The sequence below is a fragment of the Pseudomonas sp. 8(2025) genome, from assembly GCF_052665325.1.
This window is the reverse complement of record NZ_JBQOIE010000007.1, coordinates 53706-110341: the sequence shown is the minus strand read 5'-3', so window position 1 is coordinate 110341 and position 56636 is coordinate 53706. Positions and strand designations below refer to the sequence as shown.

The following is a 56636-nucleotide window of genomic DNA, read 5'->3' as shown; positions in this document are numbered from 1 at the left end:
CGATGTACAGCAGCAGGGTTGGTATATCCATGGGTTCGCTCCAGGGTCATCCGCCGCGATCCGAAATCGCCCGGAGCACCTCAGGGCGCCCACTACGCGGGGGGCAAAATATGACGGATCACTGCGGCACCGGGCAAGCACGACGGACCGCACACGCCACTCAGGCGTCGGGAACGCTGACGAAGATGCTGTAGCGGGCCCCTTCCATGGCTTCGAAGGCGATCAGTTTCTGCACCAGCGGTTCGCTGAGCACCTTGCCGGCATTGAGCAGCAACATGCCGTTGTCGGCATTCAGGTTGCGCCGCAGGACCATCCCGGCCTGCAGCTCCCGGGTTCCCAGGACCTTGACCGTCGGATCATCGACGGTGACATCGCTCTGGTAGGCGGCACAGACCTGGACAAAGTCTTCCACCAGATTCGGGTCGTACAGGCGGCCCGCGTACTTGCGAATGAACAGCAGGGCTTCATCGCTGTTCATGTGCCGTTCCAGAATCAGCCCGCACTGCAACTCGATGAAATCCACCGCCAGCTTCAACAGCCGGGAGCCCCAGGGAATCGCCTCGCCCTTGAGGCGCTGGGGAAAGCCGCTGCCGTCCCAGCGCTCCTGGTGATGAAGGATCAGCCGCGCGGCATCCTGCATCGGTTCCAGTGCCATCAGCACCGATTCGCTCTGCTCGGGATAGGCGCGGTAGCGCGCCTGATCGGTATGGCGCAACAAGTCCGCCGGCGCCAGCAGCATGGCATCGCTCCAGCTCAACTTGCCGATGTTGTACAGGGCCGCCGCCATGGTCAGGTCGCGGCTGCTGGCCTCGTCCAGGCCGTGCCTTTTGCAGCAGGCACGCACCAGTTCGATGATCTTGCGGTTGGTTTGCTTGTCCGCGGGCAGCCGCAGGTTGGCCAGCAGCGAAAACACCTCGGTGGCGGTCACATAGCTGTGCTTGAGTTCTTCGTAGGCCAGGTCGAGCATGTCGGCAGTCTGCTGCAGCTCCGCGGTCCGCGAAGCCACATGCCGTTCCAGGCTGGCGTTGCTGGCCTTGAGTTGCTGGTTCTGCTCCAGGACCAACTGCTGCAAACGCTTGAGCTCACGCTCGGCGAGCTGGTGCTCCAGGGTCTGGCGCAGGATCAGCAGCAGCTCTTCGTCATTCCAGGGCTTGCTCAGGTACTGGTGGATCTGCCCGTCGTTGACGGCCTTGATGATGGTGTTCAGATCGGCATAACCGGTGAGCAGGATTCGCCGCACCGCCGGGTACTTCTCCCGCACCCGGGCCAGCAGGGCCGCGCCGTCCATGCCGGGCATGCGCGCGTCGCTCATCACCAGGTCGACGGGGCCTTCGGCGAGGATCTCCAGCGCTCTGGCGCCGCTGTTGGCCAGCAGCACTTCATAGGGCTCGGGACGCAGCAGGCGCTTGAGACTGTTGAGAATCGACTCCTCGTCGTCCACCAGCAACACACGTGGACGCCTACCTGGCTCAACCGGCTGCGGATCTTCCATGGGGTTCTCCCTGTGCGGCATAGGCTGCCCCGCTCCGTGCTCACGGACGGCTCGGCAGCGGCGGTTTTTCCCAGACAATCCTAGATGAGTTTTTTATTTTCACGCCATTGCCCCCCGCGAAATAAATTCGTCAGCCGCGGCACTGCGCAATGACTATGCTGACAACGTTGCAAGGCGGGCTCAGGGTACTAGGGAAGGTCTATGGACGCTGGCAGTGACGCACAGACAAAGGCACAAGAAGCCTCGGACCAGCCCCCAGGGCGGGCCAACCGACGGATCCTGATTGTCGATGACAGCCCGGCAATCCATGAGGATTTCCACAAGATCCTGGCCCCGCGCCAGGCCCCGGACCTGAGCCTGGCCGAGCAACAGTTGTTCGGCCACGCCACGATGCCAGCGCAGCAAGCGCCCTTCTGCCTCGATTCGGCGTTCCAGGGCCAAGAGGCCCTGGCCCGGGTCGAAGCGTCCCTGGCCCTGGGCCTGCCCTATGCCATGGCGTTCATCGACATGCGCATGCCCCCCGGCTGGGATGGGCTGGAAACCATCGAGCGCTTGTGGAACGCCGACCCGGACCTGCAGATCGCCCTGTGCACCGCCTATTCCGACTATTCCTGGGAAGCCATGGCGCAACGCCTGGCATTCGGCGACCAGTTGCTGATCTTGAAAAAGCCCTTCGACAGCCTGGAAATCCGCCAGATGGCCAGCGCGCTGACCTGGAAGTGGCAGATGGCACAGGACGCCCGGCAGAAACTCGACGACCTGCAACAGACCATCGAAAGACGGGTGGCCGAACTGCTCAAGGTCTCCCACCTGCTGCACTACGACGTGCTCACCGGCCTGCCCTCCAGCACCTTGCTGGGGGACCGCCTGGGCCAGGCCATGGCACGGGCCCGCCGTTATGAGCAGCGGCTGGCGGTGATGTTCCTCGGCCTGGACCGGTTCAAGCGGATCAACCATGCCCTGGGATACCCGGCCGGGGACGAGTTGCTCAAGAGAATCGCCCGGCGCCTGGAACAAGGCATGCGCGAGTCGGACTCGCTGTTTCGCTACGGCTCCGACGAGTTCGTGGTGGTGCTCCATGACCAGCAGCATCCGGCGCAGATACGCGCGCTTGCGCAAAAGCTGCTGGCCACCGTGAGCCAGTTCGATGACATCGCCGGGCACGACCTGCAGGTGACGGCCAGCCTGGGCATCAGCCTGTACCCCGAGGATGGCCAGGATGCCCTGGCGCTGATCAAGAAAGCCGAGATGGCCATGCGCACCAGCAAGGAGCAGGCACCGGGCAGCTACTGTTTCTTCACCGATGACATGACGCACCGGGCCCGGGAGCAGCAATACCTGGAGTCGGGGATTCTCCAGGCCCTGGAACGCCGGGAGTTCCACCTGCATTACCAGCCGAAAATCCACCTGGCCTCGGGCAATGTGGTAGGCGCTGAAGCGCTGATTCGCTGGCAACGCCCGCAACAGGGCTGGATCAGCCCCGAGCTGTTCATTCCAGTGGCCGAAGACAGCGGCTTGATCACCCGCATCAGCCAATGGGTCCTGGGGGAAGCCACTCGCCAGTGCCGGGCCTGGCAGAACGCCGGCCTGCCCCCTGTGCCGTTGTCCATCAACCTGTCGGCGGCTGACTTCAGGCAGCCGCAACTGCTCCAGCAACTGCGCGACGCGCTCAGCGACAACGCCCTGGACCCGGCCTGGCTGGAACTGGAAATCACCGAAGGCGTACTGCTGCAGAACGTCGAGGTCACGCTGGCTACCCTGCTGGCGATCAAGGCCCTGGGCGTGCGCCTGGCCGTCGATGATTTCGGTACCGGCTATTCGAGCCTGAGCTACCTGCGCAAGTTTCCCGTGGATGTGCTCAAGATCGACCAATCCTTCATCCACGGCCTGAGCCACGAACACAAGGACGCCGTACTGGTCAGCGCCATCATCAACCTGGGGCGCAGCCTGAACCTGAAGGTCATCGCCGAAGGGGTGGAGACGCACCAGCAACTGACCTTTCTCCAGCAGCAAGGCTGCGAGGAAGCCCAGGGCTACTACTTCAGCAAGGCGCTGCCCGCCGAAGACTTCGCTCGCCTGCTGGGCAAGCACAGGCCGCAGTTCCAGGTGACGGACCATGACCACTGAACAACCGCGCCAGCCGCCGAGCCGCCGCGCACGGGTACTGCTCCTGCTGCTCTGGGCAGGGCTGGGCGCCAGCAGCCCGAGCGCTTTTGCCGCGCCCCTGGACGAACCGCTCAAGCCGTTGCCCGCACCGCCGGCACTCGACCCCCAGCGGGTCGAGCTCGGGCGCCAGCTGTTCAACGAACCGCGCCTGTCCCAGGACCACAGCCTGTCCTGTGCCAGCTGCCACCGGCTGGACCAGGGCGGGGCCGACTCCCAGGCAAAATCGCCGGGTTTCAAGGGGCAACCCACCCGGGTCAACACCCCCAGCGTGTTCAATGCCGCGCTGAATTTCCGGCAGTTCTGGGACGGGCGCGTCGAATCCCTGGAAGCGCAGATCGACAGCGTCGTGCAAAGCCCCAGCGAGATGGGCAACACCTGGCCGGCGCTGATCCGCACCTTGAGCGATGACAGCGCCTACCAGAAGTCCTTCGGTGCCCTGTACCCGGACGGCATCACCGCAGCCAACGTGCAAAATGCCCTGGCCACCTATGAAAAGACCTTGCTCAGCGCCAACTCGCGGTTCGACCAGTACCTGCAAGGCAATACCGACATCCTCAGCCTGGAAGAAAAATACGGTTACCAGCGCTTCAAGGATTACGGCTGCATCGCCTGCCACCAGGGGGTCAATATCGGCGGCAACATGTTTCAGAAGTTCGGCGTGATGGGCGACTACTTCGCTGCCCGGGGCAACCCCACCGACGCCGACCTGGGGCGCTTCCTGGTCACCGGCGACGAACAGGACCGCAACGTGTTCAAGGTGCCCAGCCTGCGCAATGTCGCAGTGACTGCGCCCTACTTCCATGACGGTTCGGCGCCGACCCTGGAGCAGGCCGTGGAGGTGATGTTCAAGTATCAGCTGGGGCGCCCGCCCAATACCCAGGACATCAGCCTGATCGTCAAGTTTCTCAAGACCCTGACCGGCGAATGGCAGGGCAAGCCCTTATGAAGCTGTCCCGACGCGTGCCGATCATGCTGCTGTCGCTACTGACCCTGAGCCTGGTGCTGGGGCTGGCCTTTCTCTACTTCAAGACAGTGATCGGCCAGCCCTCGAACTACGTACTGGCGCGGGACCTGATCAGCCATATCAAGCAGTTGAATGCCCAATGGGAAACCGAGGTGCTCAAGGCTCGGATCGCCATCACCCACGACTACGATCCACTGGTCATGCCGGTGCAAGAGATCAACCAGCTGTGGAACCGCTTCGATCAGCTTTCACAACAGAACCACAATGACCCGGCCGCCTGGACGGCCGGCCACCAGGCGTTCATCGAGGCCTTCCAGGAAAAGGCCGGCCTGGTGGAGCGTTTCAAGACCCACAACGCGGTGCTGCGCAACTCCTTGGCCTTCCTGCCCACTGCCGAAGACGATATCCAGCGCCGCCTGGCCGGCCTTGACGACCAGGCGCGGCTGTCAGAGCAGACCATTGCCATCGATACCTATGACCTGCTGCTCAGCAGCCTGGAGTTCGCCCAGGTTTCCAGCGACGACCGGGCCGCAGACATCCTGGTGGGGCTGAACAAACTGGCGGTCAACAAGGAGCGCCTGCCCGAACCCATGCATGAGCCGGTGGAGATCCTCAGCAACCACGTCTCGGTGATTCTGCGGGAGCAGCCGATGGTCAACGACCTGCTGGAGCGCATCACCTCGATCCCCATCGCCCAGCGCCTGGACGACATCACCCATCTGCTCAACGCCGATCAGTTGCAGGCCGATCTGCAGGACCAGAAGGCCCACCAGTACCTGCTGCTCTTTGCCGCCTTGCTGGTGATACTGATTCTCTACCTGGCCGTCAGGCTGGTACGCAGCTACGCGGTCATCCGCCGGGTGAACACGGCCCTGCAGAGCGCCAACGAGCACCTGGAACACCGGGTCGAGGAACGCACCCGGGAGCTCAAGGAAGCCCAGAGCGAACTCATGGACAGCGCCCGCCAGGCGGGCATGGCGGAAATTGCGACCAACGTCCTGCACAACGTGGGCAACGTGCTCAACAGCGTGAATATCTGCAGCGAAATGCTCAGCCGCACCCTGCGCTCCAGCAAGGCACAAGGGCTGGGCAAGGCCATGCAGTTGATCAACCAGCACCAGGATGACCTGGGGCGTTTTTTCACCGAAGACGACAAAGGCAAGCTGCTCCCCGGCTACCTCAATCAATTGGTCGAAGCCATAGCCACCGAACAGCAGGGCATGGGCGAAGAACTGGCTCAGTTGGCCCGCAGCGTCGACCACATCAAGGAAATCGTCGCCACCCAGCAATCCTATGCCGGAGCCTCTCGGCTGATAGAACCCCTGCGGGTCGCCGAGCTGATCGAAGACGCCCTGCGCATGAACTCCGGCGCCCTGGCCCGGCATCAGGTCACGGTGGTCAAGGACTATGGCCCGTTGCCTCCGGTGATGGGCGACAAGCACCGCATGCTGCTGATCCTGATCAACCTGATCAGCAACGCCAAGTACGCCATGTCCAACCTCGATGATCATTCGCGGACCCTGACCCTGAGCGCCAGAGTGCTGGACGGCCAGACCCTGAGCATCAGCGTCAAGGATGAAGGCGAAGGCATCCCCGCGGAGAACCTGACGCGGATTTTTTCCCACGGCTTCACCACCCGCAAGGACGGCCATGGCTTCGGCTTGCATAGCTGCGCCCTGGCGGCCATGGAGATGGGTGGACAATTGAATGTGCACAGTGATGGCCCCGGCCTGGGCGCCACCTTCACTCTGGACATCCCGCTGATCAGCGCAGAGGACCCATGATGGACCAGTTGAACAATCGCCGGATCCTGCTGATCGACGATACCCCGTCGATCCACGAGGACTTTCGCAAGATCCTCACCCCGCCCGAGGCAGACGACAACGGCCTGGATGACCTGGAGGCACAGCTGTTCGGCGCCACGGCCAAGCCCCGGCAACAGCCTTTCGAACTGGATTCGGCCTACGGCGGCGAGGAAGGCCTGGCCATGGTCTGCCAGGCCCAGGAGCGGCAGCGTCCCTATGCCCTGGCGTTTGTCGACATGCGCATGCCCCAGGGCTGGGACGGCGCGCAGACCATCGAACGCCTCTGGCAACAGGACCCGCGGCTACAGGTGGTGGTGTGCACCGCCTACTCCGACTATTCCTGGGAAGAGCTGCTGGAGCGCCTGCAGGGTCATCACCGCCTGCTGATCCTGAAGAAGCCCTTTGACAACATCGAAGTCCAGCAGATGGCCAACACCCTGACCAGCAAGTGGGAAATGACCGCCCGCGCGCTTTTGCAAATGCATCACCTGGAGCACCTGGTGCAGCAGCGCACCGAAGACCTGAGGCAGGCCGGGGCGGCGCTGCAACTGGAGATCGACGAACGCAAGCAGTTGGAAAACCAGCTGGTGCAATCGGAAAAACTGGCCTCCCTCGGGCAACTGGCCGCCGGGGTCGCCCACGAAATCAACAACCCCATCGGTTTCGTGTCCTCCAACCTCGGCAGCCTGGCAGGCTACCTGCAGCAGCTCGACCAGATGCTCAGCGCCTATCGCCAGGCCGAAGAAGCCATCGCCGCGCCGGAACTGCGCAAGCACCTGCAGAGCCTGCGCGAGAGCATCGACCTGGACTTCCTCCAGCAGGACATTCCGGTACTGATCAGGGAGTCCAAGGAAGGCATCGGCCGGGTGGCGCAGATCGTCAAGGACCTGAAGAACTTCTCCCGGGTCGACAGCGACCAGCAATGGCAGCTGGCGAGCCTGCAACAGGGCATCGACTCGACCCTGAACATCGTGGCCAACGAACTCAAGTACAAGGCCGACCTGGTCACCGACTACCAGCCGTTGCCGGAAATCGAATGCCTGCCCTCCCAACTCAATCAAGTGGTGATGAACCTGGTGGTCAACGCGGCGCAGGCCATAGGCCCCGAGCGCGGCACCATTACCCTGCGCAACGGCGTGGACGGCGAGCGGGTCTGGCTGGAGGTCAGCGACAGCGGCTGCGGCATCGACCAGGAGCACCTGGCCAAGATCTTCGACCCCTTCTTCACCACCAAGCCGGTGGGCCAGGGGACCGGCCTGGGCCTGTCGCTGTCCTACGGCATCGTCAAGAAGCACGGCGGGCAGATCAGCGTGCAGAGCCAGCCCGGCGTCGGCAGCACCTTTCGCGTGGAACTGCCGATCCGGCAGGCGCGCCAGGAGTTGCCCGCACAACCCTAGCCAAACCTCCCCCCTACCGCTAAGGCCTGGCACAGGAGCTGTCCATGAACCGCCCCGACGATTCGATCAAGCTCGGCAAGCAAGCCCGCAAGGACTGCCCCCGCAGCTCCCATTCCGATCCCGGGCAGATCAAGCGCGACCCCTTGCCGTTGATCGAGGCCTCCAGCCAGGGCCGGGTCCAGTCCCTGGTGGCACTGCGCTACGGGCGCATGCTGGTGTCGCCCTTCACCTTCTACCGTGGCAACGCCCTGCTCCAGGCCCACGACCTGGCCAGCACCCCGGACATGGGCCTGCGCTCGACCATCTGTGGCGACTGCCACCTGATGAACTTCGGCGGCTTTGCCACCCCCGAGCGCAACCTGCTGTTCAGCGTCAACGACTTCGACGAGGTCCATCCCGGCCCCTGGGAGTGGGACCTCAAGCGCCTGGTGGCGAGCTTCCTGATTGCCGCCCGGCACCTGCGCCACGGCCCGGGGGTCGAAGAGGCCCTGTGCCGCGAACTGGTGGGCGCCTATCAGCGCAGCATGGCCACCTGCGCCGGGCAAAGCGCCCTGGAGATCTGGTACGACGCCCTGACCTACGAAGACCTGCTGCACCAGGCGCGCTCCAACAGCGACACCCTGGAGCATGTGCAACGGGCCATCGACAAGGCCGCCCGGCGCACCCATGCCGAGCTCCTGCCCAAGATCAGCGAACGCGACGCCCGGGGCCGCCTGCTGATTCGCGACGACCTGCCGGAAATCTTCCACCTGCACAACACCACCAGCCTGCTGGACCCCGACGATGACTGGATGCGCCTGGAAGACTGGCGGCCGCTGTACGACACCTTCATGCGCGACTACCGCGGCACCCTGCAGGCCGACCGCCGCGACCTGCTGGCACGGTTCCAGCCCAGCGACCTGGCCTTCAAGGTGGTGGGGGTTGGCAGCGTCGGCACCCGCTGCCTGGTGGCGCTGCTCACCGACGCCCAGCAGCGGCCACTGTTCCTGCAATTCAAGGAAGCCCGGCGCTCGGTGCTCGCCGACTATGTGCGCGAACGCTCAAAGCCAAGGCACAACGGCCAGCGGGTGGTGGAAGGCCAGCGCCTGATGCAGTCCGCCAGCGATCTGTTCCTGGGCTGGACCACCGGCCCCAACGGCCGTCATTTCTATGTGCGCCAACTGCGCGACATGAAGGTCTCGGCGGAACTTGAGACCTTCGACGAGGACACCTTCGCCGCCTATGCCAGGATCTGCGGCCGGGCCCTGGCCCGGGCCCACGCCAAGGCCTCGGGCCAGGCCGCGCGGATCAGCGGCTACATCGGCAAGAGCGAAACCCTGGCCGAAGCCCTGTGGCACTACGCCCAGGCCTATGCCACGCAGAACGAGCGGGATTTCGAGCGCTTCCAGCAGGCCTGCCGCAAAGGCCGCCTGCAAGCGCGCTCGGAGGCCGACTTCGCCGCCGACCACCTGCCCTGAAACACAGGCTCAGGTGATCGGGCGCGAGGCCCGGGCGGCTTCGCCATAGAGCTTCAGCAGGGCCTCCTGGTCCAGCGGCGGGCTCAGGTGCGGGCCCTGCACCTCATCGCACTGAATGTCGCGCAAGACCCCGAACTGCGCCGCGGTCTGCACCCCCTCGGCGACCACCCGCAAGGACAATGCATGCCCCAGGTCGACAATCGCCTCGACAATGGAGCGCCCGGCATCGTTGTGGTTGAGCCGGGCGATGAAGCTGCTGTCGATCTTCAGGCCATCCAGGGGGAAGGTCTGCAGGTACTGCAGCGCCGAGTAGCCGGTGCCGAAATCGTCGATCAGCAACTGCACCCCCAGCGCCTTGAGCCCCTGCATGATGGTGAGCACGTGGCGGCTGTCGTCCAGCAGCACCTTGTCGGTCATTTCCAGCTCCAGGCGTGACGGCTCCAGGCCGCTCTGCTTGAGCACCGCCGCGATCCGCGCCACCAGCTGGCCGCGCAGAAATTCCGCCGGCGACAGCTTGACCGCCAGCAGTCGGCCTTCCGGCCAGGCTCGCGCCGCACGACAGGCTGCGTGCAGTACCCAGTTGCTCAGCGGCAGGATCAACCCGGTGTCCTCGGCAATCGGCACGAACACGTCCGGCCCCAGCAAGCCATGCTGGGGGTGCTGCCAGCGCACCAGGGCCTCGGCGCCCATCAACTGGCCATCGAGCACGCGGTAGCGCGGCTGGAAATGCAGGAGCAGCTGGTCCTGCTCGATGGCATGGCGCAGGTCACGCTCCAGGCGCCGCCGTTCGATGATCCGCACATTCATGTAGGGCGCATAGAAACGCCAGGTGCTGCGCCCCGCCGCTTTCGCCTCGTACAGGGCAATGTCGGCAAAGCGCAACAGCTCTTCGGCCTGGGAGGCGTCGCCCGGGGCCCGGGCAATGCCGATGCTGGCGCTGATGAAGACCTCGTGCCCGGCGATATAGAACGGTTCCTCGATCCGCTCGATCAGGCGCCGGCACAAGCCTTCGATCTCGTGGCCAGCCACCTGGCCGGTGACCACCAGGACAAACTCGTCGCCGCCGACCCGGGCCACCAGGTCCTCGCTGCGCAGGCATTGGGCCAGGCGCTGGGACACCTCATGCAGCACCTGGTCGCCAGCGGCGTGCCCCAGCAAGTCGTTCACCGGTTTGAAACGGTCCAGGTCGACGCTGAGCATCAGCAGCGGTTCCTGCAGGGTCGGCGGGGCCTGCAGCCGGCCTTCGAGAAACTCCTGCATGCGGGTGCGGTTGGCAAGGCCGGTCAAGGCATCGTGCTGGGACAGGTACTCGACCCGCCTTCGAGCCGCGACCTCCTCGGTGATATCACTGGCGGTGCCGCGAAAGCCCCCGGCGGCCATGGCCCGCACCGACAGGCGACAGACTCGCGACTGCCCCTGGCCATCCCGGTACAGGCACTGCTGGATCGCCTGGGAACGCCGCTCCGGGGCCGCCAGCCACTGGCCCAGCGAACCCTGTTCGCAGCTCAGCAGCTCGGTCATCGGCCGCCCCAGGGTCGACTCCCGGGTCAACCCGGTGACCGCCTCGAAACGTTCGGACAGGTAGGTAAAGCACAGCTGCCCGTCGACTTCCCAGATCCAGTCGGACGCAGCTTCAGCCACATCGCGAAAGCGCTCCTCGCTCGCGGCCAGGGCCCAGCGGTTGGCGCGCAGCGCCTGGACCTGCCGATCCATGACCTGCGCTGCAGCATCGGCGCGGCGCAACAGGAACACCGCCATCAGGCCCACCAGCAGGCCGGCCAGCAGCAACAGCGGCATCACCAGCACCAGCAACTGGTGCCCGGGGCGCGCCGGCCGCCATTGCAGGGTTCCGGCGCCGTCGGGCAAGTCCAGGGTTGGCAAACTCTGGTCCGTGGCGGCACGGGCCACCTGCAGATGCTCGATGTCCATGCCTTGGCCCAGGGCCAGTAACCGCGGCGGGTCGAAACGGGCGACGAAGACCAGCACCGACTGCGGCCCGGCATCAGGGCGCACTTGCGGGTCGTTGCCCGGGCCTATGACAGCGGCGAGCACCAGCGCCGGCGTGCCGGCAATCGACTGGTAACGGTCCACCACCTTGCCGCCGGCCTCGCGCGCTGCGCTGACCAGGGGCGGCAACGCCTCGCCCAGCCAGTCGCGGGCATCCATCTCGCTGAGGTCGCCGGCCACCAGGGAGTACACGGTGTGGCCGGCCGGGTTGATCACGAACACCCCGTCAAAGCCCAGGTCGCGGTACAGCGTGGGGCCGAAATTCTGCCGGTTGAAGGCCCAGTCCAGGTCGACCTTAAGGTGCAGGTGCTGGTAGGCATCGCCCCAGAGGGCGTAGTCCTTGAGGGTGGTGCGGGCATTGCCGGCAAAGGATTGCAGGGCCTTGTCGATGTCCAGGCGGTTGTGCTGCTCGGCCTCGAGGTTCTGGTCGAGGGCGATGTATACCAGCAACACACCGGTGAAGAGAAACAGCGCCAGCAGCAGCCCCGAGCAACCCAGCAAGGTGGCGCGGGTCAGCGCCTGATTGGAGGTGCTGCGCCCTTGAGACGGATCAAGACCGAAGTTTTCCATAGTGCTCCAGGCGCCATAACGACAAACCGACCGGTGCGACCCTGCCTCACGCGGCCTTCGACGAAGCTCCCGCTTGCCTATTGACGATAGACAGTTTTTCCCCGCAGGGCCTGAAGAAAAGCCCCTGGCGGGGCCTGTGCGGGTATTCCCCCGGCGCCGATTGCCGGCGCCGGGGCATCCTGGAGCGGCGCGTCAGCCAATGCCGCCGGGCACCACCGGCAGTTGCTCCACCCGGTGATAGAGGGCCAGGCCCAGGCGCTGGCCAATCTCGACCATGGCATCGCAGCCCGCCGACGGCCCGCCGATGCGCAGCACCGCATCGCAGCGTTCCAGCAGGCGCTCGGCGTAGGCATGAAAGCGCTGGTTGTAGATCTCGTCGCCCACCGCCCGGGAACCCGCCAGCCGGGTCATGGGCAACGCCACCCATTCCCCCAGTACCGGAAAGTGCCCCGCCGCCAGGACCTGCGCCGCGCAGTGCTCCATGGCCTCGACATTGCGCGCCAGCAGCGCCGGGTCATCGTCGGTACCAGAGCGATAAGGGCCGGCCACCAGCACCATCAGGCTGCGGGGCTTGAGCACATGCAGTTGCAGGTATTGCAGGAGCATGATGGTCTTGCCGTCGGCGATCTCCCCGCTCTTGATCATGCCCAGGGCCTGGTCGATATCCAGTTCCAGGACCTCGATGTCCTCGCCCTCGTGCTCCAGCCCGCCGCCTGCGTCGATCCGGTCTTCGGCCTGGTAATGGCCAATGAAGAAATGCACCCGCTCGGTCACCGAACCCGGGCTCATGAAGGCATCGAAGACCTTCTGCACCTCGCCGACCCGGTAGCCGGTTTCCTCCTGGGCTTCCTGGCGGATGCGCACCTCGGGGCTGGCGTTGTCCAGGAGCCCGGCAGCGGTCTCGATCAGGTAGCCGCTGTGGCCGTTGACGAAGGCCGGCATGCGGAACTGCCGGGTCAGCAGCACCGTGCGCCGTTGCAGGTTGTACAGCAGGATGGTTGCGCCATTGCCCCGGTCGTAGACCTCGCGGTCCTGGGCCTGCCAGCTGCCGTCGCGGCGGCGCAGCTCGAAGCTGTACTTCTTCAGCACGTACCAGTTGTCGGAGAGGGTCTGTTCGGCGGTGATGCGGATGGTTTCTTCGCTCATGGCTGCTCCTGGGCGTGAAGGGGTGCGGGGCGAAACCCGGCCAGTTGTTCCAGCAATTGCGCCTGGTAGGCCGGGGCCAGGGCGAACCCGCCCGCCGCCTGCCGCAGCTGGCCGCCTGCCAGGCGGTTATGGAACCAGTCGCGGATGAAGTCCGGGGCGTAGCCGCCGGTGCCGAAGCCCCTGGCGAAGGCGATCATGTCCTGATAGACCAGCAGGTACGCCTCTTTGTCGGGGACCGGGTAGCGATTCTGGTACAGCCAGAACTGCAGGTCATAGAGCAGTTGCGACAGTGGATCGGCATGCAGGGCGAAGTAGCGCTTCTCATGGACGATGCGCAAGGCGATCTGGCGGATCAGCGGCCCCAGGTCGGGGACTGCGCTGAAATGGCCGAGCAGTTCCTCCAGCAGGAGCGAGAACGGCGCGTGGGCGACCTTGTCCAGATCATCCAGGTAATCCTGTTCCGAGGTGTCGTAGACCTCGGGCGACACCAGCCCGCGGACAAAGGCCTCGAAATCCGCTGCCAGCACTGTCACCGCGTAGTCGGCCTCCTGGTCCACATGCACCACCCGCGGCTCGCCCTCGGGCCCGCACTCGCTGTAGTCCAGGGCAACCATGTCATGGCCGGCGGAGGGGCAATCGCAGATGTACACCCCCAGGTCCGGGTAGCCCCACTCCTCGATCATGAAACGGCTGCCCAGGCCACCGCCCAGGGAATAGTCGCCATCGCAGCCGATGCTCAGAAAGCTGTCGATCGCGCAGTGGTCCTCGGCCCAGGAGGTGCCCTGCTCGGTGGGGAAACAGCTGAGGTGCGGGCGCCCGCCGTTGTAGCGGTTCATGAAGGCCACGTAGGACAGCGGCAGGCGATAGCCCAGTTGCGCCTGCAACTGGGCTATGACGGCAGGGCTGGCGGGGGGCTGGTTGATCTTGCTGCTGGTGGCCCGGTCCCAGAACGCGTCCAGGTCGATATCGTGGGGAAATTCGCTCATCCGATGCATCCGTTGCGGTTGAAGGTCGGCCGGTGCCGAAAGCTGCACAGGCTACCGCAAACGGCCCTCAGAACCACCAGCGCAGGAGGAAAAAGAACCCCATGCTCAACAGCATGCTGAGCAGGGTGTTGCGGGTGTAGATCACCAGCGCAATGGCCACCAGGGAGCTGAGCAGGTAGGGGTTGCTCCAGTGCAGGTTCAGCTCGTGGTCGGGCATGAACACGATGGGGCCGCAGATCGCCGTGAGCATGCCCGGCACCGCAAAACCGAGGAACTGCCGGGCATTGCTGCTCAAGCGCAACGGCAGGCGCGGTTCGAGAAACACGTAGCGATTGAGAAAGACCAACAGGCCCATGCCGAAGATGACTGCCCAGACCATCATGCTTGCCCCCGATAGAGTTTGTTGCAGACAAAACCTGCGGTCATGCCCGCCAGCCCCGACAGCACCAGCGCCGATCCCCAGTGCCAGTAGCTGAACAGCACCGAGCAGAACAGCGATACGGCAACGCAGACCACGGTGGGCACATTGCGCACCAGTGGCGTGATCAGGGCGATGAAGGTGGCGGCGATGGAGAAGTCCAGGCCCAGGTGCTCAAGGCCAGGAATGCTTTTGCCCAGCACGATGCCCAGCAGGGTGAAGAGGTTCCAGGCCACATAGAAAGTCAGACCCACGCCCAGGGCGTACCAGCGGTCGAACTGCTGCTTGTCGTGGGCGCTGGTCAAGGCGAACAGCTCGTCGGTGAGCAGAAAGCCCAGGCCCACCCGCCAGCGGCCCGGCAAGGGTGAAATCACCGAGCGCATGCTCATGCCGTAGAGCAAATGCTGGGACGTGAGCAGCAAGGTGGTGAGCAGGATCGAGAAGATCCCCGCCCCGCCCTTGAGCATGCCGATGGCCACCAATTGCGCGGCCCCGGCGAAAACGATGCTCGACAGGCCCTGGCCCTGCAGCGGCGTGAGATTGGCCTCGATGGCCATGGAACCGGCCAGCAGCCCCCAGGGCGCGGTGGCCAGGGACAGCGGCATGATGGCGATGGCGCCACGGATGAACGCGGCACGGGGTAAGAGAACGCTGGACATAAAACCCTGCACACAAGTAACGGACGCTGACTGTGCCATCTGCCGGCGCCCCTGGCTTGAACGATCTTGCGCAATTGCTCCGCCCCGCCCTCGTAGGAGCTGGCTTGCCAGCGAAGGCGTCTCCAAGACCAGCACAAGACCTGCGGGCCTCTTCGCCAGCAAGCCGGCTCCTACGGGAAATAGAGGGGCGCAAACGACAGCGCCCCTCACGAGGGAGGGGCGCTGGCTGATGCTACGAGCGGATTACAGCTGGATCAGGTTGCTGATCTTCACGTCCGGATCGACGTCGGCTTCGTAGTCGACACCTTCGATCTCGAAACCGAACAGGCGCAGGAACTCTTGCTTGTAACCGACGAAATCGGTCATCTCGTAGAGGTTCTCGCTGGTCACTTGGTCCCACAGCTGCTTGACCCGGTCCTGGACCTGCGGTTGCAGTTCCTTGTAGTCGGCACGCAGGCGGCCTTCCTGGTCGATCACCGGCTCGCTGTTGTACAGGCTGTCCTTGTACAGGCCGTAGACCTGTTCGATGCAACCTTCGTGGCTGCCCTGCTCCTTCATCACCTTGAACAGCAGCGACAGGTACAGCGGCATGATCGGGATCGCCGAGCTGGCCTGGGTCACCACGGCCTTGAGCACCGACACCCGAGCGTCGCCGCCCAGGCCGGCCAGTTGCTGGCGCATGCCGATGACTTTCTGGTCCAGGTCCTTCTTGGCTTCGCCAATGGAACCGTTCCAGTAGATGTCGTGGGTCAGCTTCTCGCCCAGGTAGGTGAAGGCGGTGGTCTTGGCGCCTTCGGCCAGGACACCGGCTTCGTGCAGCGCGTCGATCCACATCTGCCAGTCTTCGCCGCCCATCACCGCCACGGTGCCGTCGATCTCTTCCTGGGTCGCCGGCTGCAGGGTGGTTTCCTTGACGATTTCCTTGTCGGTGTCGACACCGCGCAGGGTCACGGACTTGCCCAGTGGCTTGAGGGTCGAGCTCAGCACTTCACCGGTCTTGGGGTGGGTGCGGCGCGGTGCGGCCAGGCTGTAGACCACCAGGTCGATCTTGCCCAGGTCGCGCTTGATGGTCTCGATGGTCTCGGCCTTGACCGCATCGGAGAAGGCATCGCCGTTGATGCTCTTGGCGTACAGGCCCTTTTCTTCGGCGAACTTGTGGAACGCCGCGGTGTTGTACCAGCCGGCGGTGCCCAGCTTGCCGTCAACGCTGCCGCGCTCGAAGAACACCCCGAGGGTGTTGGCGCCACAGCCGAACGCTGCGGTGATCCGCGCTGCCAGGCCGTAGCCGGTGGAAGCGCCGAGTACCAGTACGTTCTTCGGCCCTGCGTCGATGGCGCCCTGCTGGGTGACGTAATCGATCTGTTGCTTGACGTTGGCTTCGCAACCCACCGGGTGGGTCGTCACACAGATAAAGCCGCGAACGCGGGGTTTGATGACCATACATACTCTCCCAATTTCAAAGTGCCAGGCGCCGATGACGGCGGCGGCAGTGTCACTTGCACTAGTCGTAGACGCTCATATTCGCTTCGCGTCACCAACCTGAGGAATTTGCCCGTCAGGCCCCGGTTCCAGGGGGCACGGCGGTGGTGTTGCGCGCCCGCCAAGCGCGATTGCGCACAGCCCGGGGCGAGACTCTAGCAGGTGCGCCGATGCTGTCGCCTGTCCGTCCGGCGAAATCTCTTGCGCGCCCTGCCCCTGGCCGCTCGCCGCGCCGGCTCAGGGCATCATGTCCAGCGGCAGCTGCTTGTCCTTGCTGCGCGCTTCATACCAGCTCTGCACCACATCCGGCAGGCTGTGCTTCCACTCAGGCTCGGTGGTGTAGTAACGCACCCGTACTTCATCCTTGGGCCCTGTCATCACCAGCAGCGCGACCCACAACTGGCCCTGGGTACCGCGCACGAAAATCGCCGCATTGGTGGTGGCCAGGCCCGGCAGCCACATATCGGTGACCTCGGCGCCCTTGAGTTCGGCCGAGGTATCCGCGGAGAACGACGAGCCACTGTCGAGCAGGGTCTGATAGTCCTTCTTCAGCAGTTTCCGGGCGCGCCGGTCTTCTTCCTCGGTGCGCACCAGCGCCGTGGACAGCAGGTCGTAATGGCTCTCCAGGGCTTGCTTGGAGGCCACATAGAGCCCGTCGTAATACACCCCTGAACCGGCGCCGCAGGCAAAGGAGTCGCCCTCCTGGCTCACCTGCAACAGGCCGTTGCGCTGCGTGAAGCGCAGGTTGCAGCCCTCGACGCTGTAGCTGGCCTCACCGCCCTTGATCTGCGCCTTGCCCGCGAGCGAGCCGGAGTTGGCGCCGCCCATGGCCGACAGATCGAAGCTCAGGCGATCCTCGCCAGTGCGCCGGATCACCAGATCACCGGCGTAGAACGGGCTGACCGAGACCCGCTGCCAGGTTCCCTGCCACTCGAACGGCACATTCACATAACGCAACGCGACCAGGCGGCTCAGGTATTTGCTGCGCAGGCAACCCAGGTCGGCTGCGCACTGATCCCGCTCCTTGAGCCATTCACGCTGGTCCAGGCGCAGCGCCTTGGGGTCCTTGGCCTTGGCCAGGGTCGCCTTCCAGGCCTTGCCCAGCTGGCTGTCCAGCGAGGCGGTATAGGGGTCGGCACACAGGGCCTTTTCACTGCTGCTGGCGGCCTTGGCGCAGTCGAAACTGCTGGCCTGCACGCCCTGGGAACAGGCCAGGACCGCGAACAGCAAGCCAGTGGCTCGCAAGGGACGAACAAGGGGAGCGAACATGGGTCGATTCCATTCTGAAAAGGCGGCGCAAGAATAACTGCAGTGGAGTATTTTCAGCGACATCCCGACGAAAAAAGCCCCCGGGCAACCCCCTCTGAAGCCTGGCACGGAGCCGGCAGCTTTTATCGCGACAGGCGGCAACCAGTCGTACTAAGCTCTGCGTTTTCAAACTCCAAGGGCACTGCATGAAATGGATGCTGCAGGCACTGTTGCCGCTATTGAGCCTTGCGGCCCACGCTGGCGAGTTGCGCATGCTGACCGACAACCACCCGCCGCTGCACTTCCAGCAGGGCGAGCGGATGGTGGGGTTTGGTGTCGATGTGGTGCAGGCCCTGGCGCAGCGCAGCGGCGACACGGTGAACGTGCAGCTGCGGCCGATGCTGCGGGCCCTGCGCGATGCCGGAAGCGATGACGACACGGCGGTGTTCACCATACTGCGCACCGCCGAGCGCGAGTCGCGCTACCAGTGGGTAGGCCCGTTGATGCGCACCGAAACCGCCCTCTATACCCGCAATGGCGACAGCACGCCGGTCACCGACCTGCACCAGACCCGGGGCCAGATTGCCGTGCCGCGCAAATGGCTGGTCTACAGCTACCTCAAGCAGCAGGGGCTGGACAACCTGTGGGGCGTCGACAGCCCGGAAATCATGATGCGCCTGCTGCAGGTCGGCCGCGTGCAATACGTGGTGGCCGACACCATGAGCGTGGGCACCTTCGCCGCCGAAGAGGGCCTGGCCCTCGACCAGTTGCGCTACCAGATGCCACTGATGCACCAGGACGCCTACATCGCCTTTTCGCCCAAGGTCGATGCGGCCCAGGTGGCCCGCTGGCAGCAGGCCCTGGACGGCATGAAGCGCGATGGCAGCCTGCAGCAGCTCAAGCAACGCTGGCATATTGACCTGGCCACGCCACAGGTAGATTGATTCACCCATGACCAGCCTTGCCCCCTGGAGCCCCATGCCCCATCAGTTGGCGCTCAGTTGCCCGCAGTGCGCAGGCCAGGCCTGCTTCGACTTCGTCGTGGCCAGGCCCATCGAACGCAAGGCCGATGTGCCGTTCTTCCAAGCCCACCCGCTGCTGGAGTACTGGAAAGAGCAGGACAACTGCGGCCACTATCACCACTACGCCCTGTACTTTCCCGGCCTGCATGGCGACCCGATGCAGAGCCTGGGTCCGTTGCCCGATGGCTACAGCCCCAGCCACTGGCAGCGTTCAGCCTACTGGTACCGCGATCACGGCCTGGACCTGGGGTCGGTACGCTGCGAGCACTGCCACTACGCGGCGCGCCACCATCTGAACTGGCCAGGCGAAGCCTATTTTTCCGTACTCTACAAAGGCCAGATGCTCTGGGCCTTCAACCGCGAATCGGCCCTGGCCCTGCATGATTACCTGGGTTCCGCGGAGCGCAATCCCGGTGGCTACCCCTGGCGCAGTTTCCTGCGGCACATCCCGGGGCCGTTCAAGAGCCGCAAGGCACGCCAGCCGCTGACCCGCTCGCTCAAGCGCCTGTTGACCCCGGGCTGAGGCCCCTGACCTGGAGTTCCCCTATGCCGACCTTTACCCCTGCCCGCCCTTTGTATCGCCTCAATTGCACCGGCTGCGGCTGGGACCTGGCAATACTCGGCCAGAACGATGCAACCGTGCGCAAATGCCCCTGGTGCGGCTGCAATGAATTCAGCGAGCAACAGCCGAACCGCAGCGGCGCCGGGCAGATCCTGGAATGCAGGCACCATGGCCCGGTGGTGGTGCAGGTGCTGGACGCCAACATCGACAGCCAGGACTTTCTCGACAATCTGTATTGCCCCTTCTGCCCCTGACCGATGGCCATGCTTTCCTGACTTGCACACGGCACTAAATCTCGTCCGCGGCGGCTACTTTCGCTACTATGGCCTGCCGATTCCTGCCTTTGCCGACCCGCCAGACCGGAGCTTCAATGCCTACCCCCAAGGACCCTGCCAGTGACAGCGGCGCACCGATGATTCCCGAACAGCGCCGCGAGCAGATCCTGCGCCAGTTGCGCAAGCACCAGGTGCTCAGCGTGCATCAGTTGATGGAGATGTTCGACTGCTCGCACATGACCGTGCGCCGGGATATCGCCCTGCTGGAGCAGGAAGGCCGCGCCCACTCGGTAACCGGCGGGGTGCGCATCGCCAGCCAGTTGCACAGCGAGCCCAGCCATCAGTCCAAGGCTGTGGTGGAGCTGCCGCAGAAGCAGGCCATGGCCAAGCTGGCGGCGAGCCTGCTGCACGCGGACATGACCGTGTACCTGGACGCCGGCACCAGCACCCTGGAAATCGTGCCCTACATCAAGGCGCTGTCGGGGATGACCGTGGTGACCAACGATTTCGGCGTGGCCCAGGCCCTGATGGACGCGCCCCAGGTGACGGTGATCCATACCGGCGGGCAATTGGACCACTCCAACCACTCCTGTGTCGGCGGGCTGGCGGTGGCCACCCTGCGCCAGGTGGTGACCGACGTGGCCTTTATCTCCACCAGTTCCTGGGACCTGCGCCGGGGCATCACCACGCCATCGGCGCTGAAGGTCGAGGTCAAGCAGGTGGCGATGCAGTCGGCGACCCAGGTGGTGCTGGTGGCCAGCAGCTCCAAGTACGGCACCTTCAGCATGTACAAGATCGCCGGGCTGGAACAGTTCGACATCATCATCAGCGACGCCGCACTGGCCCCTGCGGCGGCGGACGGGATCCGCAAGCACGGTGTGGAACTGCTGCTGCCGGCACAATCCTGAGCCAGCGATAGCCCCGGCCCACAGCAGCCCGTGGCGCAGGACTTGCTCCCGGGCGACGAAGAGACCGCAGTAGCCACTAGCGGTTTTTTTCAGTCTCGGCCATGAACTGCCCCAGTTCGCGGGCGTAGAACCGGGCCATGCCGGTGGTGCCGTGGCCACGGGTTTCGGCGCTGGCGGGAATCAGCAGCAGGCGGGCATTTTTCACCTGTTTGAGCGCCGCCTGCAGGGTGCCGGTTTCCGGCGGGTTGCGCTCGTCGTCCGCGGCGTTGATCACCAGCACCGGCGCCTGGATCCTGCCCAGACCCGGCATGGCGTTGTAGTCCGCCGAGGACTGCCACTGGTAGATGAAGTCATTGGCATCGGCGCCCTGGCTGGCCTTGAGGCGCTCCTGCACCAGCTGGTCAGCCTGGGCCCGGGTCGGCGCCAGGGCCTGATAGGCCAGGGTGCCGCCGCTGGTGCCGGTGGCGAACAGCGCGTTGGCCAGGCGCAGCGACGGCGGCTGTTGCCGGTAGTTGCCCTGCTCCCAGGCCGGGTCCTGCTTGATCGACTCCACCAGCAGGCGGCGCATCATCCAGTTGCGCGAAGACATTTCCCCCGGCTGGGAGGCCATGGGCACCAGGGCGTCCATCATCTGCGGCCACTTCTGGCCCCAGATCCAGGCCTGCATGCCGCCCATGGAATTGCCGATGATCAGCCGCAGGTGCTTGACCCCCAGCCCTTCGGTCAGCAGCCGGTACTGGGCCTGGACCATGTCCTCGTAGTTGTACTGGGGAAACCGCGCCCGCAGGCCGTCCGAAGGCTTGCTCGACTGGCCGACGCCGATGCCGTCGGTGGCGATGATGTAGTACTTGCTGGCATCCAGGGGTTGCCCGGGGCCGAACAGTTCACCGCCAAAATCCTTGCTCAACAGGTCGCTGGCCGGCCGATAGGTGCCATGCAGATAGAGGATCGCCGGGTGCTTGGGGTCCCCCAGGGTGATGTAGTGCAGCTTCAGGTTGGCCAGCTGCTCACCGTTGTGGAAGGTGAATTGCGGGGCCACCCAATCCCCCTCGGTGGCCGGCGGCAAGCTCGCGGCCGCGGCCAGGGACATACCGCCCAGGGACAAAATCAGGCCGAGCGCGGCCCGGCAGGCAAAACGCTGCATGGGAAAACTCCTGTGTTTATCGCTACGTATCATCTGTAGCCGCTGCCGCAGGCTGCGCAAGGCACCGCAGGGGCCTCGACGGCCGGGGAGTCGCTGCGAGCCTGCGCCTCGTTCGCAGCCTGCGGCAGCGGCTACATAAAGCGATGCGCGAAGGCCCCCAGGGCCTTGCGCGACGCTCCCCAGATACCTTTTGCTTCGCAACCTGCAGTGGCGGCTACACCGCCGAGCCTTAGCGCGCCTGCCAGTCCCGCAGCCATTGCAGGCCGACGGAGGTGTTGCCGCGCGGGCGGTATTCACAACCGACCCAGCCGTCGTAGCCAAGGTCGTCCATCAGCTGGAACAGGTAGGGATAGTTCAGTTCCCCCAGGTCCGGCTCGTGACGATCCGGTACCCCGGCGATCTGGATGTGGCCGATCCCGGCCAGGTCGCGGCGCAGTTTCACCGCCAGGTCGCCTTCGACGATCTGGCAGTGATAGCAGTCGAACTGCACCTTGAGGTTGGCCGCGCCGACTTCCTTGCAGATGGCCTGGGCCTGGTCCTGGCGGTTGAGGAAGAACCCCGGCATGTCCCGGGTGTTGATCGGCTCCAGCAGCACCGTGACCCCGACCTTGGCCGCCTGGGCCGTGGCGTGGGCCAGGTTCTCCAGGTAGACGCCGTGGTGCCGCGGGCGATCGTTCTCGGACGGCAACAGGCCGGCCATCACGTGGACCCGCGAGTTGCCCAGCACCGCGGCGTATTCCAGCGCCTTGTCGAAACCCTGGCGGAACTCCTGCTCGCGCCCGGGCAGGGAAACGATGCCCCGCTCCCCCGCCGCCCAGTCGCCGGGCGGAGCGTTGAACAAGGCCTGTTGCAGGCCGTGGTCGTCCAGGCGCTGTTTCAGCTCCTGGGGGCTGTAGTCGTAGGGAAACAGATACTCCACGGCCGTGAAGCCGTCGGCCGCCGCGGCAGCGAAACGTTCGAGAAAGTCATGTTCCGGGTAGAGCATGCTGAGGTTGGCAGCAAAACGAGGCATGGGAACTCCTGGGACAAAGGGTCAGACAAATGGCCAGATCAGCAGGGTAATACAGAACCCCAAGGTGCCGAGCAAGGTGGTGATCACGGTCCAGGTACGCAGGCCGTCCGCGACGTTGAGGCCGGCCAGCTTGGTGAAGATCCAGTACCCGGCGTCATTGATATGGGACATGGCCAGCCCGCCACCGCCCATGGCCAGGCACAGCAGGGCCATGTGGTTGGGGCTCAGGTTGAGGGTGGCGATCAGCGGCGCGATGATCCCGGCGGTGGTCACCAGGGCCACGGTGGTGGAGCCCTGCACCGCACGCAGCAGCATGGTCAGCAGAAAACCCAGGGCCAGCACCGGCAGCCCGGTGGTGCGCAGCAGGTCGGAGACCACCGCGCCGATCCCGGTATCCACCAGCACCTTGCCGAACACCCCGCCGGCCCCGGCGATCAGGATCACCATGGCCACCCCGGGCAGCGCCGAGCCGATCACGTCGGACACCTGGCTGCGGCTCCAGCCGCGGCGCGAGCCCAGCAGCCAGGCACACAGCAAGGTGTCCAGCAGCAGCGCCACCAGCGGCGCGCCAAGTACGGTCAGCACCCCGCGCAGGGTGGACTCCAGGGGCAGCAAGGAAGTAGCCAGGGTGCCCAGCAGGATCAGCACGATGGGCAGCAGGATCAGGCTGACGATCAGGCCGAACCCCGGTGGCGGAGCCGGCGGCAGTTTCGCCGCCAGGCTGCCGGTGGATTCTTCCAGGCCCATGTGCGCCACAGCGGCCACCGCCTGGGGGCTGGCAGGCTGCTCGGAACCGTTGTTCCAGGCGGCGAGGTCTTCATTGGTGACGTGCGGGCCGTAGACTTCGGCGCGGATGTCATCGGTCATCGGGTAGTTGCGCCGGGTCATGCGCCCCGCCACGCGGTAGCCCACGTAGCACAGCAGCGCGGTCAGCGGCAGGCCGAACATCAGCACCCGGCCCAGGTCCGCGCCCAGCTGGCTGGCCGCGGCCACCGCTCCAGGGTGCGGCGGCAGGAAGGCGTGCACGGTGAGGAGCGCGGCGCACATCGGCAAGGCGAACACCAGCAGCGGCTTGCGCGCACTGCGGGCCACGCCATAGGCCAGGGGCATGAGGATGATCACCCCGACCTCGAAGAACACCGGCACGCCGATGATGAATCCGGCCATGGTCAGTGCCAGGGGCGTGCGCCGGTTGCCGAAGCGCTCGATCAGGGTCTTGGCCAGCGCCTCGGCGCCGCCGGAAAGCTCGATGATACGGCCGATCATCGCGCCCAGGGCGATGATGATGGCGATGTGGCCGAGGGTCTTGCCCATGCCGCCCTCGATGGTGGCCACCAGCTCCGCCGGTTTCACCCCGGCCACCAGCGCCACCAGGATGCTTACCAGCATCAGCGCGACAAAGGGCTGGAACTTGTACTTGAGCACCAGGAACAGCAACAGGGCGATACCGGCCCCGGCGGTGATCATCAGAATCAGCGGGCTCATTGCACAAGCCCTCCACCCAGTGGCTGGCAGGGGGTGCTGGTGTTGCGGGAACCCGTAAAGCAAATGCAGTCATTCATCTCGGGAAATCCTGTTGTTATTGTTTTTCAACGGCAAGCCGCTCCCCGCGAAAGCCTCATGAAGGCTTCCGTGGACTGGCGTGCATGAAACGCTGGCAGTGTCGCGGGCTTACCAGGTGGCGCCGAAAGCGTCCCGCAGCTCATCCAGGGCGGCCTGATCCAGAGGTGCCGGGCGCGGCTGGCTCATCAGCCACAGGCGCGCGGTTTCCTCCAGTTCTTCCAGGGCGTAGCTGGCCTTGGACACACTGCTTTCCCAGACCACCGGGCCCAGGCGTTCGAGCATCACCCCACGCACCTGGTTGGCCAGTTGCGCCACCTGCTCGGCGACCTTGGGCGAACCCGGGCGCTGGTAGCCGATCAGCGGGATATGCCCGACCTTCATCACCTGGTACGGGGTCAGCGGCGGCAGGATGTCGTCCTCGCGCCAGACCCCGGCCAGGGTCAAGGCCACCAGGTGGGTGGAATGGGTATGCACCACCCCGCCCACCCCGGGATTGCGGTCATACACCTGGCGATGCAGGGCCAGGGTCTTGGACGGTTTGTCGCCGCTCACCCACTCCCCCGCCAGGTTGACCTTGGCGATGGCTGCAGGGTCGAGCCGGCCCAGGCAGATGTCGGTGGGGGTGATCAGCCAGCCATCATCGAGCCGCGCACTGATGTTGCCGGCGCTGCCCACGGTGTAGCCGCGCTGATAGAGGCTGCGGCCGACATCACAGATTTCTTCGCGCAGAGCGTTTTCCCGGCTCATGCCTGACCTCCCGCCAGTTGACCCAGGGCCTTGCTGAAAAAGTCGCGACCACCGAAGTTGCCGGACTTCAGCGCCAGGGCCAGGGGCTCGCCGCCACTGCTGACGGTGGCCGGGACCCCGGGATCGATCTGCGCACCGATCTGCAGCAGGCGCACGTCCAGGGCCTTGACCACGGCGCCGGAGGTTTCCCCGCCAGCCACCACAAAGCGCCGCACGCCGCTGTCGCGCAGGCCCCGGGCGATCTCGCCCAGTGCATTCTCCACCAGCGCTCCGGCACGTTCGGCACCGAGCTGACGCTGCACCGCCTTGACCTCTTCCGGCGTGCTGGTGGCGTAGATCAGCACCGTGCCCTGCTGCTCCCGGGCAAAGGCCAGGGCCTGTTCCACCACCGCCTCGCCGGCCGCCAGGGCCAGCGGGTCGATGCGCCAGGCCGGGCGCTCGGCTTCCAGCCAGGCATCGACCTGGGCATTGGTGGCCAGGGAGGCACTGCCGGCCAGCACCACTTCGCCACCGGCTACCTTGGGCAGGCTTGCAGCATCGAGGTCACGCAGCTTGCCGGCGCGACGGAAGTTTTCCGGCAGGCCCAGGGCCAGCCCGGAACCGCCAGTGAGCAGCGGCAGGTCGGCGCAGGCGGCGCCGAGGGTATAGAGGTCGGCATCGGACAGCGCGTCGGCAATCGCCAGGGCAACACCCTGCCCGCGCAGTTCGGCGATCCTGCTGCGCACCGCCTCCACGCCCTGGGCGATGCTGTCGTAGCGCAGCAGGCCTACCGGCAGCCGGGTCTGGGATTGCAGGACCCGCACCAGGTTGGCATCGGTCATCGGCGTCAGCGGGTGATGCTGCATGCCCGATTCGCTGAGCAACTGGTCCTGGACGAACAGGTGGCCACGGAAAATGGTCCGGCCGTTCTCCGGGAACGCCGGGCAGGCCAGGGTGAAATCGCTGCCCAGGGCCTCGAGCAAGGCCTCGCTGACCTGACCGATGTTGCCCGCCGCGGTGGAATCGAAGGTCGAGCAGTATTTGAAGAAGATCTGCTCGCAGCCCTGGTCCCGCAGCCATTGCAGGGCGGCCAGGGATTCGGCCACCGCTTCGCTGGCCGCAGTGGTACGCGACTTCAGCGCGATCACCACGGCGTCGGCGTCCAGCCCGGCAGCCACTTCAGCGCTGGGAATGCCGATGCTCTGCACAGTGCGCATGCCACCGCGAACCAGCATGTTGGCCAGGTCCGTGGCCCCGGTGAAATCGTCGGCGATGCAGCCCAGCAACGGACGTGGATTGGAAATCGTCATCACGGGTTCCTCACTCGGCATCGGGCTTGGCCACGGGCAGGTCGATGCCCGGGAAGATCTTGATCACCGCCGAGTCGTCCTCGCGGCCAAAACCGGCGCTGGAGGCCTGCATGAACATCTGGTGCGCGGTGGCCGACAGCGGCAGCGGGAATTTGCTGGCCCGGGCGGTATCCAGCACCAGCCCCAGGTCCTTGACGAAAATGTCCACCGCGGACAGCGGTGTGTAGTCGGCCTTGAGGATATGCGGAACGCGGTTCTCGAACATCCAGGAGTTGCCCGCGCTGTGGGTGATCACCTCGTACAGGGCATCGGCGTCCACCCCTTCGCGCAGCCCCAGGGCCATGGCTTCGGCGGATGCCGCGATATGCACCCCGGCCAGCAACTGGTTGATGATCTTGACCTTGGAGCCCAGGCCATGGGCATCCCCCAGGCGATAGACCTTGCCGGCCATGCCCCCCAGAATCGCCTCGGCCCTGGCGTAAGCGGTGGCCGGGCCGGAGGTCATCATGGTCATCTCGCCGGCGGCGGCCTTGGCCGCGCCCCCGGAGATCGGTGCATCCAGGTACAAAAGGCCCAGGGCCTCCAGGCGCTGGCCCAGGTCCACGGCGTAGGTCGGGGCCACGGTGGCGCAGCCGATCACCAGGCTGCCGGGACGCAGTGCCGCTGCCGCCCCGCCCTCACCGAACAGCACACTTTCGGTCTGCTCGGCATTGACCACCACGGTGACAATCACATCGCATTCACCGGCCAGTTGCGCCGCCGAGGCGCAAGCCACGCCGCCTTCGCTGGCGAACTGCTCGGTGACCGCAGCACGGACGTCACAGGCATGCACCTTGAAACCGCTGCGCAGCAACGACCGGGCGATGCCCAGGCCCATGGCGCCAAGACCGATGACACCGACATTGTTGTTATTCATGGGGGACTCCAGAAATAGACCAGGACTGTGCCGCGCCAGACAGGCGCCGGGCAAGAACCGGGCAGGACAGGGAAATCCGGATTGCAGGTCCGGCAAATGCAACACAGGCAGCAACAGGCGCAGCGCCAGACGGCAAGCCCGGAAGGTGCATGGCACCGTGGGCAGGTGCCGAGAGAGGCAGGAGCGAATCGATCATCATGGCCATCCTGTTGCTGTTGTTATCAGGTTGAGCTTTGGCTGTGAACGATCATCCACCAATGAACGGATTATGTGAAGAAGTTTTTCAATCTAACATTTTTTAACATCACCTTGAGCGCCCGGCCCCGGCCAGCCACTGGTCGGAAGCCGACGGCCGGTGCCCCGTGGGCTGCTACAACCCTTCACAGCCCTGATCTGGATCAGCATGGCCTGGGGTGACCTGGCCGAGGCTGAATGAACGAGGGCTGCTGACTGGCGGTAGCACCCTTCATCGCAACCCCGTTGACGCTCCCACTGGCGGAGAGCTCAATGGCCTGTCTGGTTATGCTTGGATAAGGATGATTCAACATGGCAAAGATTGAGGTTTTATCAGGTGATTTCCTGCAAGGCGCCGGCGAGTACCGGCACGGCACCTTCAGGCTCAAGACGGTATTCAACAGCAACGGCGTCGAGGTCAAGGCATCGGCCTTCAAGACGCTGGAGATCGCCAGCGAAAGCCCCATCACCAACAAGGACGCCCTGGGCTACGGCATTGCCGGCGCCATGCTGTTGGGCCCGGTGGGCGCCCTGGCCGGGTACCTGATGGCGGGTACGGAAAACGAAGTGACCTTCATCGGCACCCTCAAGGATGGCCGGCAGTTGATGGCGGCCACCGATAGCGCGACCTACAAGGATATCTCCCAGCACTTGCTGCACTGATAATCCTCGTCGCTATATTCAGTGCTCATGACATCCCCATCTGTCATGGGCACTTTCTTTATATGAAACTTATATATATCCGCCTCTCGCATCAGCTAATTCCCACCCTTAGCTGAACCTCACCTGAAACTTCGTAACTGACCAATGATTCAGGGCAATTTAACCTTGACTCCAGCACCCCTCCTGAGTAAATTGCGCGGGCCGGTAATTACGGCCCTTTGTTTAACTCACTAAAGAAGCCAATGGACACAGTATCTAGACGCTGTCTGGTCACTGCCGCTGCGCAGAGCCAGGCACTTAACCCTGAAAATGACGGGACTCGACTCCGCGGTCGGGTAAGCTGCGCTAGGGCTTGACGCTCCAACGTAACTTGCCTCCCCCGGAACCAGTCCGGTCGCGAGGCAAATGTTATGCACTTCACTTCCTCTGTAATGCCAGGCGTTCGCGCCTTCGCCGCCACCATGCGGGTCAAGCTGTGCCGTGAGCCCAAGGTTCTGGCGCGCTCGCCGTTTTCTCGTGCCGCCCCCACCCCCTCGACCGCCCTGCGAGCCAATTGGCGCGTCTGCCCGATGACCGGGCAGTTGCAGCAACGCTGGAGCTTCGACGATAGCCAGGACCCGCAGAGTCGGGGCGCTGCCCTGCTCCTGCAGCAGGCCGGACTGATCTTCGGCCTGTACCTCGGGGCACGCAGCTCAGCCTGAACCAGCGGTAACTTTCCGTTGTTTGCAAACGAACTTTAAAAGTTTAAGTTCGGCGGCGTGCTAGTGCCTGTCAGTTAATAAAGTTATTGGAGAAAGTTATGGAAGAGGCCAGTAGTAGGTTCGCTGCCCATACAACTTCATTGTTTGGGCAGCGAACGTTAAAACCTGAAAAACGCCAAGATCAAAATCGATCGCTAACCTGCGGCTCGACATGTTTTCGCTCGCCTTTAATTAGTTGAGTGTTGCTGTGTCGTGCCGCAAGCAGGCGGCAGGAGCACAGACCATGACTGTAAAAACCCCAACTTCCCGCAACACCAGCGCCACCAGTGACAGCAACAAGCTGTCGATGCGTGCCGCCCGCGAAGCCCAGAACGGCCTGGCCGTCACCCTGGCCAACGTCAACTCCACCACCGCCGGCCTCACTGAACTGGATGCCGAGGGCCGCCTGCAACGGGACGGCCACAACGAGGTCGCCCACGACCGTCCGCCACACGCTCTGGTGCAGTTGCTCCAGGCTTTCAACAACCCTTTCATCTATGTGCTGATGACCCTGACCGGTATCAGTTTCTTCACCGACTTCTGGCTGCCGCTGCAGGCCGGCGAAGAAACCGATCTCACCGGGGTCATCATCGTCCTGGTGATGGTGCTGGCCAGCGGCCTGATGCGTTTCTGGCAGGAACACCGCTCGGCCAAGGCCGCCGAAGCGCTCAAGGCCATGGTACGGACCACCGCCGCCGTACTGCGCCGCGAGCAGATGGGCATGCAGGCCCGGGTGCGTGAAGTGCCGATGCGCGACCTGGTGGTGGGCGACATCATCCAGCTGTCCGCCGGTGACATGATCCCTGCCGACATCCGCCTGATCGAATCCCGCGACCTGTTCATCAGCCAGGCGGTGCTCACCGGCGAAGCCTTGCCGGTTGAAAAGTACGACACCCTGGGCGCCGTCCAGGAAAAGTCCGCCACCGCCCAGGCCGCCGATCAGCAAGACCTGCTGGACCTGCCGAACATCTGCTTCATGGGCACCAACGTGGTCAGCGGCACGGCCACCGCCGTGGTCGTGGCCACCGGCTCGCGCACCTACTTCGGTTCCCTGGCCCGCTCCATCGTCGGCTCCCGCACCCAGACCGCCTTCGACCGCGGGGTCAACAGCGTCAGCTGGCTGCTGATCCGCTTCATGCTGGTGATGGTGCCCATCGTTCTGCTGATCAACGGATTCGCCAAGGGCGACTGGGCCGAAGCCTTCATGTTCGCCCTGGCAGTGGCCGTCGGCCTGACCCCGGAAATGCTGCCGATGATCGTCAGCGCCAACCTGGCCAAGGGCGCCTCGGCCATGGCCAAGCGCAAGGTGGTGGTCAAGCGCCTCAACGCGATCCAGAACTTCGGCGCCATGGACGTGCTCTGCACCGACAAGACCGGCACCCTGACCCAGGACCGGATCATCCTCGAACATCACGTCGACATCAGCGGCAGCCGCTGCGATGAAGTGCTGCAACTGGCCTGGCTCAACAGCTACCACCAGAGCGGCATGAAGAACCTGATGGACCGCGCAGTGGTCAGCTTCGCCGAGGAGAACCCGCACTTCACCCCGCCTGCCGCCTGGCGCAAGGTGGATGAGCTACCGTTCGACTTCGTCCGGCGGCGCCTGTCGGTCATCCTCGCCGATGCCCGCGGCCACCACCTGCTGGTGTGCAAGGGCGCGGTGGAGGAAATGCTGGAAACCGCCACTCGGGTCCGCAAGAACGGTGTCACCCAGACCATCGACGCCGCCCTGCGTGCCGAGTTGCTGCAACTGGCCGAAGACTATAACCGCGACGGTTTCCGCGTGCTGCTGGTGGGCACCCGTGACATCGCCCGGGACCAGATCAAGAACCAGTACAGCGCCAGCGACGAACGTGAGCTGGTGATCGAAGGCTTCCTGACCTTCCTCGATCCGCCGAAGGAAACCGCCGGCCCGGCGATTGCCGCCCTGCGCGACAACGGCGTCACCGTGAAGGTACTGACCGGTGACAACGCCATCGTCACCGCGAAGATCTGCCGCGAGGTCGGCCTGGAAGTCGGCGAGCCGCTGCTGGGTCGTGACATCGAGCGCATGGACGACGAAGTGCTGGGGCGCCTGGTGGAAGAGCGCACGGTATTTGCCAAGCTCACCCCGCTGCAGAAGTCCCGGGTGCTCAAGGCATTGCAGGCCAACGGCCACACCGTGGGCTTTCTCGGCGACGGCATCAACGACGCTCCGGCGCTGCGCGATGCCGACGTCGGCATCTCGGTGGACAGCGGCACCGACATCGCCAAGGAATCGGCGGACATCATCCTCCTGGAAAAGAGCCTGATGGTGTTGGAGGAAGGGGTGATCAAGGGTCGCGAGACCTTCGGCAACATCATGAAGTACCTGAACATGACCGCCAGCTCCAACTTCGGCAACGTGTTCTCGGTGCTGGTGGCCAGTGCCTTCATTCCGTTCCTGCCGATGCTGGCGATCCACCTGCTGCTGCAGAACCTGATGTACGACTTCTCCCAGCTGGCCCTGCCGTGGGACAAGATGGACAAGGAATACCTGAGCAAGCCACGCAAGTGGGACGCCAAGAACATCGGGCGCTTCATGCTGTGGATCGGGCCGACCTCGTCGATCTTCGACATCACCACCTTTGCCCTGATGTGGTACGTGTTTGCCGCCAACAGCGTGGAAATGGCCGCCCTGTTCCAGTCCGGCTGGTTCATCGAAGGCCTGCTCTCCCAGACCCTGGTGGTGCACATGCTGCGCACCCGCAAGATCCCGTTCATCCAGAGCACCGCGGCACTGCCGGTCATGCTCGCCACGGGCCTGGTGATGGCACTGGGTATCTATGTGCCCTTCTCGCCTCTGGGCAGCATGGTCGGCCTGGTGCCGCTGCCATGGGAATACTTCCCTTGGCTGGTGGGTACCCTGCTCAGCTACTGCGTGGTCGCCCAGACCATGAAGACCCTGTACATCCGCCGCTTCAAGCAGTGGTTCTAAGGGCCTGAGCCCGGTGCGACCGCCCCACGGCGGTCGCACCAGATACAGCAAACCAACGATGCCACCGTCGGCGCGGCCAGCGCCCTGTCGACGGCGACGCTGTTCGCCCGAAAGGAGCATCGCCATGTTTTTCAAACCTTTTTCGCTGTTGCAACGCGGCCTGAAGGCCTTGCTGGTCTGCGGCCTGTGCGCCTGCGCCAGGCTGCTCGCCCGCCTGAGCATCCGCCTCTATGTGCGGGGCCTGCTGAGCGCCGTTGAAATGCGTTTCCTGCTGGGGTTCAGCGCCGCCATCACCCGCGCCTCGCTGCGCCTGGCGATTGCCTGAAACCTGTCACAGTCCCGGGAGAATACTCATGTCGGGCACTACTCTTCTGATCAACCTGGCCGGCGCCATCGCGCTGTTGCTGTGGGGCTCGCAGATGATCTGCGGCTCACTCCTGCGGGGCTTCGGCAGCCCGCTGCGGCACTGGCTCGGGCAACACCTGAACAACCGCTGGCTGGCGCTGCTGTGCGGCGTCGGCATCACCGGCGTGGTGCAAAGCAGCACTGCGGTGAGCCTGATGGCCAGCTCCTTCACCGCCGCCGGCACCCTGGGCCTGGCCCCGGCGCTGGCGGTGATGCTGGGGGCCAATATCGGCTCGACCCTGGTGGTCCAGCTGCTCAGCCTCGACCTCTCGCTGGCGGCACCTGTGGCATTGCTGGCGGGCTTCCTGTGCTTTCGCCTGCGGGACGATTCGCGCTTTGAAAGCATCGGCTGCGCACTGATCGGCCTGGGCCTGATGCTGCTGGCCCTGGGCATGCTCGGCGCGACCCTGGGGGCGGTGGAAGGTACCCCAGTGTTCCAGCTGGTGATGACCAGCCTCGACGGCGACCTGCTGCTGGCCCTGCTGGTGGCGCTGCTGCTGACCTGGATGTGCCACTCCAGCGTTGCCGTGGTGCTGCTGATCGCCTCGCTGGCCGGCACTGGGCTGCTGTCGCCGGCCACCAGCATGGCCCTGGTGCTGGGGGTCAACCTCGGCAGCACCCTGCCCTCGCTACTCAGCGCCAGCGGCAACGTGGCCCGGCGCCTGCCCCTGGGCAACCTGCTGGTGCGCCTGTCGGGAGCGGCGCTGCTGATGCCCTGGATCGCCACCCTGGGCCAGTGGCACGTCATCGAGCAACTGCCTCCGGCACTGCTGGTGGTGGCCCTGCACACCGCCTTCAGTCTGGTGCTGGCGCTGCTGTTCATCGGTTTCACCGGGCCAATGGCCAAGCTGCTGACCCGGCTGTTGCCGGCCCCGGCCGCGGTGACCGACCCGGGCATGCCGCTGTACCTGGACGAAGCCGGCCTGGAAGTGGCCAATATCGGCCTCTCCAACGCCGCCCGCGAAGCCTTGCGCATGGCCGACATGCTCTCGGGCATGCTCGACCGGGTGCTGCAGCTGTTTCGCACCGCCAACCAGGCCAATGCCGATCAGGTGCGCCATATCGATCAGTCCCTGGACCTGCTCAGCGCGGCGATCCGCGCCTACCTGGCGGATATCGGCAAGGAAGGCATCAGCGACCAGGATGCCGACCGCTCCCAGGAAATCCTGCTGCTGGTGATCAACCTGGAACATGCCGGGGACATTCTCGCCACCAGCCTGGCGCACCTGGCCGCGCGGCGCTTGCGCCGTGGCGAGCCGTTTTCCGAGTTCGAGCTGAGCACCCTGTACCCGCTGCACCAGGAACTGCTGGACAGCCTGAGCCTGGCCATCACCGTGTTCCTGCGCGAAGACCTGCCCACCGCCCACCAACTGGTGGCGCGCAAGGAAAACGTGCGGCGCCTGGAAGCCGCCGCCAGCCGCGAGCACTTTCGCAAGTTGCGCGAAGACCGTGGCGCCTGGGCCGAATCCGGGGACATTTTCCAGCGCTTGCTGCGCGACTACCGGCGGGTTCACCACCACATCGCCGCCCTGGCCTACCCGGCCCTGGAGCGCGCCGGTGAACGGGACATCGAGCACGCTTACCTCAACGAACCGCTGCCCGGCGAGACCAGCATCAGCCCGGTAAAGGAGAACAGCCCATGCGCGTCCTGATCTGCGCCGGCCGCTACTACGCCGACGACCGCCGGTGCCGCCAGGTCCTCGACGCCTTTCAGCGCCTGCATGAAACCCGCGTGGTGATTCATGGCGGCAGCCAGTTCCTCGGCGCCCATATCGAGGACTGGGCCCGGGACATCGGCGCCGACATCGTCCGCTACCCGCCCAACTGGCAACGCCATGGCAAGCACGCCGAACGCCTGCGCAACGCCTTCATGCTGGCCGACAGCCGCCCCGACATCGTCCTCGCCCTGCCCGGTGGGGAAGACACCGAAGAACTGCTGGCCCAGGCCCGGGCCCGGCAGATCCAGGTTCTGTCGATGGCCGACCAGTAAGCCTCCCAAGCCGCCACCCTCTGCACCGGCCCGCACGCCAGATGCACCGGTGCCCCAACCCAGAACGAGATCCGCCATGTCCAAGCACACCCCACATCGCCCCTCGCGTTCCAGCGCCTTTGGCCACCCTCTGCCTGCCGCGAAAAGCCGCATGCTCAAGCGCAATCTGCTGTTCCTCGCCCTCACCGCCAGCGCGACCGCCACCCTGGCCCTGTGCTCCAAGGCCCAGGCCGCCGGCGGCGCCTACGTGGTGGACGACGGCGCCATCAACGCTCCCGGGGAATGCAATGTCGATGTCTGGTACCAGAGCACCCGCCACCAGGGCTCCAGCCACACCAGCGTGGTGGCCCCGGCCTGCACCTTCAGCCAACTGCCCTGGGTGCAACTGGGGGCCGCGGTGCAGCGCCAGCAGGCCGACGGCCAGGGCGAGACCCAGCTCAGCCCCCAGGTCAAGCTGGCCCTGCTGGACCGTGAGGACCTGGGCCTGCAACTGGCCCTGGCCGGCTCCGCCCACTGGGCCCTGAACCGCAGCCACAGCTTCGATGGTGGCGACCTCGCCCTGCCACTGACCTTCAGCCCTGTTGCCAGCCTGCGCCTGAACCTGAATGCCGGCTGGGCCCACGCCTATGACGACGGCGACCAGAGCCACCGCTGGGCCTGGGGCAGCGGGCTGGAGTACGACCTGGCCCAGAGCCTGACCCTGATTGCCGAGCGCTACGGCCAACGCGGCGGCGAACAGGGCTGGCAGGCCGGCCCGCGCCTGCACCTGGGCCAGCACCTGGACCTGGACCTGATCGTTGGCCAGCACCTGACCGAAGACCGCGATCGCTGGCTGACCACCGGCGCGACCTTGCGCTTCTAACCCCCGAAAGCGCCCCACCTCTGTAGGAGCTGGCTTGCCAGCGAAGGCGTCGGCAAGGGCGATGGAAGACTCAAGGGCCTCTTCGCCGGCAAGCCGGCTCCTACGCAAGGTACGCTCGGCGTTGCGTTGCACCGTAGGAGCTGGCTTGCCAGCGAAAGCGTCGGCAAGGGCGATGCAGGGCTCTGGGACCTCTTCGCCGGCAAGCCGGCTCCTACAGGGCCAGGAGTTGCGCGGTGCACTGGGCGATGCGGCGGCAGGCTTCGGCCAGCCGTTCGCGGTCCAGCACCAGGGCAATGCGGATGTGCCCGACCACGCTGGGGCCGAAGGCTTCGCCCGCCAGCACCGAAACCCCATAACCCTCCAGCAGTCGCTCGGCGAACGCCTGGGCGCCCAGCCCGGTGCGGCGTACGTCGACCATGACGAACATGCCGCCATCGGGCAGCACTGGCCGCAAGCCCGGGCACTGCCCGAGCAGTGTGCACACCAGGTCGCGGCGCTGGCGGTACTCCTCGCGCATCCGTGGCAGTTCCGGCAGTTCGCGGGTCAGCGCCACCACTGCCGCATTCTGGATGAAGTCCGGCAGGCCATAGAGCATGCACAGGGCCAGATTGCTCAGGTGCCCGGCCAGCACCGGCGGAGCGATCACCCAGCCCACCCGCCAGCCGCTCATGGCATGGGACTTGGACAGGCTGTTGATGGTGGCGGTGCGCCCGCCCATTCGCGGCAGACCGCCCGGGCTCAGGTGCTGGCCTTCGTACATCAGGTCGCCGTAGACCTCGTCGGAAACCAGCCACAGGTCATGCTCCATGCACAACCGCGCCAGGACCTGCCAGTCGTCAAGGGACAGGCTGGCCCCGGAGGGGTTGTTGGGGCTGTTGATGAGCATGGCCCGGGTCCGCGGGCTGATGCGCGCCGCCACTTCCTGCGGGTCCAGGCGAAAGCCCTGCTCGGCCCGTACCGGCACCGGCACCACGGTGGCGCCACAGGCACCGAACACCCCTTCGTAGGTGACATACATGGGCTCGGCCACCAGCACCTCGTCCCCCGGGTCGAGCAGGCACTGGGCCACGGAGAACACCGCACACTGCGCCCCCGGCAGCACCACCACGTGCTCGGCATCGACGATCTGCCCGGTGCGCTGGTGGTGGCAACGGGCGATGCAACTGCGCAACGCCAGGTTGCCGCGCACGTCCGAATAGTGGGTGTCACCGGCCAGCAGGCTGTCGATGGCCGCCTGGACCACAGGCCGGGGGGTGTCGAAATCCGGATCGCCGATGGTCAGCAACAGCACATCGCGCCCCTGCTCGCGCAAGGCCAGAGCTCGGTAATGGATATCCCAGGCGGCGGAACCTTCTCCGGCAATCCGTTGGGTCAGGGCTGAATAGCGCATCGCTTTCTCCATGAAAGATGCTTCAGCCAGAACCCTAGGTGCTGGCGCGGCACTCGTCGAGCGAGCGCCAGCGCCGTTGGACGCTTAGATCACAAAACGCGCCACCAGAGCGTTCAGGTCCACCGCCAAGCGCGACAGCTCATGACTGGCGGCGCTGGTCTGGTTGGCCCCGGCCGCCGACTGGGTGGCCAGGTCGCGGATGTTCACCAGGTTGCGGTCCACCTCGCGGGACACCTGCGCCTGCTCTTCCGAGGCGCTGGCGATCACCAGGTTGCGCTCGTTGATCTGGTTGATGGATTCGGCAATCTGCTCCAGGGCCACACCCGCGGCGCGGGCCAGTTCCAGGGTGCTCTGGGTACGCTGGTTGCTCTGCTGCATCGACTCCACCGCGTCGCCCGTGCCGTTCTGGATGCCGGCCACCATCTTCTCGATTTCCTGGGTCGACTGGGCGGTGCGATGGGCCAGGGCCCGCACCTCGTCGGCCACCACCGCAAAGCCGCGCCCGGCCTCGCCGGCACGGGCCGCCTCGATGGCCGCGTTGAGGGCCAGCAGGTTGGTCTGCTCGGCGATGGCCCGGATCACGTCCAGCACCTTGCCGATATCCCGGCCCTGGGTCGCCAGGCCTTCGATCATCACCGAGGTGCTCTGCACGTCGTGGGTCATGGTCTGGATCGCGTCCACGGTTTCCACCACCCGGTCGCGACCTTCGCGAGCGGCCTGGGTCGACTGCCGGGAAGCCTCGGAAGTGGACACCGCGTTGCGCGCCACCTCCTCCACCGCGGCGGTCATTTCGTTGACCGCGGTGGCCGCCTGTTCGATCTCGTTGTTCTGCTGCTGCAAGCCGCGGGAAGCCTCTTCAGTGACCGCGCTGAGTTCTTCCGAGGCCGAGGCCAGCTGGGTCGCCGAGCCGGCGATCTGCTCGATGGTGCGGCGCAGGCTGGCCTGCATCTCGGCCAGGGCCTGCAACAGCCGCGCCGGCTCGTCCTTGCCATCGACCTCGATGGCCTGGCGCAGGTTGCCGCCGGCGATCACCTGCGCGGCATTCAGGGCCCTGTTCAGGGGGGTGACGATGCTGCGGGTGAGCAACAGCGCCAGAACAATGGTCAGCAGCGCGGCAAGCACAGCCACCGCCACAATCCCGGCGATGGCGCTGCTGTAGTGCTCGCCGGCAGCCTTGGAAGCGCTCCTGGCATCAGCAGCGTTGATCGCGATCAGTTGGTTCAACTGCTCGCCCATCTGGTCTGTGCCTTCCTTGATCCGCGAATTGATCAGGCTGCGCATTTCATCCAGCTTGTTCTGGCGCGACAGTTCGAGCATCTCGTTCTGCGCCTGCAGGTAGTTGTCCAGGGTCGTAGCGAAGGTCTTGTACAGCGCCGCCTCCTGCGGCCCCGCCGGCAAGGCCGCATAGCTGGCCTGGGCCTTTCTGGCGTTGTCCACCAGCACGCCGATGCGCGTCTGGGCTTCTGCCAGGCCTGCCGGCTCGCGGTTCACCAGCACACGGAAGGAAAGAATCCGCAGGCGCAGCACGTTCTCGGTGAGGTTGCCGAGAAAGCCGACACTGGGCAGCTGGTTGCTTTCCATGTCCACCGAGGCTTCGCGGATCACCGCCATGCGATTGACCGCAAACACCCCCAGCACCACGACCAGCAAGGCAATGAAGGCAAAACCGAGGAAAGCACGAGGGGCGATATTCAGGTTACGCAAGGACATAGGACGACTCTCGAGGGAGAACGGGCGACGGGCATCCATGCCGTTGAGCCGTCGGCGCATCAGGGGCTGTGCCGACGTCGGGCGCCGCGCTGTTGGAAGTCCGCGGGCCTGTCAGAGATATCGGCCGAACTTGAGCTTTCATATGGCTGATTGTTAAAAATATTTCTGAATGTGACCGGTGTATCACTGCTGATACAACACAACGAGAAGTGAATCGATAAAGCGCTACAGCATCGCCCCTCAGCCACCGTTTTCGACCCTCGCTCCGGCCACCCGCCTCCCTATGAAAAGTGCAATTCATTCGCCGGAAAAGCCATTTAGTCCATTCCCGCGGCTGCCCATCATGGCCCCAGTCAATAAAAACAACGCTGAGACTGGATATGAAACCTGAAGACTTTCGTGCCGCAACCGACCGCCCGCTGACCGGTGCCGAATACCTGGCCAGCCTGCGCGACGACCGTGAAATCTACATCTATGGCGACCGGGTCAAGGACGTCACCACCCACCCGGCCTTCCGCAACTCCGCGGCCTCCATGGCCCGCCTGTACGACGCCCTGCACGACCCGGCCACCAAGGAGCAACTGTGCTGGGACACCGACACCGGCAACGGCGGCTACACCCACAAGTTCTTCCGTTCGGCGAAAAGCCCCGATGAACTGCGCCAGCAGCGCGACGCCATCGCCGACTGGTCGCGCCTGACCTATGGCTGGATGGGCCGCAGCCCCGACTACAAGGCCGCCTTCGGCAGCGCCCTGGGGGCCAACCCGGAGTTCTACGGGCGCTTCGCAGACAACGCCCGCACCTGGTACAAGCGCATCCAGGAAGCCTGCCTCTACCTCAACCACGCCATCGTCAACCCACCCATCGACCGCGACAAACCGGTGGATCAGGTCAAGGACGTGTTCATCTCGGTGGACGAGGAAGTCGAGGGCGGGATCATCGTCAGCGGCGCCAAGGTGGTGGCCACCAACTCGGCCCTGACCCACTACAACTTCGTCGGCCAGGGCTCGGCCCAGTTGCTGGGGGACAACACCGATTTCGCCCTGATGTTCATCGCGCCGATGAACACCCGGGGCATGAAGCTGATCTGCCGCCCTTCCTATGAACTGCAGGCCGGCATGACCGGCTCGCCCTTCGACTACCCGCTCTCCAGCCGCTTCGACGAGAACGACGCGATCCTGATCATGGACAAGGTGTTCATCCCCTGGGAAAACGTGCTGATCTACCGCGATTTCGAGCGCTGCCGCCAGTGGTTCCCTCAAGGCGGTTTTGGCCGGCTGTTCCCGATGCAGGGCTGCACCCGGCTGGCGGTGAAGCTCGATTTCATCACCGGGCTGCTGGTCAAGGCCCTGCAATGCACCGGTTCCCTGGAGTTTCGCGGGGTCCAGGCGCAGGTTGGCGAAGTGGTGGCCTGGCGCAACCTGTTCTGGTCCCTGACCGACGCCATGCATGGCAACGCCAGTGAATGGATGAACGGCGTCTACCTGCCCAGTACCCAGGCGCTGCAGGCTTACCGGGTGCTGGCGCCCCAGGCCTACACCGACATCAAGAAGATCATCGAGCAGGTGGTGGCCAGCGGCCTGATCTACCTGCCCTCCGGCTCCCGCGACCTCAAGGACCCGGTCCTCAACCAGTACCTCGGTACCTACTGCCGGGGCTCCGGGGGCATGGGCCACGAGGAGCGGATCAAGATCCTCAAGCTGCTGTGGGACGCCATCGGCACCGAATTCGGCGGCCGCCACGAGTTGTACGAGATCAACTACGCCGGCAGCCAGGACGAGATCCGCATGCAGTGCCTGCGCCACGCCCAGGCCAGCGGCTCGATGAAAGCCATGACCGACCTGGTGGACAAGTGCCTGGGGGACTACGACCTCGACGGCTGGACCGTGCCGCACCTGAGCAACCCGGATGACATCAACATGCTGGACCGCATCCGCCAATAGCCCACGCCACATGCAGGAGCGGGCTTGTGCAGGCGCTGGCTTGCCAGCGAAAACGCCCGCCAGAGCGCCACAAGGCCCCAGGTCCCTTCGTCGGCAAGCCGGCTCCTGCAGCGCAATGCCCTGCGTCCACGAGGAATTCGTCATGTCTGTACTCGATCCCAAGCAACTCGCCTTTCGCAACGCCATGGCGCACATGACCGCAGCGGTCAACGTCATCACCAGCAACGGCCCCGCCGGCCGCTGCGGTATCACCGCCACGGCGGTCTGCTCGGTCACCGACAGCCCGCCGACCCTGATGGTCTGCGTCAACCGCAACAGCGCCCTGAACCCGGTGTTCAAGGGCAACGGGCGGTTGTGCGTCAACGTTCTCAGCGGCGAACACGAAGAAGTGGCCCGGCACTTTGCCGGCATGACCGGCGTGGCCATGGACCAGCGCTTCGGCCTGCACCCCTGGCGCGACGGCCTGCAGGCCCTGCCGGTGCTGGAGGGCGCCCTGGCCAGCCTGCAGGGGCGCATCACCGAGGTCCAGGAAATCGGCACGCACTCGGTAATGCTGGTGGAACTGGATGAAATCGGCGTGCTGGAGCACGGCGACTCACTGGTGTACTTCAGCCGTTGCTTCCATCGCCTGGCCCACCCTTGCCGGGCGGCCTGAACCCTTCCCTCCTGGCCGTCATTTCCCGCGCCTGGATGCCCGCCGGCATCCGGGCCAAGGGCCACCTCCTGCATCTGTAGGATGGCGCGGCTCTTCCAAGCCATCGATACTCGAACCAGGCCCTGCCCACGTCCCCTGACGTACCGGTCCCAAACCCCTTCCGTGACGAAAACAATAACAACGTCGCACAGAGGTACAGACCCATGAACCACCCCGAGCGTGCCCCGGCCAGCCTGTTGCAGGCCTTCAGCGAACTGACCCTTGAACTGCAGCAATTGGCGCAGAACAGGGACATCGAAAACCTGCACCAGCATGCACTGGCGCGCATCAGCAGGCTCCTGCCTTTCGACAGCGCCTGGTGGGGCCGTGCCGCACTGGTGGATGGCCTGCCGGATGAACACAGCTGCTACCTGTACCGCCTGCCACCGAGCTACCTGCCGGACTGGCAATCGATCCGCCACATCGATGTCACGGTGAGCCGGGTCCACGAGGTGCCGGGCCGGGCGGTGATCGTCGACATGGCCGATCCGGACAACGGCCCCGGCCTCAACTGGCTGGGCCGCCAGTACAACATCGGCGAACTGCTGTGCGTGGTGCACATCGACCCCCACACCCACCTGAACAATCACCTGGCGCTGTACCGCGCCCCGGGAGCGCCGCGCTTCAACCAGGGCGACTGCCACCTGCTGAACAACCTGATGCTGCACCTGGTGGCCGCAGTGTCGGCCAACCAGATCCGCACCCTGGTGGCCATGCGCGAGAAGCTCACCGGCCCGCGCAACCTGGCCCTGGCCGTGTGCGACCAGCGCGGCGTGCTGCAATGCGCCGAACGCGGCTTCGTCGACCTGCTGCTGCATGAATGGCCGCAGTGGAGCGGCCCGCAACTGCCCATGGCGCTGGACCCCGGCGGCTTCGAAGGCAAGTCCCTGCAGGTGGAATCCTCGGCGGTAGGCGACCTCTGCCTCCTGGCGGCCCGCAGCCGCAACCTGCTGCCCCGGCTCAGCCCACGGGAAAATGCCGTCGCCCAGTGCTTCGGCGAAGGCAAGACCTACAAGGAAGTGGCCCGGGACCTGGGCATGTCGCCCAACACCGTGCGCCATCACATTCGGGCCATCTACAGCAAGCTCGGGGTCAAGGACAAGGCCCGCATCGCCCAGTTGCTGCATGCCCCTCCCGGCTGATTCCGCCCCCTGACCACCCTTGACCAGTGCCGTCGAATGTGACGGCCACGGGCAGCCTTTGCCCTTTTTCCAGCCCCTGCCGTGTGCCGGCGAGCCGTTCGCCGAACAACAACTCCAACAAGAGACGCACCGCCCATGACCACGCCCGTGCCCCGCATCACCCTGGCCCTGACGGCTACCCTGGCCAGCCTTTCACTGAACGCCGCCGACCTCAATGCCCGGGACTTCTTCGCCGCCCCAGCGGGCACCAGCCTGGGCGTGCTGTACCTGCCCGCCACCCGCGCCGGTGATTTCCACGGCCCGGCCGACAGCACGGGCAAGGCCGAGCTGCGAGTCAATGCCATGGCCTACCGCCAAGTGTTCTTCAGCGACCTGTGCGGCACCCTCTGTACCCCGCAGTTCATCGTGCCCTTCGCCGATATCGACGCGCGCCTGCCCGGCGCCGAACGCCACACCGGCGAAAGCGGCTTTGGCGACCCCCAGGTGGGCGGCACGCTGTTCTTCATCAACCAGCCGCAAACCCGCACCTACAGCGGCCTGCTGACCCTGATCACGCTGCCCGTGGGCGAGTACCACGGGCGCAACCCCGACGTCTCCCCCGGGGCCAACCGCTGGGGCGCGACCTTTGTCTACAACTACACCCAGGGCCTGGGGGAAAAGTGGGTGCTGGAGGCCAACCTGGAAGCCCAGCTCTATGGCACCAACGACGACTACTTCGGCAGCGACCTCAAGCAGGACCCGCTCTACCGCCTGCAGGCCTTCGCCTCTTACGACTTCACCCCCGCCACCTATGGTGCCCTGCGCCTGATCCACGCCGATGGCGGCGAACTGCGGATCAACGACCGGCGCATCGACGACACCCACAAGCGCTACACCCAGGTCGGGTTCGAGCTCGGCCACTGGCTGGACAAGCAGAACCAGCTGATGTTCGGCCTGTCGCAGAACGTCGCCACCCAGAACGGCTTTGCCGGCACCGACGCCCTGCTGCGCCTGGTCCATGTGTTCTGACCCCCTTGCCTTAGGAGCTTGTCCATGAACACCCAGAACCCCGCCTTGAGCCAGAACCCGCCGATCACCCGCCAGCCCCTCGGGCTCCAGGCGGCCATCGTGCTGTTCGCTGCCATCACCCCCGCGGTGCTGCTGACGGCCCCGGCCATTGCCGCACAACTGGCCAGCCAGTGGCAACTGAGCCCCTCCCAGATCGGCGACCTGTTTTCCGCCGAGCTGGGGGCCATGAGCCTGGCCACCCTGCCCGCCATCTGGTGGCTGAAACACATCGACTGGCGCCGCGCGGCGCTGTGCAGCGCCCTGCTGTTCATTCTCGCCAACCTGCTGTCGATGCTCGCCAACGACTATTCGCTGCTGCTGATCGCACGCTCGTGCAGTGCCCTGGCCGGCGGCTCGCTGATGATCATCTGCCTGGCCAGCGCCGCCGCCAGCCCCAACCCCAGTCGCGCCTACGGCTTCTGGGTGATGGGCCAACTGGTGCTGGGGGCCATCGGCCTGAGCCTGCTGCCCATGCTCTTCGAGCGCTTCGGCCTGGGTGCCTGTTACCTGATCATGGCGCTGCTGATGCTGCTGTGCCTGCCCCTGGCTCGCAGCTTTCCAGCGGGCGCGGCGAAGGCGGCCAGCCATGAAGCCAAGGCCCCGCCGGTTTCCAGGGCCAAGGCCACCCTGGGGATTCTCGGCATCCTGACCTTCTACATCAGCCTCAGCGGGGTCTGGACCTTCATCGGCGCCATCGGTGGCCAGTCCGGCCTTTCGGCACAGACCAGCGGCGACGTGCTGGCCATCGCCACCCTGATGGGCATTGCCGGCGCCCTGTGCGCCACCCTGTTCGGCGATCGCCTGCCCCGTAGCGCCCTGCTCCTGCTGGGCTACGGCCTGATGGCCGGCTCGGTGCTGCTGCTTCTGGGCCAGCCGCAACTGGCGCGTTTTGCCCTGGCGGCGCTGGTGTTCAAGTTCACCTGGACCTTCATCCTGCCGCTGATCCTCGCGCGCATGGCCGAAATGGACCGCAGCGGCCGCCTGATGAACGCCTCCAACCTGGTGATCAGCGCCGGCCTGGCCATAGGCCCGACCATCGCCGGGCGGCTGATCGAAGGCAGCGGCGGCTTCCGCGGGCTGCTCCTGGCGGGCGCCGCAATCACCCTGCTGTCCATGGCCCTGGTACTCAGTTGCCGGCCTGCACGCTAACGCTCTCGGTGCCCTGGTGCCCTTGGCACCGAGGGCCTGGGCCAGCCGCTGTCGCGTTGTAAATTCCACCCTGAAAAATGGATATCACCATGACCTGTAAAAGCGCGTTTTTCTTCGACGAACTCAGCCTGTGGCACAGCGGCGGCCCCCACGTCCTGACCCTGCCGGTGGGGGGCTGGGTACAGCCGCCAGCCGCCGCCGGGCACGCCGAATCACCGGAAACCAAACGCCGTTTGAAAAGCCTGATGGATGTCTCCGGCCTGACCCGACAGTTGCACCTGCGCAGCGCCGCAGCGGCCACCGAAGACGACCTGCTGCGGGTCCACAGTGCTGCCTACCTGCAGCGTTTCAAGGCCTTGAGCGACGCCGGTGGCGGTCACCTCGGCGACGAGGCGCCGGTGGGCCCGGGCAGCTATGAAATCGCCCAGCTGTCCGCCGGGCTGGCCATAGCCGCCGTGGACGCCGTGCTCAGCGGCGAAGCCGATAACGCCTATTCCCTGTCCCGTCCACCGGGACACCACTGCACCCGCGACCAGGCCATGGGCTTCTGTTTCCTGGCCAACATCGCCATCGCCATCGAGGCCGCCAAGGCCCGTCATGGACTGGGCAAGGTAGCGGTCATCGACTGGGACGTGCACCACGGCAACGGCACCCAGTCGATCTTCGAGGAGCGGGCCGACGTGCTGACCCTGTCCCTGCACCAGGACGGTTGCTTCCCTCCGGGCTATGGCGGTGAACAGGACCGCGGGCGCGGCGCCGGCCTGGGCTGCAACATCAATATCCCGCTGCTGCCGGGCAGTGGCCACGACGCCTACCTGTACGCCATGCAGCGCATCGTGATACCGGCCCTGGAGCGCTTCGAGCCGGAACTGATCATTGTCGCCTGTGGCTATGACGCCAACGCCGTGGACCCCCTGGCGCGGATGCTGCTGCACAGTGACTCGTTCCGCGAGATGACCCAGTGCCTGAAGGATGCTGCCGAGCGCCTGTGCCGAGGGCGCCTGGTGCTGGTGCATGAAGGCGGCTACTCCGAGGCCTACGTACCGTTTTGCGGGCTGGCCACCCTGGAGGCGCTGTCGGGAATCCGCACCGCCGTCGCCGACCCGATGCTGGAGTTCGTACGCCTGCAACAGCCCAAGGAGCCATTCGTGACCTTTCAACGCCAGTTGCTCGACCTTCAAGCCCAAGCCATGGAGGCTGCCGGGCGCTGACCCCCGCTCTGGTGCCGGAACGGGCAAGCCCCGCCACCCGAGCGGTGGCATCCACCAACGGCGTTCCCCGGAGCCCGGGCTCCAGCCAGCGGAACACCGCTCTGCCCAACCGGCCATCCTTCCCCCGCTCCCCTGGGCTACTTGCTGCACCAGTGTGGCCCGGGTGGATCAGTTGCCTTGCTCCAGGCCCCGGAGGTTGTCGCCACAGGCGTGACCGACGCTTTCGGCTGTCGGGCTTGCCAGGGTTGCGGCTACCCCAAGGGCGCGTGCCTCACTGGGGGTTTGCTGGAAGCGGCTCTTGAAGGCGCGGGCAAAATGCGCCTGGCTGGCAAAGCCGTGCCGGTAGGCGATCTCGCTGATATCCAGGCCCGCTCCCTGGCTGCTGCACAGCAGTTGACGGGCCTGTTGCAGGCGTTTTTCCAGGATGAAGCGGCTGGGTAGCGTTTCTTCCAGAGCGAACAGCCGGGCCAGGTGCCGGGTGGAAATGCCGGTCTGGGCCGCCACCCGCTCGCAGCTCAGGGTCGGGTCGGCCAGCTGTTCATGGATGCATTGCTTGGCCGCCAGCAGGTAGGAGGCGCTCAGGGCGTTGATTGGCCGTTCCCCCACATGCCCGGCAATGATGCTGGCCAGAAGCTCGAAGGCCTGCTCCTGATAAGCCTCGGCCTCGGCGCACAGGGGCTGCTGGAAAAAGCCCCGGGTACGTTCGCCCAGGGTGCGCAGCAACAGGCGCTGGACCCCGCTTTCGACGCTGATCCGCAAAGGCCGGTCGAAGCGTTTCAGGCAGCGCTCGGCGAACTGCTGCTGGGGAATGTCGAAGATGAACTGGCGCATGGCCCCGGAAAAGCCGAACAGATAGGGCTTATCGGTGCGGTAGACCACCAGCTCCCCCGGCTCCAGCACCTGGCAGGCGCCATCCTGGTAGAAGAACGAACCGCTGCCGGTGACCAGGGACACGAAGATCGACTCCTTGGGCACGCCGCGGATCATCGAGGTGTCGCGCTCCACCACGTGTTCGTTGCCGACGATGCGGGCCAGGCGCATGGCGCTCAATTGCAGGTTGTCCTGGCTGGCGGCGAAACCGCCCTCGGCGTAGGAGTTGCACTTGAGCCCCACCAGGGTGCTGGCGTTGTAGTCCTCCCAGAAGGCCAGGCGTTGGTCCAGGTCGACGGCCTGGGTGCTGGCATGCCGGGTTTCGAGCAAGGCGCATGGAGACATTGTTGTTCTTCTCATGGCGGCGGGATGTTCCCCGGACGGCAAGGCAGTGTCCGGACACCTGGGGCCGCAGGCACTGCGGGCTGCGGCCATTCATTAACATCTGAACTATATAGCCTGTCAACTTGAAACGCAGTGGGGCCCGGTCGCTTTGAGTGCGTCATCAGCTCTCTATCGGCCGTAGGAAAAAAGCCGTCCGAAACAGACAAACAACCAGTCCGATCCGTGCAAACCCTTGCCCCGCTCCCGACCTAAAGTCTGCGCCGTACCCCCATGGCCGCCCTGCCCGGCTGCCCAGGCTCCTCCCATAACAACAACCGAGGCCCACCATGCCCGAAGCCGCCCACCGTGAATTCTGGAAAGACCTGCAACCGATCGCCAACTGCTTCAAGCCCGACGCCAAGCCGGAGGTCTACCTGCCCGATGCCGCCAGCGACGACCTGCGCCTGTACGTGCCCTTCACCGAGACCGTGTCCTCACGGCCACTGTGGATCTCCCCCAGCGAAAACCGCTGGTGCGACATTCTCCTGGCCCGCAGCGCCGGGCTGGTGAACCGCCACTACCACCCCCACGAAGTCTTCGCCTACACCCTGTCCGGCAAATGGGGCTACCTGGAGCACGAGTGGACCGCCACCGCCGGGGACTTCGTCTACGAGACCCCGGGCGAAGGCCACACCCTGGTGGCCTATGAGCATGAGCAGCCGATGCGGGTGTTCTTCATCGTCAAGGGCCCGCTGATCTGGCTCGACGAACAGGGCGAGCCCGACGGCTACTTCGACGTGCACTCCTACATCGCCATGTGCCGCGCCCACTACGAAAAGATCGGCCTGGGCGCCGCCCATATCGACACCCTGTTCCGCTGACCGGCGCTGCCCACGCCTCCTTCGGAGAACCACCATGGCTTATAAAAACAACAAGGCCGGTTACGAGAACACCTTGCTGGGGGTGCTGTTCCTGACCTTCGGTTTCGTCTTTTTCGATCGTCTGGCGCTGTCCTTCCTGTTCCCCTTCATGGCTGACGAGTTGCAACTGAGCAACAGCCACCTGGGCATGCTGTCGTCGATCCTGGCCCTGGCCTGGGCGGTGTCCGGGGCCCTGGTGGGTGCCTGGTCGGACCGCCGGGGCGTGCGCAAGCCGTTGCTGATCGTCGCGGTGATCCTGTTTTCCCTGTGCTCGGCGCTGTCCGGGCTGGTCACCGGCTTTCTCAGCCTTTTGCTGTTCCGCGCCATCATGGGGCTGGCCGAGGGGCCGATCCTGCCGCTCTCCCAATCGCTGATGGTGGAAGCCTCCTCGCCCCATCGCCGGGGCCTGAACATGGGCCTGCTGCAAGGGTCGGCGGCGGGCCTGTTGGGCGCGGTGATCGGCCCGCCGGTGCTGATCGCCCTGGCCGAAGCCTACGGCTGGCGCCACGCCTTCATCATTTCGCTGATTCCCGGGCTACTGATCGCCCTGCTGATCTGGCGCTACGTGCAGCCCGACCCACCGCGACACGAACCGCGAGCGCACACCCCGTCCAGCCCGGGTGGCAGCCATCGCCTGGCCCTGCTCAAGAGCCGCAACATCGTGCTCTGCACCCTCATCAGCTGCGTGTTCCTGACCTGGTTCATCATCCTGATTTCCTTCACCCCGACCTTCCTGGTCAAGGTTCGTGACTACAGCCCGGCCAGCATGGGCACGGTGATGAGCTGCCTGGGAGGCGCCTGGGTGCTCTGGGGCTTCGGCGTGCCGGCAATCTCCGATCGCCTCGGCCGGCGCCCGACCCTGGTGCTGTTCTCGCTGATTGCCGCTTGCTGTCCCATCGCCCTGCTCTACGCCTCGTCGCCCTGGATGCTCGGGGTGCTGATGCTGCTGACCTACACCGGCCTGGGCTGCTTCACCCTGTTCATGGCCACCATCCCCGCGGAAACCGTGCCCCGCGAAGTCATGGCCACGGCCCTGGGCATGATCATGGGCATCGGCGAGCTGGTGGGCGGCTTCATCGCTCCGACCATTGCCGGCTTCGCCGCCGACCGCTTCGGCCTGTCGATCGTCATGTGGATGTCCTGCGGCGGCGCATTGCTGGCCGCCGTGCTGGCCCTGTTCCTCAAGGAAACCGCCCCCGCGGTACTGGCCCGCCAACAACGCCGGCACCCCGGCCCCCACCCTGCACCCAGCCCGAGCCTGGGAGGAAACCCATGATCAAAGCACTGCAATGGCATGCCGCCCGCGACCTGCGCCTGACTCAGCTGGAACCGCGCCAGCCCGGCCCCGGCGAGGTGCTGCTGCAAGTCGCCTACTGCGGCATCTGCGGCAGCGACCTGCATGAGTACGCCGACGGCCCTCACTCCATACCTCAGCAGGTGGCTCACCCGCTGTCCGGTTGCCGGGCGCCGCTGACCCTGGGCCACGAGTTCTGCGGCCAGGTAGTAGCCCTGGGCCCGGGCGTGGATGCGCGGCTATTGGGCCAGCGGGTGGCGGTGGAACCCGAATACCGCTGCGGCGAGTGCTCGTACTGCCAGATGGGCCAGTACAACCTCTGTGAATCCATGGGCTTTATCGGCCTGATGGGCGACGGCGGCTTTGCCGAACAGGCGGTGGTACCGGCCTACATGCTGCACCTGCTGCCGGACAGCGTCAGCTTCAAGCAGGCGGCCGTGCTGGAGCCGGCAGCGGTGGCCTACCACGCCTTGAACCAGAGCAGCCTGATGGCCGGCGACAGTTGCGCGGTGTTCGGCCTGGGGCCCATCGGCCTGCTGCTGGTGCTACTGGCACGGTTGCGAGGGGTGGAACGGATCTACGCCGTGGACCTGGACCCCGAGCGCCGGCGCCTGGCCCTGGAGTTCGGCGCCTCTGAGGCCCTGGACGGCGCCGACCCGCAACTGCAGGCACGCCTGCGGCAACTGAGCGCCGGTGGTATCGACAGCGCCTTTGAGGCCGCCGGCAGCCAGCAGACCCTGAGCCATGCCCTGCACTGCCTGCGCAAGGGCGGCGAAGCGGTGCTGGTGGGCTTGATGGGCGACGTGCAGTTCGATGCCTTCCACCTGGTGAACAACGAGTTGCGCCTGCTCGGCAGCGTCGGCTACCGCCACGTCTACCCCGAACTGATCCAGCTGCTGGCCAGCGGGCGCCTGGACCTGAGCCGGGCGGTCACCCGCTGCCTGGCCCTGGACCAGGCGGTGGAGCAAGGCTTCCAGGCGCTGTTGCAAGACAAGAGCCAGATCAAGGTGCTGGTCAACCCGACCCCGGCCCTGGCCGATGCCTGAACAAACGATGTGCAACCGACACTCAAGACAAAAACAACAAGAATCGAGTACCCGACATGAATGCAACCTATGCGCTGTGCCCGCTGCTGGCCGCCTTGCTGCTACCCCTTGATTGCCTTGCCCAGACGCCGCCCACGCTGCGTACCGGCCCGCTGTCCGACCTGGGGGACTACCTGGCCGACCGTGGCATCACGCCCCATGTGCAGTTCCTCAGCCTGGCCATGAAGAACCTGGACACGGGCCCCCGGCCCCACAGTTTCGGCAACAGCGGCGACCTGTTCGTCGGTGCCGATATCGATCTGGGGACCTTCGCCGGCCTCGACGGCGCAGCCCTGCACTTCGAGCAGACGCTGTTCATCCTCGACCACGAGACCGGCGTGCCCACCTCGCGCAACTGGCAGGGCGCCGCCGGCAGCTACTTCGGCGGCGCGCCGATCCACAACGACCTCACCAGCAACCAGTTGAGCCTGCTGACCTACCAGCAGACCTGGCTCGACGGCCGGGTCGACCTGAGCCTGGGGCGGACCAACGCCCGGCGCTACTTCTATATCTACAACTGCGAAAGCACGGTGACCTGCAACGACCCGATCATCGACTCTTCCACCGGCATCCTGCCGCCGCCCTACGGCAGTTGGGGCGGCTACCTGAAATACCAGCTGACGCCCCAGTGGTACGTGCATGGCGGCGCCTTCGAGTCCAACCCGGTGGACTACCTGAAGGAGCGCAAGGGCCTGGATTTCAGTACCGATGACGCCAGCGGCACCAGCCTGCTGCTGGGCATCGGCAGCCAGAACCGCGATGCCTACAGCTCCCACTACGAGCTCAACGGCTACTACAACACCTCCAAGCAGGTGGACCCGCTGACCGGGGCCATGGACTTCGGCACCGGCGGTGCCTTCTTCAAGTTCCAGCAGGCACTGTGGCGTGCCGACGCCGGTACCGGCAGTGCGCCCCAGGCCCTGCTGCTGTTCGGTTCGCTGTCGGCGGCGGCCGATGACAAGCAGCCCTTCAGCCAGTTCGCCGAGGCCGGGCTGACCTACCTCGCGCCCTTCGACCGGCCCCAGGACAAGCTCAACCTCAAGGCCAGCTACCTGCGCCTCAACGACCACCAGCTGCGCTTCCAGCAGCAGGCCCGCATCGCCAACGGCGGCGACCCGCGCCTGGGCGAACGCAATGTCTACGCACTGGAAGCCAACGCCCATATCGCCCTGACCCGGCAACTGGCCCTGGAGCCCAGCATCCAGTACCTGGTCAACCCGGACAACTTCTACAACCCCGAAGCCCGCGAGCTGAGCGGCAACGGCTTTGTCGTCGGCCTGCAAGTGACCCTCGACGTCGGCTCGCTGCTGGGGCTCTGAGATGGATTTCTGTGACTGCCAACGAGGTACCTCCGATGAGTGAAACAACCACGCAGACCTTCGACTACATCGTGGTGGGCGCCGGTTCCGCCGGTTGCGTGCTGGCCAACCGACTGTCCGCCGATCCCAAGGTCCAGGTGTGCCTGATCGAAGCCGGGCCCAGTGACCGCACCTTGCTGCCCGCCGCCTATGTGCGCACTCCGGCGGGGATCATCCGCCTGATCGCCAACCCGCGCTGGAACTGGATGCACCAGTTCAGCCCACAGGCCAGCAGTGGCGACGTGCCGATCCCCTGCCCCCGGGGTCGGGTCTGGGGCGGCTCCAGCGCGATCAACGGCATGATCTATATCCGCGGCCATCGCCTGGACTTCGACCGCTGGGCCGCCGCCGGCAACCAGGGCTGGAGCCATGACGAACTGCTGCCCTACTTCAAGCGCTCGGAGCATTTCGAACCCGGCACCTCGCCGTGGCACGGCCAGCACGGCGAGCTCAACGTCGCCGAGCAGCGCAGCCCGAGCCCGGTCAATCAGGTGTTCTACCAGGCCGCCACCGAGCTGGGCTGGAGCTACAACCCGGACTTCAATGGCCCGGAGCAGGAAGGCTTCGGGCCCTTCCATGTCACCCAGATCAACGGCGAGCGCTGCAGCGCGGCACGGGCCTTCCTGCACCCGATCCTGCACCGGCAGAACCTGACGGTACTGAGCAGCACCCTGACCCACCGGGTGTTGCTGCAAGGCACTCGTGCCAGCGGTGTGGAAATCAGCCAGGACGGCCGGGTCTGGCAACTGCAGGCACGCCGGGAAGTGATCCTGTGCGCCGGGGCGATCAACTCGCCGCAACTGCTGTTGCTCTCCGGCATCGGCCCGGCCGAGGAGCTTGCGCGCCACGGGATCGTTTCCCGCCACCCGCTGCCAGGGGTCGGGCTCAACCTGCAGGATCACCAGGACATCGTGTTGATGTACCGCAGCGACCCCGAGCTGGGCTACGGCATTTCCGCCAAGGGCCTGCTGCCCCTGGCCCGCTCACCCTGGCAGTACCTGACCCGGCGCCAGGGCCCGCTGACCTCCAATACCGTCGAGTCCGGTGCCTTCCTGCGCCTTGCGCCCGAGGACCCGGTGCCGGAACTGGGGCTGATCGTCGCCCCGGCCCTGAAGAACCAGCCCCAGCGCCTGATCCCCGTGGGCCACGGCATCAGCCTGCATGTGGCGGTGATGCACCCGCAGAGCCGCGGCCGGGTGCGCCTGAATTCCGCCGACCCGCACGACAAGCCGCTGATCGACGCCAACTTCCTCAGCCACCCCGAAGACCTGCGCAAGCTGGTGGCCGGCTTGCGCCTGGTGCGCCAGCTGGCAGCGACCCGGGCCTTCTCCCAACGCCTCAAGGGCGAACTGGTGCCCGGCCCGCAGGTGCAGAGCCAGGAGCAGATCGAGCAATGGATCCACCAGCACCTGGGCACGGTGTTTCACCCGGTGGGCAGCTGCAAGATGGGCCACGACGAACTGGCGGTGGTGGACGACCAGTTGCGGGTCCACGGCCTCCAGGGGCTGCGGGTGGCGGACGCCTCGATCATGCCGAGCCTGATCACCGGCAACACCAATGCGGCGGCAATCATGATCGGCGAAAAGGCCGCAGACCTGTTGCTGGGCACGGCACCGGCGCAACCGAGCAACGTGCTTCAAGGCGAAGCTTGCACCTGATGCCGGGGCTCAGGGGCGCTTGGGTGCCTCGGCACTCCAGAGCACCGGCCAGTCTTCGTAGCCCAGGCCGCTGCAGGTGGGCATGCGCCGATAATCGGTGAGCTGGAAGGCCTGGCCATCGAAGTGCCAACTGGCCATTTCACCGCAGTCGCCTATCCCGCGGCCCATGAGGAAACTGCTGAGCTCGCCGGTCTCGGGGTAATAGTTGAGGCCCCCGGCATGGTCGACGCTGCCGGCCGGCAACGCCTGCATCTGCAGGGGCTGCAGCGCATAGGGCGCCGTGCGCGAGCGGCTGCTGATATCGAACAGGCAGATGTAGGCACCGCAATCGGAGAACTCGAAGACCAGCGCCTGCTGCGCGGTCAGGGGATAGACCTCGATCCTCGGTGGCATGACGTAGTCGTCGGCATCTTCGGTCTTTGCCGGCGGCAAGGTTTTGCGCACCGCCGCCAGCAGCCCGGTGCGCTCTCGGGCGCCGAGGGGCTTCACCCCGGGATAGGGGCGCAATGCCGCGGCCGGCTGCAACCCGGGCACCGCGCTGGCCGGCTGTTCGCCGGGTGCCGCCAGGGCGCTGACCGTGCCCAGGCGCTGCTGCACCTGGTCCACCCGTTGCAGCAAGTCCGGCAGCCCCTTGAGCAGCACCTGGGCCGGCTCCTCTCCCGGCAGTTCCAGCACCTGCGCGGTGCGCAGGCGCGCCAGCCATTGCCGGGCCAGGGGCTGGTCATCAACCCGGTAGTACTGTTGTTCACGGGTGCTGTCGGGGGCTTCCACTTCCTGGACCAGCGCCGCCAGCAAGCCGGGCTCCAGCGGCTGGCCATCCAGGCGCAATGCACCGAGTTCCAATGGCGCGCCCTGGTGCTCCAGTTGCAGTTGCAACAGGCCTTCGGGGCCGGCCTGGCTGCGGATTTTCAGGGTCAGGTGGTTGACCCGTTCGGCAAAATCGATGTTCGGCGCGTAGAGCAGTTGGCAGTCGCGGCGGTTGTCGCACGCGCCGATCCAGCCCTCCTGTTGCAACCACAGCGGCGTCAGCTCCGGCAGCTCCCGGGCCAGGCACGGCAAGGCGCCAAACACCAGCAGGGGCAACACAACGGTACGCAGCATGACGACGCTCCTTGTCGGGCAAAGGCGCGGATTCTGCCACGCCCGCCAGGCGGCGAATACCGCCAGGGTCAGTTGCCTGGGCGCGGCTCCATGGCATCAGCCCTGCCCCAGGGATCAGGCACCCGGCGCATTTGCGCCAGGGGCAGGCGCCTGCCCCTGGCGCAAGCGGTATTCCCCCGGCGCGGTCTTGGCGTAACGCTGGAAAAACCGGCTGAAATAGGCCGGGTCCTTGAAGCCCAGCTGGTAGCAGATTTCGTTGATCGAGCTGCCGGTGAACAGCAGCAGGCGCTTGGACTCCTGCATCACCCGTTCATGCACCAGGCGCTTGGACGGCAGGTCGGCGATGCGCCGGCAGACATCATTGAGGCGCGCCTCGGTCACTCCCAGGCTGCTGGCGTAGCGGCCCAGGGGCCAGTGCTCCAGGTAGCGGGCCTCGATCAGCTCGTTGAAGCGGTGGAAAATCTGCAGGTCTTCATGGCGTGCCGGGCGCGCCGTCAGGGAGTTGGCCGACAACCGCAGCAGGCTGATCATCAGCAGCCGGGTCAGGGCTTCCAGCGCCGGCTCGCGCCCCGGGCCCTGCCCGGCAATCTCCCGCTGCAACTCATGGAACAGGCCCTCCAGGCGTCGTACTTCGCCGGCGAACTGCGGCCCCAGGCGCGCCAGGGCCACGCACACCGGCGGCACCTGGGGCGCCGGGGCCAGTGCCGGGTCGGCGCCGATCAACTCCCACACCAGTTGCTGGCGCACGGTCAGCACATGGCCTTCGCTGTCGGCCTCGGTGACGAAGGCGTGGGGAATGGTCGGCGGGGTCAGGAAGAACATCGGCCCCGACTCCAGATACTGCTGATCGTCGAGGTAGACCCGCACCGCGCCGCTCTGCACGTAATGCACCTGGAAGAAACGGTCGTGGCGATGCACCGGCATGTTGCGACCGAAGAAGCCGGCCAGGTTGCTGAGCTTGTCGTAGTGCACCTGGGCATCGGCGTAACGCTGGTCGTAGACCTGGCCGATGTTGATGTTGGGAATCGGTTGGCGTGGGTTCATGGCGCCCTTCTGTTTTTTATTTTGATCCACGCGGACCCTGCGCATCCTGCGTGATTCGCGGCTTGCCCGCCACTGCGGGATGGAAGCGGGCAGTCCATCGCTTGACGATCGTTAACATATTAAATATAACGTTAACACATTAACGAAATCGACCCGCCAGCGGCAAGCCGCTACGGGTACGGACACCAGGAGAGCCCGATGAGCCGTGCACTGAACGATCACGCCGGCGGCACCCTGTTCGGCGTTGCGCTGAACTACCAGGGGTTGCTGCAGAGCCATCTGCAGAGCTTCACCCAGCCGCCCTACCAGAAGCCGCCGGTGAAGCCGGTGCTGTTCATCAAGACCCCCAACACCCGCAACAGCCATGAGGCGCCGGTGGTGTTTCCCCAGGGTGTGGAGCGCCTGCAGCCCGGCCCGGCCCTGGGCGTGGTGATCGGCAAGCGCGCCAGCCGGGTGCGCCTGGAAGACGCCCTGGAACACGTGGCCGGCTACACCATCGTCAACGAATTCAGCCTGCCGGAAGACAGCTACTACCGCCCCGCGGTCAAGGCCAAGTGCCGGGACGGCTTCTGCGCCCTGGGCCCGGAACTGGTACCGGCCGCCGAGGTGGCCGACCCCCATGCCCTGAGCCTGGAGCTGTGGGTCAACGGCGAGCGGGTGCAGCACAACAGCACCGCCAACCTGGTGCGCAGCATTCCCCAGCTGATTGCCGAGATCAGCGAGTTCATGACCCTGCACCCCGGTGACGTGCTGATCACCGGCACTCCGGAAGGCCGGGTCGATGTACGTCCCGGCGATCGGGTCGAAGTGCAGATCAGCGGCCTGGGCCGCCTCGCCAACACCATCGTGGCCGAATAAGGAACCGACATGAAACATGCACGCATTCGTTATCAGGGCCAGGTCCACCAGGCCCTGGTCACCGGCCCCAACACCCTGCAACTGGAAGACGGCCGGGTCCTGGCCGAAGACCAGGTGCAGTGGCTGCCGCCGGCCACCGGGACCATGTTCGCCCTGGGCCTGAACTATGCCGACCACGCCGCCGAGCTGGCCTTCAAGCCGCCCACCGAACCGCTGGTGTTCATCAAGTCTCCCGGCACCTACACCGGCCACAAACAGGTGACCTGGCGCCCGGACAACGTCGCCTACATGCACTACGAGTGCGAGCTGGTGGCGGTGATCGGCAAGACCGCGCGCAACGTCAAGCGCGAGGATGCCCTGGACTACCTGGCCGGCTACACCCTGTGCAACGACTATGCGATCCGCGACTACCTGGAGAACTACTACCGGCCCAACCTGCGGGTGAAGAACCGCGATGCCACCACCCCGGTAGGCCCGTGGATCATCGACGCGGCCCAGGTACCCGAACCCAACAACCTGACCCTGCGCACCTGGGTCAACGGCGAGTTGCGCCAGCAAGGCAGCACCGCCGACATGATCTTCGACATCCCCTACCTGATCGAATACCTGTCCGGCTTCATGACCCTGCAACCGGGGGACATGATCGCCACCGGCACCCCCGAAGGCCTGTCCGACGTGGTGCCCGGCGATGAGGTGGTGGTGGAAATCGAAGGCATCGGCCGGCTGGTCAACCGCATCGTCAGCGAAAGCGAATTC

49 protein-coding genes and 1 pseudogene (2 of these 50 cut by a window edge) are annotated in these 56636 nt (G+C 65.5%); 29 read left to right on the top strand and 21 right to left on the bottom strand.

The features are described 5' to 3' along the window. On the bottom strand, positions 1-31 hold the beginning of the coding sequence (locus ACUXVH_RS15360; RefSeq protein WP_011061605.1) for a LysE family translocator. The gene continues 605 nt to the left of window position 1, outside the view; 31 of the gene's 636 nt are visible here — the first part of the coding sequence; its start codon is at positions 29-31; its stop codon lies beyond the left edge, outside the window. Positions 32-160: 129 nt separating this feature from the next. Further along, on the bottom strand, positions 161-1492 hold the full coding sequence (locus ACUXVH_RS15355) for an HD domain-containing phosphohydrolase (RefSeq protein WP_041118501.1): 1332 nt from the start codon (positions 1490-1492) through the stop codon (positions 161-163). A 201-nt stretch (positions 1493-1693) separates the two neighbouring features. On the opposite strand from ACUXVH_RS15355, the gene ACUXVH_RS15350 reads away from it, so the two are divergent. The 5 genes from ACUXVH_RS15350 to ACUXVH_RS15330 are packed head-to-tail and all read left to right on the top strand — an operon-like array spanning position 1694 to position 9281. Beyond that, positions 1694-3619 (top strand): GGDEF/EAL domain-containing response regulator, encoded by a 1926-nt coding sequence (locus tag ACUXVH_RS15350; protein ID WP_065364186.1) that lies wholly within the window; start codon positions 1694-1696, stop codon positions 3617-3619. Beyond that, a complete protein-coding gene (locus ACUXVH_RS15345) occupies positions 3609-4604 on the top strand; it encodes a cytochrome-c peroxidase (RefSeq protein WP_065364187.1) in 996 nt (331 codons plus the stop codon). Before ACUXVH_RS15350 ends, ACUXVH_RS15345 begins: the two co-directional genes overlap by 11 nt. Further along, entirely contained in the window at positions 4601-6406 is a 1806-nt protein-coding gene (locus tag ACUXVH_RS15340; protein WP_065364188.1) for a DAHL domain-containing protein, read from the top strand. The genes ACUXVH_RS15345 and ACUXVH_RS15340 overlap by 4 nt, the downstream gene beginning before the upstream one ends. Continuing rightward, entirely contained in the window at positions 6406-7824 is a 1419-nt protein-coding gene (locus tag ACUXVH_RS15335) for an ATP-binding protein (RefSeq protein ID WP_011061610.1), read from the top strand. Before ACUXVH_RS15340 ends, ACUXVH_RS15335 begins: the two co-directional genes overlap by 1 nt. Positions 7825-7868: 44 nt before the next feature. Then, positions 7869-9281, top strand: coding sequence for a DUF2252 domain-containing protein (locus ACUXVH_RS15330; RefSeq protein ID WP_011061611.1), 1413 nt, complete (start codon positions 7869-7871; stop codon positions 9279-9281). 9 nt (positions 9282-9290) lie between these two features. On the opposite strand, the gene ACUXVH_RS15325 is transcribed toward ACUXVH_RS15330, so the two are convergent. From ACUXVH_RS15325 to ACUXVH_RS15295, 7 genes are all read right to left on the bottom strand, one after another. Continuing rightward, complete coding sequence (locus ACUXVH_RS15325; RefSeq protein WP_065364189.1) at positions 9291-11858, bottom strand: bifunctional diguanylate cyclase/phosphodiesterase; 2568 nt, start codon at positions 11856-11858, stop codon at positions 9291-9293. Positions 11859-12050: 192 nt separating this feature from the next. Continuing rightward, positions 12051-13004 (bottom strand): GDP-mannose pyrophosphatase NudK, encoded by a 954-nt coding sequence (gene nudK, locus ACUXVH_RS15320; RefSeq protein WP_065364190.1) that lies wholly within the window; start codon positions 13002-13004, stop codon positions 12051-12053. Continuing rightward, positions 13001-13990: an SMI1/KNR4 family protein gene (locus ACUXVH_RS15315; protein WP_445495287.1), complete on the bottom strand. Its 990-nt coding sequence runs from the start codon at positions 13988-13990 to the stop codon at positions 13001-13003. Before ACUXVH_RS15315 ends, nudK begins: the two co-directional genes overlap by 4 nt. Before the next feature lie 67 nt (positions 13991-14057). Beyond that, complete coding sequence (locus ACUXVH_RS15310) at positions 14058-14369, bottom strand: AzlD domain-containing protein (RefSeq protein ID WP_011061615.1); 312 nt, start codon at positions 14367-14369, stop codon at positions 14058-14060. Then, positions 14369-15067 (bottom strand): AzlC family ABC transporter permease, encoded by a 699-nt coding sequence (locus ACUXVH_RS15305; protein ID WP_011061616.1) that lies wholly within the window; start codon positions 15065-15067, stop codon positions 14369-14371. The genes ACUXVH_RS15310 and ACUXVH_RS15305 overlap by 1 nt, the downstream gene beginning before the upstream one ends. A 243-nt stretch (positions 15068-15310) precedes the next feature. Then, on the bottom strand, positions 15311-16507 hold the full coding sequence (gene fabV, locus ACUXVH_RS15300; RefSeq protein WP_041118506.1) for an enoyl-ACP reductase FabV: 1197 nt from the start codon (positions 16505-16507) through the stop codon (positions 15311-15313). A 276-nt stretch (positions 16508-16783) separates the two neighbouring features. Next, positions 16784-17815: a lysozyme inhibitor LprI family protein gene (locus ACUXVH_RS15295; protein ID WP_065364192.1), complete on the bottom strand. Its 1032-nt coding sequence runs from the start codon at positions 17813-17815 to the stop codon at positions 16784-16786. Between the two features lie 185 nt (positions 17816-18000). On the opposite strand from ACUXVH_RS15295, the gene ACUXVH_RS15290 reads away from it, so the two are divergent. From ACUXVH_RS15290 to ACUXVH_RS15275, 4 genes are all read left to right on the top strand, one after another. Continuing rightward, a complete protein-coding gene (locus tag ACUXVH_RS15290) occupies positions 18001-18738 on the top strand; it encodes a substrate-binding periplasmic protein (RefSeq protein WP_065364193.1) in 738 nt (245 codons plus the stop codon). A 7-nt stretch (positions 18739-18745) separates the two neighbouring features. Continuing rightward, positions 18746-19339 carry a hypothetical protein gene (locus ACUXVH_RS15285; protein WP_019095487.1) on the top strand — a complete coding sequence of 198 codons (594 nt, stop codon included), beginning with the start codon at positions 18746-18748 and terminating at the stop codon, positions 19337-19339. Between the two features lie 23 nt (positions 19340-19362). Then, complete coding sequence (locus ACUXVH_RS15280; RefSeq protein WP_011061621.1) at positions 19363-19632, top strand: hypothetical protein; 270 nt, start codon at positions 19363-19365, stop codon at positions 19630-19632. Positions 19633-19748: 116 nt separating this feature from the next. Further along, positions 19749-20561: a DeoR/GlpR family DNA-binding transcription regulator gene (locus ACUXVH_RS15275; RefSeq protein WP_065364194.1), complete on the top strand. Its 813-nt coding sequence runs from the start codon at positions 19749-19751 to the stop codon at positions 20559-20561. Between the two features lie 76 nt (positions 20562-20637). On the opposite strand, the gene ACUXVH_RS15270 is transcribed toward ACUXVH_RS15275, so the two are convergent. The 6 genes from ACUXVH_RS15270 to ltnD form a co-directional block, all read right to left on the bottom strand. After that, positions 20638-21705, bottom strand: a complete 1068-nt coding sequence (locus ACUXVH_RS15270; protein WP_053158897.1) for an alpha/beta fold hydrolase — start codon at positions 21703-21705, stop codon at positions 20638-20640. A 229-nt stretch (positions 21706-21934) separates the two neighbouring features. Further along, the gene (otnI, locus tag ACUXVH_RS15265; RefSeq protein ID WP_019095484.1) at positions 21935-22717 is read right to left on the bottom strand and encodes a 2-oxo-tetronate isomerase; all 783 of its coding nucleotides are present in this window, start codon (positions 22715-22717) and stop codon (positions 21935-21937) included. Positions 22718-22738: 21 nt separating this feature from the next. Next, positions 22739-24202, bottom strand: a complete 1464-nt coding sequence (locus ACUXVH_RS15260; RefSeq protein ID WP_011061625.1) for a GntP family transporter — start codon at positions 24200-24202, stop codon at positions 22739-22741. Positions 24203-24388: 186 nt separating this feature from the next. Continuing rightward, positions 24389-25027, bottom strand: a complete 639-nt coding sequence (gene otnC, locus ACUXVH_RS15255) for a 3-oxo-tetronate 4-phosphate decarboxylase (RefSeq protein WP_011061626.1) — start codon at positions 25025-25027, stop codon at positions 24389-24391. After that, the gene (gene otnK, locus ACUXVH_RS15250; protein WP_011061627.1) at positions 25024-26316 is read right to left on the bottom strand and encodes a 3-oxo-tetronate kinase; all 1293 of its coding nucleotides are present in this window, start codon (positions 26314-26316) and stop codon (positions 25024-25026) included. Before otnK ends, otnC begins: the two co-directional genes overlap by 4 nt. Before the next feature lie 10 nt (positions 26317-26326). After that, entirely contained in the window at positions 26327-27232 is a 906-nt protein-coding gene (ltnD, locus tag ACUXVH_RS15245) for an L-threonate dehydrogenase (RefSeq protein WP_011061628.1), read from the bottom strand. 546 nt (positions 27233-27778) lie between these two features. On the opposite strand from ltnD, the gene ACUXVH_RS15240 reads away from it, so the two are divergent. The 7 genes from ACUXVH_RS15240 to ACUXVH_RS15210 all read left to right on the top strand — a co-directional run bounded on the left by ACUXVH_RS15240 (position 27779) and on the right by ACUXVH_RS15210 (position 35082). Further along, the gene (locus ACUXVH_RS15240; protein ID WP_011061629.1) at positions 27779-28129 is read left to right on the top strand and encodes a hypothetical protein; all 351 of its coding nucleotides are present in this window, start codon (positions 27779-27781) and stop codon (positions 28127-28129) included. Positions 28130-28539: 410 nt separating this feature from the next. After that, positions 28540-28830: a hypothetical protein gene (locus ACUXVH_RS15235; protein WP_011061630.1), complete on the top strand. Its 291-nt coding sequence runs from the start codon at positions 28540-28542 to the stop codon at positions 28828-28830. Between the two features lie 283 nt (positions 28831-29113). After that, a complete protein-coding gene (gene mgtA, locus ACUXVH_RS15230) occupies positions 29114-31825 on the top strand; it encodes a magnesium-translocating P-type ATPase (protein WP_047287087.1) in 2712 nt (903 codons plus the stop codon). A gap of 124 nt (positions 31826-31949) precedes the next feature. Then, the gene (locus ACUXVH_RS15225) at positions 31950-32150 is read left to right on the top strand and encodes a hypothetical protein (protein ID WP_019095481.1); all 201 of its coding nucleotides are present in this window, start codon (positions 31950-31952) and stop codon (positions 32148-32150) included. Positions 32151-32178: 28 nt separating this feature from the next. Next, positions 32179-33882 (top strand): Na/Pi cotransporter family protein, encoded by a 1704-nt coding sequence (locus ACUXVH_RS15220; protein WP_011061633.1) that lies wholly within the window; start codon positions 32179-32181, stop codon positions 33880-33882. Next, positions 33870-34220 carry a DUF2493 domain-containing protein gene (locus tag ACUXVH_RS15215; RefSeq protein WP_041752297.1) on the top strand — a complete coding sequence of 117 codons (351 nt, stop codon included), beginning with the start codon at positions 33870-33872 and terminating at the stop codon, positions 34218-34220. The genes ACUXVH_RS15220 and ACUXVH_RS15215 overlap by 13 nt, the downstream gene beginning before the upstream one ends. A gap of 76 nt (positions 34221-34296) precedes the next feature. Continuing rightward, positions 34297-35082 carry a hypothetical protein gene (locus ACUXVH_RS15210; protein WP_065364195.1) on the top strand — a complete coding sequence of 262 codons (786 nt, stop codon included), beginning with the start codon at positions 34297-34299 and terminating at the stop codon, positions 35080-35082. A gap of 211 nt (positions 35083-35293) precedes the next feature. On the opposite strand, the gene ACUXVH_RS15205 is transcribed toward ACUXVH_RS15210, so the two are convergent. The 3 genes and pseudogenes from ACUXVH_RS15205 to ACUXVH_RS15195 form a co-directional block, all read right to left on the bottom strand. Then, positions 35294-36472: a pyridoxal phosphate-dependent aminotransferase gene (locus ACUXVH_RS15205; RefSeq protein ID WP_053158905.1), complete on the bottom strand. Its 1179-nt coding sequence runs from the start codon at positions 36470-36472 to the stop codon at positions 35294-35296. A gap of 84 nt (positions 36473-36556) precedes the next feature. Beyond that, positions 36557-37420 carry a methyl-accepting chemotaxis protein gene (locus ACUXVH_RS15200; protein ID WP_370059506.1) on the bottom strand — a complete coding sequence of 288 codons (864 nt, stop codon included), beginning with the start codon at positions 37418-37420 and terminating at the stop codon, positions 36557-36559. Further along, positions 37415-38182 (bottom strand): annotated as a pseudogene (locus ACUXVH_RS15195) (MCP four helix bundle domain-containing protein); the annotation flags it as partial. The gene ACUXVH_RS15200 and the pseudogene ACUXVH_RS15195, both read right to left, overlap by 6 nt. Positions 38183-38562: 380 nt before the next feature. Between ACUXVH_RS15195 and hpaB the strand changes: the two are divergent. From hpaB to ACUXVH_RS15165, 6 genes are all read left to right on the top strand, one after another. Further along, on the top strand, positions 38563-40125 hold the full coding sequence (gene hpaB, locus ACUXVH_RS15190; RefSeq protein ID WP_015635861.1) for a 4-hydroxyphenylacetate 3-monooxygenase, oxygenase component: 1563 nt from the start codon (positions 38563-38565) through the stop codon (positions 40123-40125). Positions 40126-40267: 142 nt separating this feature from the next. Then, positions 40268-40780, top strand: a complete 513-nt coding sequence (gene hpaC / locus ACUXVH_RS15185) for a 4-hydroxyphenylacetate 3-monooxygenase, reductase component (protein ID WP_011061639.1) — start codon at positions 40268-40270, stop codon at positions 40778-40780. 203 nt (positions 40781-40983) lie between these two features. Beyond that, entirely contained in the window at positions 40984-41961 is a 978-nt protein-coding gene (locus tag ACUXVH_RS15180; RefSeq protein ID WP_011061640.1) for a helix-turn-helix transcriptional regulator, read from the top strand. A gap of 135 nt (positions 41962-42096) precedes the next feature. Next, on the top strand, positions 42097-42969 hold the full coding sequence (locus ACUXVH_RS15175; RefSeq protein ID WP_015635863.1) for a transporter: 873 nt from the start codon (positions 42097-42099) through the stop codon (positions 42967-42969). Between the two features lie 24 nt (positions 42970-42993). Next, positions 42994-44157 carry an MFS transporter gene (locus ACUXVH_RS15170; protein WP_011061642.1) on the top strand — a complete coding sequence of 388 codons (1164 nt, stop codon included), beginning with the start codon at positions 42994-42996 and terminating at the stop codon, positions 44155-44157. Between the two features lie 89 nt (positions 44158-44246). Beyond that, a complete protein-coding gene (locus tag ACUXVH_RS15165; protein WP_176707097.1) occupies positions 44247-45368 on the top strand; it encodes a class II histone deacetylase in 1122 nt (373 codons plus the stop codon). 168 nt (positions 45369-45536) lie between these two features. Here ACUXVH_RS15165 and ACUXVH_RS15160 read toward each other — a convergent pair whose 3' ends face one another. After that, positions 45537-46583 carry a helix-turn-helix domain-containing protein gene (locus tag ACUXVH_RS15160; protein WP_065364198.1) on the bottom strand — a complete coding sequence of 349 codons (1047 nt, stop codon included), beginning with the start codon at positions 46581-46583 and terminating at the stop codon, positions 45537-45539. 326 nt (positions 46584-46909) lie between these two features. Between ACUXVH_RS15160 and ACUXVH_RS15155 the strand changes: the two genes are divergently transcribed. Genes ACUXVH_RS15155 through ACUXVH_RS15135 form a run of 5 tightly spaced genes read left to right on the top strand, consistent with a single transcriptional unit; the run spans position 46910 to position 52877 of the window. Further along, on the top strand, positions 46910-47443 hold the full coding sequence (locus ACUXVH_RS15155) for a 2,4'-dihydroxyacetophenone dioxygenase family protein (protein ID WP_019095476.1): 534 nt from the start codon (positions 46910-46912) through the stop codon (positions 47441-47443). Between the two features lie 34 nt (positions 47444-47477). Then, complete coding sequence (locus tag ACUXVH_RS15150; RefSeq protein WP_065364199.1) at positions 47478-48758, top strand: MFS transporter; 1281 nt, start codon at positions 47478-47480, stop codon at positions 48756-48758. Next, complete coding sequence (locus tag ACUXVH_RS15145; protein ID WP_100255258.1) at positions 48758-49822, top strand: 2,3-butanediol dehydrogenase; 1065 nt, start codon at positions 48758-48760, stop codon at positions 49820-49822. The genes ACUXVH_RS15150 and ACUXVH_RS15145 overlap by 1 nt, the downstream gene beginning before the upstream one ends. 56 nt (positions 49823-49878) lie before the next feature. Further along, complete coding sequence (locus ACUXVH_RS15140) at positions 49879-51180, top strand: carbohydrate porin (RefSeq protein WP_065364201.1); 1302 nt, start codon at positions 49879-49881, stop codon at positions 51178-51180. Positions 51181-51215: 35 nt separating this feature from the next. After that, positions 51216-52877 carry a GMC family oxidoreductase gene (locus tag ACUXVH_RS15135; protein WP_445495271.1) on the top strand — a complete coding sequence of 554 codons (1662 nt, stop codon included), beginning with the start codon at positions 51216-51218 and terminating at the stop codon, positions 52875-52877. 9 nt (positions 52878-52886) lie between these two features. Here the strand turns inward: ACUXVH_RS15135 and ACUXVH_RS15130 are convergent, their stop codons facing one another. Then, positions 52887-53978 (bottom strand): DUF1176 domain-containing protein, encoded by a 1092-nt coding sequence (locus tag ACUXVH_RS15130; protein WP_065364202.1) that lies wholly within the window; start codon positions 53976-53978, stop codon positions 52887-52889. A 114-nt stretch (positions 53979-54092) separates the two neighbouring features. Beyond that, positions 54093-55022, bottom strand: a complete 930-nt coding sequence (hpaA, locus tag ACUXVH_RS15125) for a 4-hydroxyphenylacetate catabolism regulatory protein HpaA (RefSeq protein ID WP_011061651.1) — start codon at positions 55020-55022, stop codon at positions 54093-54095. Positions 55023-55220: 198 nt separating this feature from the next. Between hpaA and ACUXVH_RS15120 the strand changes: the two genes are divergently transcribed. Together ACUXVH_RS15120 and ACUXVH_RS15115 are read left to right on the top strand one after the other, a co-directional pair. After that, positions 55221-55880 (top strand): fumarylacetoacetate hydrolase family protein, encoded by a 660-nt coding sequence (locus tag ACUXVH_RS15120; RefSeq protein ID WP_053158921.1) that lies wholly within the window; start codon positions 55221-55223, stop codon positions 55878-55880. A gap of 9 nt (positions 55881-55889) precedes the next feature. After that, on the top strand, positions 55890-56636 hold the 5' portion of the coding sequence (locus tag ACUXVH_RS15115; RefSeq protein ID WP_019095470.1) for a fumarylacetoacetate hydrolase family protein. 54 nt of this gene lie beyond the right edge of the window; the window shows 747 of its 801 coding nt (coding positions 1-747); its start codon is at positions 55890-55892; the stop codon falls past the right edge of the window.

Excerpts from the sequence above, each read along its gene's own strand:
- ACUXVH_RS15200 (WP_370059506.1), bottom strand. The coding sequence starts at position 37,420 with ATGCAGGCCAGCCTGCGCCGCACCATCGAGCAGATCGCCGGCTCGGCG.
- ACUXVH_RS15295 (WP_065364192.1), bottom strand. The coding sequence starts at position 17,815 with ATGTTCGCTCCCCTTGTTCGTCCCTTGCGAGCCACTGGCTTGCTGTTC.
- ACUXVH_RS15280 (WP_011061621.1), top strand. The coding sequence starts at position 19,363 with ATGCCGACCTTTACCCCTGCCCGCCCTTTGTATCGCCTCAATTGCACC.
- ACUXVH_RS15270 (WP_053158897.1), bottom strand. The coding sequence starts at position 21,705 with ATGCAGCGTTTTGCCTGCCGGGCCGCGCTCGGCCTGATTTTGTCCCTG.
- nudK (WP_065364190.1), bottom strand. The coding sequence starts at position 13,004 with ATGAGCGAAGAAACCATCCGCATCACCGCCGAACAGACCCTCTCCGAC.
- ACUXVH_RS15205 (WP_053158905.1), bottom strand. The coding sequence starts at position 36,472 with ATGCGCTATTCAGCCCTGACCCAACGGATTGCCGGAGAAGGTTCCGCC.
- ACUXVH_RS15355 (WP_041118501.1), bottom strand. The coding sequence starts at position 1,492 with ATGGAAGATCCGCAGCCGGTTGAGCCAGGTAGGCGTCCACGTGTGTTG.
- ACUXVH_RS15135 (WP_445495271.1), top strand. The coding sequence starts at position 51,216 with ATGAGTGAAACAACCACGCAGACCTTCGACTACATCGTGGTGGGCGCC.
- otnC (WP_011061626.1), bottom strand. The coding sequence starts at position 25,027 with ATGAGCCGGGAAAACGCTCTGCGCGAAGAAATCTGTGATGTCGGCCGC.
- ACUXVH_RS15260 (WP_011061625.1), bottom strand. The coding sequence starts at position 24,202 with ATGAGCCCGCTGATTCTGATGATCACCGCCGGGGCCGGTATCGCCCTG.
- ACUXVH_RS15240 (WP_011061629.1), top strand. The coding sequence starts at position 27,779 with ATGGCAAAGATTGAGGTTTTATCAGGTGATTTCCTGCAAGGCGCCGGC.
- ACUXVH_RS15335 (WP_011061610.1), top strand. The coding sequence starts at position 6,406 with ATGGACCAGTTGAACAATCGCCGGATCCTGCTGATCGACGATACCCCG.
- ACUXVH_RS15325 (WP_065364189.1), bottom strand. The coding sequence starts at position 11,858 with ATGGAAAACTTCGGTCTTGATCCGTCTCAAGGGCGCAGCACCTCCAAT.
- ACUXVH_RS15180 (WP_011061640.1), top strand. The coding sequence starts at position 40,984 with ATGAACCACCCCGAGCGTGCCCCGGCCAGCCTGTTGCAGGCCTTCAGC.
- ACUXVH_RS15150 (WP_065364199.1), top strand. The coding sequence starts at position 47,478 with ATGGCTTATAAAAACAACAAGGCCGGTTACGAGAACACCTTGCTGGGG.
- ACUXVH_RS15220 (WP_011061633.1), top strand. The coding sequence starts at position 32,179 with ATGTCGGGCACTACTCTTCTGATCAACCTGGCCGGCGCCATCGCGCTG.
- ltnD (WP_011061628.1), bottom strand. The coding sequence starts at position 27,232 with ATGAATAACAACAATGTCGGTGTCATCGGTCTTGGCGCCATGGGCCTG.
- ACUXVH_RS15160 (WP_065364198.1), bottom strand. The coding sequence starts at position 46,583 with ATGTCTCCATGCGCCTTGCTCGAAACCCGGCATGCCAGCACCCAGGCC.
- otnK (WP_011061627.1), bottom strand. The coding sequence starts at position 26,316 with ATGACGATTTCCAATCCACGTCCGTTGCTGGGCTGCATCGCCGACGAT.
- mgtA (WP_047287087.1), top strand. The coding sequence starts at position 29,114 with ATGACTGTAAAAACCCCAACTTCCCGCAACACCAGCGCCACCAGTGAC.
- ACUXVH_RS15310 (WP_011061615.1), bottom strand. The coding sequence starts at position 14,369 with ATGGTCTGGGCAGTCATCTTCGGCATGGGCCTGTTGGTCTTTCTCAAT.
- ACUXVH_RS15330 (WP_011061611.1), top strand. The coding sequence starts at position 7,869 with ATGAACCGCCCCGACGATTCGATCAAGCTCGGCAAGCAAGCCCGCAAG.
- ACUXVH_RS15210 (WP_065364195.1), top strand. The coding sequence starts at position 34,297 with ATGTCCAAGCACACCCCACATCGCCCCTCGCGTTCCAGCGCCTTTGGC.
- hpaC (WP_011061639.1), top strand. The coding sequence starts at position 40,268 with ATGTCTGTACTCGATCCCAAGCAACTCGCCTTTCGCAACGCCATGGCG.
- hpaA (WP_011061651.1), bottom strand. The coding sequence starts at position 55,022 with ATGAACCCACGCCAACCGATTCCCAACATCAACATCGGCCAGGTCTAC.
- ACUXVH_RS15170 (WP_011061642.1), top strand. The coding sequence starts at position 42,994 with ATGAACACCCAGAACCCCGCCTTGAGCCAGAACCCGCCGATCACCCGC.
- ACUXVH_RS15350 (WP_065364186.1), top strand. The coding sequence starts at position 1,694 with ATGGACGCTGGCAGTGACGCACAGACAAAGGCACAAGAAGCCTCGGAC.
- ACUXVH_RS15140 (WP_065364201.1), top strand. The coding sequence starts at position 49,879 with ATGAATGCAACCTATGCGCTGTGCCCGCTGCTGGCCGCCTTGCTGCTA.
- ACUXVH_RS15275 (WP_065364194.1), top strand. The coding sequence starts at position 19,749 with ATGCCTACCCCCAAGGACCCTGCCAGTGACAGCGGCGCACCGATGATT.
- ACUXVH_RS15165 (WP_176707097.1), top strand. The coding sequence starts at position 44,247 with ATGACCTGTAAAAGCGCGTTTTTCTTCGACGAACTCAGCCTGTGGCAC.
- ACUXVH_RS15285 (WP_019095487.1), top strand. The coding sequence starts at position 18,746 with ATGACCAGCCTTGCCCCCTGGAGCCCCATGCCCCATCAGTTGGCGCTC.
- ACUXVH_RS15175 (WP_015635863.1), top strand. The coding sequence starts at position 42,097 with ATGACCACGCCCGTGCCCCGCATCACCCTGGCCCTGACGGCTACCCTG.
- ACUXVH_RS15225 (WP_019095481.1), top strand. The coding sequence starts at position 31,950 with ATGTTTTTCAAACCTTTTTCGCTGTTGCAACGCGGCCTGAAGGCCTTG.
- ACUXVH_RS15340 (WP_065364188.1), top strand. The coding sequence starts at position 4,601 with ATGAAGCTGTCCCGACGCGTGCCGATCATGCTGCTGTCGCTACTGACC.
- ACUXVH_RS15345 (WP_065364187.1), top strand. The coding sequence starts at position 3,609 with ATGACCACTGAACAACCGCGCCAGCCGCCGAGCCGCCGCGCACGGGTA.
- ACUXVH_RS15120 (WP_053158921.1), top strand. The coding sequence starts at position 55,221 with ATGAGCCGTGCACTGAACGATCACGCCGGCGGCACCCTGTTCGGCGTT.
- ACUXVH_RS15290 (WP_065364193.1), top strand. The coding sequence starts at position 18,001 with ATGAAATGGATGCTGCAGGCACTGTTGCCGCTATTGAGCCTTGCGGCC.
- ACUXVH_RS15235 (WP_011061630.1), top strand. The coding sequence starts at position 28,540 with ATGCACTTCACTTCCTCTGTAATGCCAGGCGTTCGCGCCTTCGCCGCC.
- ACUXVH_RS15305 (WP_011061616.1), bottom strand. The coding sequence starts at position 15,067 with ATGTCCAGCGTTCTCTTACCCCGTGCCGCGTTCATCCGTGGCGCCATC.
- hpaB (WP_015635861.1), top strand. The coding sequence starts at position 38,563 with ATGAAACCTGAAGACTTTCGTGCCGCAACCGACCGCCCGCTGACCGGT.
- ACUXVH_RS15130 (WP_065364202.1), bottom strand. The coding sequence starts at position 53,978 with ATGCTGCGTACCGTTGTGTTGCCCCTGCTGGTGTTTGGCGCCTTGCCG.
- ACUXVH_RS15315 (WP_445495287.1), bottom strand. The coding sequence starts at position 13,990 with ATGAGCGAATTTCCCCACGATATCGACCTGGACGCGTTCTGGGACCGG.
- otnI (WP_019095484.1), bottom strand. The coding sequence starts at position 22,717 with ATGCCTCGTTTTGCTGCCAACCTCAGCATGCTCTACCCGGAACATGAC.
- ACUXVH_RS15155 (WP_019095476.1), top strand. The coding sequence starts at position 46,910 with ATGCCCGAAGCCGCCCACCGTGAATTCTGGAAAGACCTGCAACCGATC.
- fabV (WP_041118506.1), bottom strand. The coding sequence starts at position 16,507 with ATGGTCATCAAACCCCGCGTTCGCGGCTTTATCTGTGTGACGACCCAC.
- ACUXVH_RS15215 (WP_041752297.1), top strand. The coding sequence starts at position 33,870 with ATGCGCGTCCTGATCTGCGCCGGCCGCTACTACGCCGACGACCGCCGG.